The following is a 57,433-nucleotide window of genomic DNA, read 5'->3' on the forward strand; positions in this document are numbered from 1 at the left end:
AAACCCGAAGGGTTCGCAATGCCAACGGAAAAATGGTTTCCCAACAGGTCCGTAAAACACGTTGGTACCCAGCTTCAGGCAATGTTTCAGGTCATCTTGATGATACCTTGATCAAAGCATCCAAACAACGTTCGGGGCGAATTCCCAATAAAATTTCACACTGGAACTTAAAAAAATTGAAGCCTTTTGAAAATGGTTTTCTATCCGGTTTTGTCACCGAAAAGTATACCATTCCTTTAAAAGAGGGCCATCTGCACTCCCAAGAGATTGCAAGAGATATTGCTGAACGATGGTGTAGACGGGATATCGGTGGCGATACCCAACGAGTGACAAGCATGGACATGAGATTATCCGAAGAGACCTTTAAGCATATTTTGTTGCCGGTGTATGTGAGCGCCTATAGGTACAAGGGGAAAGAATACAATTTTTTTATCAACGGGGAAAATGGGCAAATTTCCGGAACCCGTCCCTATAGTTTTTGGAAGATATTCTTTGTTGTTCTTATGGTGCTGGCCATAGTTGGGGTCATTGTTTTGTTCGCTAATTAGACCGTATACCCCGCTGGTGCTGTTTGCGGAAAGTTAAAAATGTAGCGATCGAGACTTTTTCTTATTATTTTGGAATGTGTCCAAAACTTTTTCCATAGTTATATTTTTTGTTCTCTTGAATATGGGGATTGGTCGGATGTTCCAAGTAAGTGCAGCCGCAAAGTGCTTTTCTGAGCTTTCTATATTGGCCATGACCAGTTTTATCTTTTGGAGCATATCCGCACCACGCATAAAGGTTTGGGCATTCAAGTGGTCGTTGGTGGACCATCCAAAAGGCATTGCTATCCAAGGTGGATTGGGCCTTTCCGCTTCAATTTTGAACATTGTTATGGGGCATCTTTTTGTGATTTTCTTTATGGCTGCCATATACCAATGTCCCTCACCCAGTTTTGATTTGTTACATGCTGGGCTTACCAACAATATTGCCGTAAATATCCTTTGCTACATTATTCTGGCATTTCATTTCCTGAAGAAGAATGGAAAGTCCCCTCTTTTTCCTATTGTGGATAACAAAACTTCGGAACATGTTCGAATATCAGTATCCAAGAAAGGAGCCATATTTTTGCTGGAACCGGAAGAGATCGTTTACATCGAAACTGCCAACAACTGTGTTGTTCTTCATACAAAAAAGGGGAAATTCGTCAAGTACCAAAGCTTAAAGTCATTGACAAAACAGCTCTGTCCCAAAACATTCAAAAGGGTGCATCGTTTCTATTTGGCAAATACGAATTGCGTCGAGCGTATCACCAAGAACAGGAATGGTGATGGGTTTATTGACCTATGTAACGGAAACAGGATACGATTCAGTAGAACTTATTTAAAAGAGTTCCCTTTTACTTAATATCACAACTCACCATTGTTTTCCCGCAGCTTACACCCATATTTTACTAGTGCTTGGTTTATCTCAATAATTTTGGTGTAATTCAAAACGGATATTATGAAAAAAGGCGTTCTTGCTACAGTGCTACTTATCTTTTTCCTGGCATGTGAAACCAAAGAAAATATGCAGGCCTCGCAAAGCATCATTTCGGAAGCGGATTACCAGATACTTACATATCTAAAGGAAGTCAATTGGCCTAAAGCCTACCGGGAGCAGGATACAATTTTGTTGAATGCTATTTTGGGCGATGATTTTCAGATGGTCGACGCCCAAGGGAATTGGTCCAACAAAACCATGGAACTGGAATGGATAAAAAAACATGCCTCTTCGTACGACTCATTTTTCTACGAAATAAAACGGTTGGATGTTTTGCCCAATAGTACCGCAATGATTTGCGGAGCAGGCCATATATACAACGATACCGTCCACACCATATATCAATCCAGCAATGTGCTGATAAAAAGGCAGGGAATATGGAAAGCCATTGCCTCCCATGTGTCAGGGGTTAAGGCTGTGGAATAACTCTTAAAATTCCCGTAAAAGTTGGTATACCCAGTGCTGTATTTTATTACCTTTCAACAAACGTCCGCTTATGAAAATATTTGTTGGGCTTTTCTTTTTGGCAGTGTGCGTTTCTCATTCACAACAAACCAGGTTGCTGTCACTTGCATTTGAAAAAGATTTGATTCCCGAAGGCATTGCCATTGACGCCAAAGCAGGAAAAGTATATCTGAATAGCCTTAAGTATGGTAAAATTGTCCGCTGTAATTTGGATGGAAGCAATCCTGAAGATTTTATTGGACCAAACGAGCACGGTTACCTCTCTGGATTTGGCATGACCATGGTTGGGGAGACCTTGTATGCATTGGGCAATGTGCTGCCCAAAAATGGGAATAAATCCATATTGCTCTTGTTGAATACTGAATCCCACCAACCCATTTCCAAATATACCATTGAAAACAATCAATTCATCTACCTGAATGATTTGACCGTGGGCGAAAATGAAGAAATTTATATCACAGATTCTGAAAGCAGCGATTTATATACCATCAATAAGAACACGAATGAACTTGAGGTTTTCTTTGCTCATGACGAAATAAAGCATTCCAACGGTATTGCTATTTCACCGAATGGCAAACTGCTCTATCTAGCGACCTACACCACGGGAATTCGTGTGCTGGAGATTGCTTCCAAAAAATTGTTGAACACGCCAAACGAACATAAGGGAATTGATGGCCTAAAATATCACCAAGATCATTTATATGCCATTGTCAATGGTCGAAGAAATCCCTCCCAAAACGGAGTTTTTCAGTTTAGGTTGAATCAGCATGAATCGGAAATCGTTGGTGCCAAAAAAATGTGGGCGTTTGAAAATCCAACCGATATTCCCACCACATTTGCTCTTTATGAAGACTCCATGTATTTTGTATCGGATTCCCAATTGGGCAATCTTGATCAAGATTCAAACCAAATCATCGCGCTTGATGAACTCAAAACATACCAATTGGTTCAATTGAGATTATAAAATTTAGATTATGAAGTACTGTAAAATTCCAACCCTGTTGATTGCCTTGCTTTCACTCTATTTTTCCATAGCGCAGGAGGCAAATCAAATTAAATCAAAAAATTATTGTACCGAAATAGGGCGGTTTGACCTTCTTATCGACAATGATGAGGTTGCTGGGGCTTATTATCTTGCCCATAAGAATGCGTTGGGTGGTGTTTGGGGCCGTCTTGAGGGAAAGACCATGAGAGGTAGGTGGCACGACGCCGACGGAAAAGGTGATATCATTATCACCTTTAATGAAGACTTTTCTTTTTTCACTGCAGATTATCGAAGTGAAGATGAGCCAGAAAAATGGTACAAAGATTCTTGGCATGGATCCCTGAGACCAAATGATTCAACTACTTTTGATTTTGATGGTAAAACATATCGCTGTGAATAAATTAAAATCTCTTCTTTTAATTATCGTCTTTGCTATTTTGGGTTGCAAGGAATCCATACCGACAACCAAAATCGAAGAAGTCCTTGCCCCCAAAGGTCCCTTTTTTGGCATTGACCCAACAGATGAGCCACAACTTTTAGCACCTGAGCTTTTGGCTTCCCCTACCACGGAGTACAACGGAACATTCTCACCAGATGGCACGGTGTTCTACTATACCACGAACATGCCCGGAAATGCGTATATCACATTTACAGAAATGCAGGAAGACAGTACATGGAGCAACCCAAGAATTGCTTCTTTTTCAGGCACCTATTCAGATTATGACCCCCTTTTTACACCCGCTGGGAAACGGCTTTATTTTAGTTCCAGTAGACCCAAAGGAAACAATGAAAACAGTAAAGTGTGGTACGTGGAACAAAAAGATGATTCTTGGAGTGATCCCGTTCGTGTTATTTTAACAGGGGAGGAAGACAATGAATATTATAGTTCATTGACCCATAGCGGAGTCATTTACTTCAATATCTGGTCAAAAGGTGATATCTACAGAGCGGTCCCGAAAGACTCCGTTTATGAAGTGGAACCGTTACCGGAAATCATCAACAAAGGCCGTGATAAAGGCGATCCGTTTATTGACCCCAATGAGAAATACCTGATTTTTAGAGGATACGATGAAAGCTTGGGAAGAGGTGACCTTTATATCAGCTTCAATATCGATGGGGCGTGGACATCTCCCGAAAATCTAGGAGAACCCATAAATTCAAAGGCGCACGAAATGTGCCCATGGGTAAGTCAAGATGGAAAACTGTTCATTTTTGCAAGTGGTCGGATACAAAATGGTTTGGAGGTAAGGGCTTTGGACCCTATAGAAAAAGTACATGATAAATCGCGAACCTATGATAATGGGGCATTGAACTTATACTACATGTCCGCCAATTTCATTGAGACCTTAAGAAAAAAGCATCTTTAACAAAGCTTAGTTTGGAAAAAATTTCAAGCAAACTGGATTAGCGATTTTTGTTTCGCCAGAAAATTCAAGGTTTCCGGATTCCCCGTCTCTTTTGAACACAACGATATTGTTGCTATACTGGTTCGCTACCAAAAGAAATTGACCCGATGGGTCCAAAGAAAAGTTACGTGGCCACTCACCCTCTACAGCATTTCTTCCAACCAAAGAAAGCGTTCCGGAAACTTCATCCACCGAAAAGATTACAATCGTATTTTCCCCACGATTGGAACCATACAAAAATCTTCCATCTGGGGACAAATGAATATCCGCGCAAGAATTTGCACCATTATAGTTATCATCCAACGTTTTCACTGTTTGCACCGGAAGGTAATCGTCCTTCGTATTCTTTTCAAAAACAACTATTGTAGCGTTCAATTCATTGATTACGTACAACATATTTTCGTCCTTATTGAAGGTAAAATGCCTCGATCCAGCACCATCCGGCAAAGCAAGGGCTTTCTGTTCCGAAGGAACAAACTTACCCCCGTCATTTTGGTAGCGCATCACCGCGGACAATCCCAAATCAGCCACGAAAAGCCCATCTTGGGTGAATTGTGCCATATGGGCATGAGGCACTTTTAAGGAATCTATTGCTTTATGTTCAATGACCTGGGGATCGGGTACCAATGCGCCGTCCTGGTCCAACTTAAAAATGGAAACATTGCCTCCTGTGTAGTTTGAGACTGCCAAACGCCCATCTTCTGATAGAGAAATATGGCAAGGATGTGCCCCTTGTGAGCCCATACTATTCAGTATCCCCAAAACTCCATTGTCAAATTTAAATGCAGTGACCCCACCACCCAAACTATCAAAATCCGCTGTTTCCTGAACGGCATAGAGGTGTTTTCCGTCATTCGAAATGGTCAAATAGGAGGGGTTGGGAAGTTTGGCCACTAAAGCCCCTTGTGTCAGGCTTCCATCATTAGTATCGAAACTATACTGGTAAATCCCCTCGCTTTCTCCATCAGTGTAAGTGCCTACAAAAAGGGTGTGCATGGTTTCATTTTTGGGTTGGTCTTTGCATGCAAGAAAAAGTAAGATAGCCATGCAGACCAATATGGCGATGTGTCTCATCAGTCAGTTGTTTGTTTCCTAAAATACAGAAAGAAAACCAATCATTTTCAATTTTTATCTTTAATGCATGGATCATAAAACCGTTATCCTAGTACTCTGCAGCCTTGGTATTGCCCAGGGACTATTTCTCTGTGCTTATTTGCTCACACTTCGGAAAGGGAATAGTCTGGCGCATAGGATTTTGGTTTTGGTCATTTTGGGTCTTGTGCTCCGCATAGGCAAATCCATACTCAATGTATATCTTCATCTGGAACCATGGCAGCGAAACATTGGCATTGCTGGCATACTTTTGGTGGGGCCATCTTTATGGCTATATGGTGGCCTAATATTTCAAAAACGCAAAAAAATACCGGGTCTCCTATACTTACATATGTTGCCCTATGTATTGTTTACCCTATTCAGCCCATTGATTCCAAACCGAGCAGATGTGCTTTCCTATTTGATTTATTATGCGGTTTTTGGTCATCTTTTTGTTTATCTGATCCTTTCGGTTTTTCAATTGATAAACGCCAAACAAGTAGCACAACCAAGACTTTTTCAATGGTGCCGTAACCTGGTCATAGGTGTGGGGCTCATTTGGCTGTTTTATATTGGGAATATTACCGGAATGATTCCCTTTTACATAGGCGGGGCCCTTTTCTTTACCTTTTTGGTCTACATGTTTTCTTTCCTATTGCTCCGCAATCATACTTTTTCACTTGAAAAATATCAGGGTTCAAAAATAGATGCCGATTCGGCTAAAAGTGTGATGGAATCCATAAACAGACTCTTGGAACAAAATGAGGTCTTCTTAAACCCTAAATTGACCATGGCAGATGTGGCCGAAACTTTAAAAATATCACCAAGAATCCTTTCTCAGGTAATCAATGGGCAAAGAGGAATGAACTTCTCTGAATTTATGAATTATCACCGCATCGAGAAAGCCAAAAAACTCTTATCCTCTTCTCAGGGTATGCATGAAAAAATTGCGGCCATAGCATACGATTCGGGTTTTGGCAATGTGACTTCCTTTAATTTGGCGTTTAAGTCTTTCACCAATCTAACTCCCTCAGAATTTAAAAGGAAACATAACGACCTTTGATTCGAATTCGTTTTAAAAATCATGATTTTTAAAGCCCTTTTGCTTTAAAATGATGTCCTTCGGCAAAAATTCATAGCCATGAAATATGCTTTAGCTTCATTGTTCTTTTTGGCTTTGACAGGATGCCAGCAGCATGAAATGTCAAAATCCAACATAAAACCGGTTGTTCCCAAAAAAGAAGTGGTCTTTGAGGGATTGAATCGTCCTTGGAGCATTGCTTTTCTAAATGAAACCGAGGTCTTGGTCACCGAAAAAAATGGAGATTTGGTTCGCGTGGACCTTCATTCCGGGACAAAAAAAACCATTGCTGGCTTTCCAAGCGACCTCACGGATAGCATTGGTGCCATCCACTTTGGCGACAACTCTGGGATTTTTGAGATTCTCCTGCATCCTGAATATGAGAAAAACCAAAAAATATATTTTTCCTATACCGCTAAAAAACGTGGTGTGGGAAAAACAACCAAGTTTGTTCAGGCCACACTCTCAAAAGATTCAATTTATGACCTAACGACCATTTTGGTAGCTGAGCCCTATTCCAACATCAACTATCATTACGGTGGAGGTATGGCCATTGGAGCAGATAGCAAACTGTATCTTACGGTGGGGGAACGTTTATTTTGGGAACATGATGAACCTGAAATACCTATTGCACAGAATGTGGCAGACCCCAGAGGCAAAATCCACCGGTTCAACTTGGATGGAAGTATTCCCAACGATAATCCAGACTTAGGCGCGGATGCGGTTCCAAGCATTTTTGCCTTGGGCATCCGAAATACACAAGGTATTGCACTTCAGCCAGAAACGGGAAAGCTTTGGTTCACTGAGCATGGGACCATTCAAGGGGATGAAATCAACATATTGCAAGCAGGTTCCAATTATGGCTGGCCAAATCGAACCACAGGTCGTTTGCGAAGTAAGGATTATAGCCCTCCACCTATCGAGGATGTGGTCTTTACCCCACCCAGTTGGTTTTGGCAGCATACTGTTGCACCAACCGGGCTATGCTTCTATACAGGAGATGAGTTTCCCCAATGGAAAAACAACTTAATTGTACCTGGTCTTTCCCTAGGCAGTCTTTGGCGTTTTCGAATCCAGGGAGACACCATCAAAAGTGCCGAAGAACTGTTTTTGGATGAACGGGTACGATCAAGAAAAGTGGCCCAAAGTCCACAGGGCAAACTCTACTTGCTCACCGATGAAGAAAATGGGAAAATCATAAGAATCAAACCAGAACAGCAACAAACAATCCACTAAAAATGAAAGTTACTTCTATCTTAATCGCCTCAATGTTCAACCTACAGTTATTTGCACAATCAGAAGAGGTCTTGATCCGCAAAACGCTCAACAAATATTTGGAAGGTTCCTCATATAGCAATCCGGAAATGATCCAATCCGCATTTTATAAAAACGCAGATTTGTTTCTATCCAAAGAGGGGCAGGAAATTTGGGTGTTGACTCCCAAAGAATACGCTTCACTTTTTGAAACCAGGCCAAAAGGAAAGTTCAACGGTAGGGAAACCACTATTCTATCCATTGATCGACAACACAATATCGCGTCGGCCATGGCGGAGATAAAAATTGAATCAAGGAACATGCGATTCATAGATATTTTCTTACTTAAAAAGCTGTCGGGAGAGTGGAAAATCATCAGTAAGGTAGCCACTTTGATGCCTAATGAGGAATAGTTTTAGACGGCTCCCGATCTCAGATTTCTGTCTATTTCTTTCTTTAGAAAGTATCCCGTGACTATTGTCGCCAGTACATCCGCAATGGGAAAAGAAATCCAAACCCCAATTTCTCCAAATAATGGTGGCAACAAAAGAATTAATGGGATAAAAAAGAATCCTTGACGGGTCAAAGTCAACAAGAGCGCAGGCACAGCTTTTCCCACAGCTTGAAAATAGGCTGCGCCAATCAACTGTAGCGCAATAATGGGCGTAGCTGCAAATACAAGCCTCATGGCAAACGGCGAATGCTCCAGCACAAATGCATTTGCAGCAAGTTCCTCCGGTGCAAGTCCAGGTTTATCACTTAAAAACAGGGATGCGATTTCAGCTGGGAATACCATCAATACGATAAATACCAAGGTAGCCACCAAAGCTGCGTACTTGATCGCTGTGTATATGGATTTTTTAACCCTTTCATATTTCAAAGCGCCATAGTTGTACCCTGCGATGGGCAAAAATCCCTGTGTAACCCCAAAAACGGGAAAAAGGGCAAACATCAACATCCTACCAATAATGGCGTATACCGCCACCATGGCCTCTCCTCCCAAATTGAAGAGAATGTTGTTCATCAGCAAATAAGTGATACTTGTTACGGCCTGCCTCGCCAAGGTTACAAAACCCAGAGAACCTATTTCCCGCAGAATTGGTTTATCCAATCCGAAGTGGGAAAAGTCTATTTTCAATTCAGAGTTTGGGGAAAGAAAAAAGTAAAGTATATAAATAAAGCATAGTAGATACCCCCCGGTTGTTGCCCAAGCGGCACCATGCATTCCCCAATCAAAAACATAGATGAAAATGTAATCCATCAGCAGGTTTCCGATGGAGGGTATGATCATGGCGATCATGGCAAATTTGGGCTTGCCCTCTGCTCGGATTACCGTATTTCCCATCATACAGAGCGCCAAAAAGGGTATTCCGTACAAAATGATGGTATAATATATTTTTGCTGGATCAAAAATACCTCCCTTTCCTCCAAAGGCCGGAATGAGACTGTCCACAAAATACAGTCCCAAGGCCACCATAGAAACAGTAACCAGCAAGGTAAGGGTAATTTGGTTTCCAAAAGTTTTTAAGGCCTTATCGCGGTTGTTGGCTCCCAAAGCCCTGGAAATAATACTGGACCCGCCAATCCCTATGGCCATACCCAAAGCAGCAATAAAGAAAGAAACTGGCAGCACTACATTGATAGCGGCAATGGCAATGGACCCAATCCAATTGCCGACAAAAATGGAATCGACCAAAATGTTGAGGGACATCACCAGAATACCAATGGAGGCCGGTACCGCTTGTTTGATAAGGAGTTTCCCTATGGGTTCTACCCCAAGTTCGTCTGAAATGATTCTTGCCATCTAAACTGGCAGTTTTTCTTCGGTCTGCCAATCAGTGATCCATTGTGACATCAGGGATGCCCAGTCATCTCGATCGTTCAAGCATGAAATGTGAATGAATTCTTCTCCACCGGCTTCCTCGAACTCTTCTTTGCCCTCCATGGCAATTTCTTCCAAGGTTTCCAAACAATCGCTGACAAATGCAGGGGTAATGACAGCCAACTTTTTTCTCCCCTCTTCGGCCAGTCTTTCAAATTCCTTATCGGTAAACGGCTGCAACCAAGGATCGCTCCCAAGTCTGGATTGGAAAGAAGTACTCACCTTTTCTGAATCCAGACCCAGTTCTTTCTTTACCATCTCTGTGGTGGCGTAGCACTGGTGCCTATAGCAGGTGTGGTGTGCAACGGAATTGATTGAACAACACTTTCCATCTATTTTACAATGGAATTTCGTCGGGTCTGATTTTCGAATGTGCCGTTCTGGTATGCCGTGGTAAGAAAATAAAATGTGGTCATAGTCGAAATTGGCCAAGCCCTCTTTGATACTTTTGGATAGTACCTTTATGTAATCCTGGTTGTGATAAAAAGCGGGCAAGGTGGTCAACTTCATTTCTGGAAAATAAGCCTGTTGGTCCTGCATGGCCTTTACAACCACAGTCTCATAAGACGACATGGCATAATGGGGGTATAAGGGAACCAAGAGCACATCGTCCACTCCTTGATCTTTCAATTCTTGCAAAGCACCCTTGATGCTCATAGAACCATATCGCATGCCCAAAGCAATTGGAAGGCTGGTATGTTGCCGCACTTTTTCCGTAAATCTTTCTGAAATTATAATCAGCGGAGATCCCTCCTCCCACCAAATCTTGGCATAGGCCTTTGCGGAACGTTTGGGTCGTGTGTTCAAGATAATCCCCCTAACTATTATGTTCCTGAGGATGGGATTGACATCAATAACCCGTTCATCCATTAAAAATTCATCCAGATACGGTTTCACATCCTTAGATGTGGGACTATCCGGCGAACCCAAATTGACCAATAAAACTCCTTTTCGCACAGCTAACTCTTTTAGGCTCCAAAAATACGACATGGCATGCACTTAATATTTTCACATCCAAAATTCTTTCTTATGATCTGATAATGAATTTCAATTTGGAGTTGATTTGGGCTTTCTTCTTGCTAATCTTTTCTGCACTATTTTTGTGCGTATGAATGAATTCTTCCAAAATGTCTCCAAAGAATCCCTTTTGTATTTGGGGATTGCACTTTCATTGCTTATCGCATTGTATTGGCTGACCTCATTTTTATTGCGGCGTCTTGGTAAAAACCCCAAATACCTGTTGCCCAGTGGGTCCTTTCGAAAATTGGCGCCTGCCCTAGTGCTGGTTTTTCTTTCTTTCATTCTTCGGATGAATGCACTTCGAGACCTATTAAATTTAGAGGACTATGGGCTGTGGTTTAGAAAGGCAAGCACCTTGTTGTTCATTTTCTCCATGACATGGTTGATAATCAGTATTTTAAAGATTGCCAAAGCAATTATTCTACAAAACTACGATGTCGGGGAAGCTGACAACCTAAAGGCAAGAAAGGTATACACCCAATTTACTATTTTGGAGCGCATCGTAATTTTTATTGTGGTCGTATTGGCAATTGGTTTGGCGTTGATGAGTTTTAAGGAAATCCGTGAGGTGGGTATCAGTATTTTTGCCTCGGCAGGAGTTGCGGGTATCATTATTGGTTTTTCAGCTCAGAAATTCATTGGGACCATTTTAGCTGGCATTCAAATTGCCATTGCCCAGCCCATCAAGTTAGATGACGTAGTTATTGTGGAAGGGGAATGGGGTCGCATTGAGGAGATTACATTGACTTATGTAGTGGTGCAAATATGGGATAAAAGAAGATTGATTGTTCCTACCCCTTACTTTATTGATAAACCTTTTCAGAATTGGACCAAAACCTCAGCTGAGATACTGGGCACTGTTTTTTTGTATGTGGACTACAGGGTTCCTTTTGATGAACTTCGCAAAGAATTGACCCGGGTTCTTCAAAATACAGAACATTGGGACGGGGAGGTGAATGTGCTACAAGTAACAGATTCAAAACCTTCCCATGTGGAGATCAGGGCTTTGATGAGTGCCAAAGATTCCCCAACGGCATGGGAACTTAGGGTACATGTAAGGGAAAAATTGATTGAATTCCTTCAAAAAAACTACCCCAATAGTATTGCCAAAACAAGGGTTTTGTTGCAAAAAACTGATGCCAATGATACAACGTAGCCTAACACTGCTCTTTCTTTTTGGAGTGCTTGCAAATGCCCAACAGATTACCTGTTCTCCCAAAGACAAACTTTATTTTGAAACCAAAATGGAGACCATTAAAAATACCAAAGCTTCCTCCTTAGGGGATACCATTATCCAAGTGGGAAAATCGTTCATTGGAACTCCATATCTTGAAAAAACCTTAGAAGTGGGAGATATGGAAACCTTGGTCATCAATTTGAGGGGTCTGGATTGCACCACTTTTGTTGAAAATGTTCTGGCCTTTGGTTTGATGATAAAAAAAGATAAGACCCACTTTGAAGATTTTGCGAATCATTTGGAAACCATTCGGTATAGAAATGGAGAATTAAATGGGTATCCGTCACGTTTACATTATTTTACGGATTGGATACGCAACAATGAGCAAAAGGGTCTGGTAAAAGATATAACTTCGGATTTGGGTGGAATAGAATCGCAAAAACCCATCAATTTTATGGGAACACATCGAGGTTTATACCCCTTTTTAGCTGATGACAAAAACTTTGTAAGTATACAAAGGGTAGAAAATGAATTGGCCAAAGAAAGGCTCTGTATTTTGCCTCAAGACCAGATTGAAAGCAAAGAACAATTAATTCATTCTGGAGATATCATCGCTCTGGCCACTTCCATAAAAGGTTTGGATGTTACCCACACCGGCATTGCAATACATTTAAACAATAGGTTGCATCTACTGCACGCTTCGAGTAAAAATGGGATGGTTGAAGTCTCGGAAATTCCACTCGCCGATTACGTGAAGAACATCAAAAGCAATATTGGGATTATCGTGGCCCGACCTACGTTTTGATGTATTCGTGATATATAGCGATGGGAATGAGGCCAGTCCAACCGCAAAAGTCCATTTTGGCCGGCATCCCATAGGATATAAGATCAGGTGCATAATTTTCCCAAAAGGTATCAGTGGCATCAAACACTTCAGCAATGGCGGCATAGGTGCGCTCAGCCAAGTCTTGCGCCAAATCGTTTTTTCCAACTGTAGTCAATCCTTTTAAAACCATATAAGACGTTGGTGCCCAAACACCTCCCAACCAATAATCCCCCCAACCTTTGTAATCGGGATCGTCAGCCGAAAGTGCAGGTAAAGGAATTTTTCTGTAAAACTCATCTGGGTTGGTCAAGTGTGCCAAAAATGCATCAATTTTGTCATCAGGGACCAGCTCTCCCAGTAAAGTCCAATACATGCCGATGTGCTTTCTTTTGATTTGTTTTCCATATCCCAAATCATAATAGAAGCTATCTTGGTCATCCCAACAAAGTTGGTTCAGCGCTTCCTTTACTTCCCGATGAAACGTTTCATACATCTTAAGATCTTCTGTTTGGCCTATTTCATTGGCAATAAAGCTTAGTTGTTTGGAAAGCATCGCCATTTGGGCGGTAAAGTCCACCAGTCGGCCTTGTTTGTTCCATAAACCCTGCAAAGTTTCCACATAGTCCGCTATGAACATATTCAATCGTTCTTCTGCGGTAGAACCGCCCATTTTACCCAATTTATCCCCTAATTCGTGGTGAGTCATTCCATTGCCCTCATCAGTGGTCCAATTTCTGGGGGAACGAGGTATATTGTCCATGCCCATGCCCAAAGTATCTCCCCAAAAAAGCTTGTCGTCACCTTGATAGGTGCTTACCAAAAATTCAAAATTTTTCTTTAGAAAAGGATAGGCATAACGCAGTCTTTCCTTGTCTTGCTTCACATGATAGATTTCAGTTTCGGCAAAACCCAACAAGGGCGGATTTATGGAAACGGGATGGTCTTTTGACCAAAGTGGTCTTCCGTCTTTTCTGTACTCTCTGCAGATGTAGCCATCTTCTTCCATTCGCTCATAGAAATTGTCCAATGCTTGATATACGGGCAATTCATCCATGTGGTATTTGGCAAAGCAAGCTATGAAACAAGAGTCCCAAAGAAATATATTGTCAGAAAAAGCAGCATCCACAAAGGGCTCTTTAAAAAAGGGTTCCCTGTCTCCTCCGCGGACTTTGCTTTTGGTTATCTCCAGTGCTTTGGCGTACATTCTCCCGCTTAATTTAGAGGTGACTTTAAAGCGGTGGGATTCCATTTCATTTGCATTTTCAACAATCTCATCCCTGCAACCCATGGCCACCGTACTCCCCAAGGTTGCCAAGCCCAACGTCTTATAAAAATCTCTTCGCTCCATATTTCTCAGTTATTTTCATCTCTCTTTAAGCACCATTGAATTGCCCCCAAAAGGTGTTTTCGAAATGCGGGCTCATCAAAAGTAGCTTCGGTATGTCCCCCTCCGGTATAATAGGCTCTGCCTCCATCAAATTCGTGGTACCATGCTATGGGATGGTTTGCTCCATTGGTTCCGCCAGAATAACTTTTCTCATCCAAATTGAGCAGTACGGTTACATTCGGATTCAGGTTTTTGTAGTTATACCATTCATCACTCCTTGACCAAGTATCATTTAAATGGGAAGTCGAGGAGTGGTCTTTGCGCAGGACGTCAATCCTTGCATCCAACACATTGGGGTCATTTGGGTGACTCTCAAAATATCCTCCCACCAATTTACCGTACCAAGTCCAGTCATACTCCGTATCGGCTGCAGCATGAATGCCCAAATAGCTCCCACCATTTTTGATGTACTTTTCAAAGGCCCTTTGTTGCTCTTCCTCTAAGACATCCATGGTGGTGCTTAAAAAAACAACCAGCTTATAGTTTTTAAGGTTGCTATCATTGAAATCTTCTCCACTTTCCGTTTGCAGGGCAACAAATCCATTTGCACGGCCCAACTCGCGCAAGGTCCGTACCCCCTTTTCAATGGATGTATGACGGTAGCCTGCTGTCTTTGTAAATACCATTACCAGTTCAGGCATTTTTACGCTATCATTTTCTAGTGATGTTGGTTTTTCCTGTGCATTCACCTGAAATGCAAAAAAGGCAATCAACAAAATGGACAATCTATTTGGCTTCATTCTTTTTGTATTTAGGAATTTGAAGTTAAATATTTTTTGGGGGTCGTGCCATACTTCTTTTTAAAGGAAGTTATAAAATGGCTTGCGGTGCTGTATCCAACTTTAAGACCTACTTCATTCACATTGTGCCTTCCCGTTTCAAGCATTTTACGGGCATACTCCATTTTATAATCGAACAAAAAGCCGTAGACGGAATCGCCATAAATCTGCTTAAACCCTTCTTTAAGTTTTCTGAGACTCAATCCAATTTCCTCAGAAAGTTCGGCCAATGTTGGAGGTTCCACCATTCGCGAAATGATAATTTCCTTGGCCATTTTGATGCGTCTTACATTGTCCTCATCCGCCAAGTAAGGACATTGTTCCAAGTCCGCCTCCTCTGTTTTGTTGAAGTAGAGGGATACCAGTTCGTATACTTTGCCTTTGATATAGAGTTGCTTCACAGATGGGTGTAAATTATAGTTCATCAACTGGCTAAGTACAACCGCGATGGCAGGGGAAACCATTTCTTGGGCGTAATATTTTTTCTCTTTATTGTCCTCGCTCAAAAATGGAATATAATCGGCCTCGGACGAGAAAAGTGCATGGAATTTTCGGATGGTCATCACCACCGAGAGCAACCACGAATTGGGTGTCACCACCAAATTCAAGGGTAAATCCTTTTGGGTGTTGTAGAGCAAAAGGGAGTTTTCCTCATTTACCTCAAGATGATAGTTCCCCTCATTAAAATTGAACCGCGATCTTCCTTTAAGACAAAAATGAAACTGGATATACGTGCTATCTATTTCCCGTTCCATCAACTGGGATTCATTGCTATCGTTTTGAATCTTAAGGAGATAAAAGCCATCTTCTACCTTTGTTTCATCATAAGTTCCTTTAGCGATATTTTTTGTTGTCATATTGGACCTATTTTCTTTTAAATTTCAATTTAGAATGACTCTAAATTATATTATTGTATAGCAAATTTATCAATAAAATCAATGGTTATGCCCCTTTTTTAAAGAATTTAACCAAAAAATAGACTGCCCTTTAGCTTTTAGTTCCGCCAGCGTTATTTTTTAATGTGCTGCACTCCTATTTTTGTGTTGCGATTTTATCCTTTATGAGGAACTACCATATTTCAAAACATAATTCCTTCTATGCCGTTGGGTTGAGTTATAGAAAGGCAGATGCTGAGGTGAGAGGAAAGTTCAGTCTTGATGTTCCTTCTATCGATCATATTTTACGCAAGGCCAAGGAGATTGGTGTTGATGGACTTCTTGCCATCTCAACATGCAACAGAACCGAACTCTATGGTTTCGCACAACACCCCTACCAACTTATAAAACTACTTTGCGACCAGACCCATGGAACGCTGGAAGAGTTTCAAGAGGTGGCCTATGTATACAAAAACCATGACGCCATTGCCCATGTGTTTAAAGTGGGGACCGGTTTGGACAGTCAAATTTTGGGCGACTTTGAAATCATCAGTCAGATTAAGCAAGGATTTTACCGAGCAAAGAAGCACGATATGGCCAACCCTTTCTTGGAACGCTTGTGCAATTCAGTGATTCAGGCCAGTAAGCGTATCAAAAATGAAACAGAGTTGTCTTCGGGTGCCACTTCGGTCGCTTTTGCTTCTGTAAAATATATTCTGGATACTTTTCCCGATATTTCAGAAAAGAACATCTTGCTTTTTGGCACGGGCAAAATTGGAAGAAACACCTGTGAAAATCTGGTAAAACATTCTAAGCATTCACACATTACCCTGATTAATCGTACTCGGGAAAAGGCTGAAAATATTGCTGGAAAATTTAAGCTGGCCGTTAAAGATTATGGTGATCTCCAGACCGAAATCCGAAAAACAGACATCCTTGTTGTAGCTACGGGAGCCCAACTGCCCACGGTGTCGAAAGCATTGATTTATCCTAAAAAACCATTGTTAATTTTGGACCTTTCGGTTCCAAAAAATGTATCGGACGATGTCCTGGAGCTTCCCAATGTGTCCTTGGTACATTTGGATCAGCTTTCACAGATTACAGATGACACACTTGCCAGAAGAAAAAAACAGGTCCCGAAAGCTGAGGCCATTATTCAAGAGGTAAGAAAAGATTTCCTAAAATGGCTCGAAACCCGAAAGTTTGCTCCGGTGATACATGCGCTAAAGGAAAAATTGAAAACCATGAAAGAGGAGGAAATTGATTTCCACTCCAAAAAATTAGACGACTTCAACCAAGATCAGGCGGAAATAATTTCGGAACGCATCATTCAAAAGATAACCAAACAGTTTGCCAACCATTTAAAGCGTTCTGAGGTGGATACCGAGGACAGCCTAGAACTTATACAAAAGGTCTTTCAGCTAGAAATCCATTCTAAATGAGTAAAATCATACGAATCGGAACCCGCGATAGTGAACTTGCACTATGGCAAGCCACCACCGTACAAAACAAATTGGAGGCCCTAGGCCACGACACCACTTTAGTGCCCCTAAAATCCACCGGTGACCAGGTTTTGGACAAGCCCCTTTACGAATTGGGCATTACGGGAATATTTACTAAAACCTTGGATATCGCCTTATTGAAAGATCAGATAGACATTGCCGTACATTCCATGAAAGATGTGCCCACCCAACTGCCAAAAGGCATTGTTCGGGCTGCCGTGCTGGACCGCGCCATTGCCCATGATGTCCTGGTGCACAAAGGATTGGATTTTTTAGAATCAGGCCAAGTTGCTACCATTGCTACTGGAAGTTTGAGAAGAAAGGCCCAGTGGTTACATAAATACCCAAACCACAAGATCGTGAATCTTAGAGGAAATGTCAACACCCGTCTCCTCAAAGTAATTGAAAATGATTGGCAAGGAGCCATTTTTGCACAAGCGGGATTGGAACGGATCAAATTATTGCCCAAAGATGTCTTGGTTTTGGACTGGATGATTCCCGCGCCTGCCCAAGGGGCCATGATGGTGGTGGCGAAGGAAGAGGATATTACTCTGGCAAAAGTCCTTGCGAAGCTTAACCATAGAGAAACGGAAATCGCAACTAGTATTGAACGACTGTTTCTAAGGACTCTGGAAGGAGGCTGTACTGCTCCGATAGGGGCCTTGGCCCAAATAATGGACCAAAACGTGCACTTTCAAGGTGCTTTGTTCTCTCTGGATGGCAAACAGAAAATCGAAGTTAAAAAGGAGATTCCTTTATCCAAAACCGAAGGCTTTGGGGAAGTCTGTGCCCAAGAAGTTTTGAATTCGGGAGGCGATAAATTGATGCAGGAAATTAGAAATGAAAACAGTGCTCTCCACTAAAATTCTAACACCATCCCAAAAGGAACTGTTTCTAAACTCAGGTTTGGGGCTGGTGGAATATGATGCGCTTCGTATTGAATTGTCAGATGTTGAAATTCCATTGGACAACAAGAATTTTATTTTTACAAGCAAGAACGCAGTAAAAGCATTTCTGAGTAGCACAAAATCATTGGAAAAATCCCCCTTTCGCGCATTTTGTGTTGGCTCAAAAACTGCACATCTATTAATCGAGAATGGTTTAAACGTAGTGAAAATGGAGGAAAATGCTTCAAATTTGGCCAGTTTTATATCAAAAAACCATAAAAATGAGGCTTTCCTTTTCCTTTGTGGAAACTTAAGAAGAAATGAGCTTCCGGAAGCACTTCTAGAAAATAACATTCGGTATAAAGAAATTGAAGTGTACCGTACCCATCTTGTACCAAAAGCCTTCAACCAGGAATTCGATGCAATTCTATTCTTCAGCCCCAGTGGTATAAAAAGTTATCTTTCAAAAAACGTCATCAATAATAGCATGCTTTTCTGTATTGGGGACACCACAGCTTCGGAAGCTAAAAAACATTCAAATAATATATCAGTCGCCAATAAACCCACAGTGGAGAACCTGTTGGTACAGGCAATAAAACATTTCAAAAAAAATGATTAAAAACGATTTGTTTCTTAGAGCTCTAAAAGGTGAAACGGTTGACCGTCCTCCGGTTTGGATGATGCGCCAAGCCGGTCGTTATTTGCCAGAATTTATGGAGATTCGAAAGAAATACGATTTTTTTACCCGGTGTCAAACGCCCGAATTGGCCTCCGAAATAACCGTGCAGCCCATTCGAAGGTATGGAATGGATGCTGCCATTTTGTTCAGTGATATTTTGGTGATTCCACAGGCCATGAACATCGAAGTGGAAATGAAACCCAATTTCGGACCGTATCTGCCAAGCCCTATTCGCTCTAAAGAAGACCTAGATCGAGTAATTATACCAGAAGTTGGAGAAGCCCTGGGTTATGTGATGGAGGCCATTACTGCTACCAAAGAAAAACTGAACGATGAAATTCCGTTGATTGGGTTTGCCGGTTCACCATGGACGTTGCTCTGCTATTGTGTAGAGGGGCAGGGAAGCAAAAGCTTTGACAAAGCGCGTGGGTTTTGTTTCACACAACCAGAGCTTGCGCACCAATTGCTTCAAAAAATTACAGACACTACCATTGCTTATCTAAAGGCCAAGGTGAAAGCTGGAGTAAATGCCGTTCAGGTTTTTGATTCATGGGGAGGAATGCTATCGCCTAAAGACTATCAAGAATTTTCTTGGCAATACATCCAGCAGATTGTTAACGCACTTAAAGATATTGCTCCTGTAATCGTATTTGGAAAGGGCTGCTGGTTTGCTTTAAAAGAAATGGCCCAATCTGGAGCAGCAGCGGTAGGTGTGGATTGGACCTGTTCGCCCCAAAATGCCAGGTATTTGACCGGAGGCAATGTTACCCTCCAAGGTAATTTTGACCCAGCAAGATTGCTTTCACCTCCTAATCAAATTAGGAAAATGGTCACCCAAATGATACATGATTTTGGGAAGGACAAATATGTGGCAAACTTGGGTCACGGCATTCTACCCAATATTCCTGTGGACCATGCCAAAGCATTTGTTGACGCAGTAAAAGAATTTAAAGCGTGAATCCCATAGCGTTACTTAAGCGGGCAAGCCTTAAAAATATACTGAAAATTATTTTTATTGGATTGAAGCGGCCTCTTTTTGTGACCCCAACGATTGAGGCAACTAGGCAATGCATTAAAATAGCTACAAAAAACTATGGTAAACTGCATCACAAAAATGGACGGGCAAATGCCTTCAGGCATGCTTTCTGGAATTATTTGATTGCAAAAAGATGTTTAAAATGGGCAAACAATTATGAAACTGTTTTAAGTTGGGCCAAAAGAATCACAGATTGGCATGAAAACGCTTTTCCAAATAATCAACTGGCCAAAAAAATGGATTTTCACAACAATGCTGTCGGTCGAATGGTTTTTGAGCAAAATTTGACCACATCAGAAGATGAAGTCCTTAAACTTCTTAAGGAAATGACGAAAGATTCAATTAAAATTGATGAAAATTCAGATTTGTCCATGTATAAAGACCAATTGGTACATATTATAGATCGATGAAAAGCAAATTTTACGATTACATTCAAGACCTACAGGACTCGATAACCTCCAAATTGGAAGAAATCGATGGAAAAGTCAGATTTCAACAAGACCTATGGCAACGTCCCGAAGGTGGGGGTGGAAGAACACGGGTAATTGAAAATGGTGCCGTGTTCGAAAAAGGTGGAGTGAACATTTCAAAAGTACATGGAGAACTACCCAAGAGCATGCAAGATTATTTTGGTGTAAAGGATGCCGATTTTTTTGCCTGTGGCCTCAGTTTGGTCATACATCCAAAAAGCCCCATGGTGCCCACCGTCCATGCCAATTGGCGTTATTTTGAAATGTATGATAAACAGGGTGACATCGTGGACCAATGGTTCGGTGGCGGACAAGATCTTACTCCGTATTATCTATTCGAGGAGGATGCAACACATTTTCATCAAATTTGCAAAAAGGCCTGTGATGCCCATGACCCCGAATTTTATCCCACGTATAAAGAAAAATGCGATAATTATTTCTGGAATACCCATCGAAACGAAGCGCGTGGTGTGGGCGGCTTGTTTTTTGATTATTGCAAAGCAACGGACACCATGAGCATAGAAGATTGGTATCAGTTTGTAACGGAGGTTGGCGATAGTTTTTTGGAAGCGTACATACCCATCGTTACAAAACGAAAAGACCTACCCTTTACCCAAGACCAAAGGAATTGGCAAGAAATACGACGTGGCCGCTATGTGGAATTCAACTTAGTTCATGATAAGGGAACTCTTTTTGGGTTGCGGACCAACGGACGTATTGAAAGTATTCTGATGAGTTTGCCCCCCCATGTGCAATGGAGGTATGACCATCATCCAGCAAAAGAAAGTGAAGAAGCCAAATTGGTTGAAGTGCTTCAAAATCCTAAGGCATGGGTTTGAAAATAAAGCTTTGTATAGGGTTCGTCCTGGTATCTTGTTCAGTTTGGAGCCAAGACGAACCCTATATAAGAAGCTTTCCAGAAAAACTTACCGTTCGCTTGGGGATGCAGAATACATCCAACAGTTTTACCGTTTTCAACGAAGAAGACAATTCAGAAGTGGAATTCGCACCCAACAATAAAACCTATCTGGGGGTTTCATTCCTTTTCAGGTCCATTGAACTTGATTTCGGTTATGCTCCAAACTTTCTTTCCGAAAATCAAGATAATGATGGCTCAAGATTATTTACCCTTAACTTTAGGATGTTTTTGGGACAATGGATGCAAACCCTGGACTTTTACAATCAAAAGGGCTTTTTTGCCAATATTGAAGGAGGGGCAATATACTTTCCAGAACTCAAAACCTTAAAAATTGGTGGTTCCACAAGCCGAATTTTCAACAAAAACTTTTCTTTCAGAGCGATAGGCTTTCAAAATGAATGGCAAAAGAAAAGTGCAGGAAGTTTCATTCCTAGGTTCACGTACTACTATACCCGCTTTAGTTTTGAAAATCCTGAAGCTCTTGTTAACACGGAACACACCTTAAATTTGGCTGTGGGACCAGGATATTATTACAACTTGGTTTTAGCAAAGCACATAATTTTAGGAGCCGGGGGCACGTTGGGTGCTGGAATGCACATTTCTAGTTCCAACGGAGATACTTCTGCAAATTTTCTTGCGCAAGCTATCTTTAGAACGGTGTTGGGCTATAATTCAGAAAACTTTTTCACAGGAGTTAATCTGAATGCACAGGTACTCGCTTATGAAGATGATGAAACCACCGCGGTGGCCGACTCGTTGTCATTTGTTGAATTTTATTTGGGGTATCGGTTCAATGCCCCTAAAAAGTGGGTAGAAAAAGCAGATAAATTCAATAAAAAATATGGGCTCGATTAGATTAATTTTCGAACTTGAGCTTAATTCAAACAAATTATTCCGAATACGATGTATCCATTAATTAGAAATCGAAGACTTCGTACCTCCGAATCCATCCGTAGACTGATTCGGGAAACCATTGTTACCCCAGATGATTTTTTAGTGCCGCTTTTCGTGGTCGAAGGCAAGGGTATAAAAGAAGAAATCCCCTCTATGCCCAATTACTATCGCCTTAGTCTTGACCTTTTGGAAAAGGAAATAAAGGAACTATGGAAAATGGGGCTTTGTGCGGTGCTTCTTTTTGTAAAGGTTGATGAAAAACTAAAAGACAACAAAGGAACCGAAGCAATTAATCCCAATGGGTTAATGCAACGTGCCGTCAAGACCATAAAAAATGTTTGCCCTGAAATGTTGGTTATGACCGATGTTGCACTTGACCCCTATTCATCATATGGCCATGATGGCATTGTTGCTAATGGGCAAATACTGAATGATGAAACCGCCGAGGTCTTGGCGGAAATGAGTGTCTCCCATGCCAAGACCGGAGCCGATTTTGTGGCACCGAGCGATATGATGGATGGCAGAATCTTAACTATTCGTGAAGCCTTGGAAGATGAGGGCTTCACCAATACAGGCATTATGAGCTACTCGGCAAAATATGCCAGTGCCTTTTATGGTCCTTTTCGGGATGCTTTGGATTCTGCTCCAGTTGATGTGGCCAATGTCCCCAAGGACAAAAAAACCTATCAAATGGATTATGCCAATCGATATGAGGCGGTTCGAGAGACCCAAATGGACATCGATGAAGGCGCCGATATTGTGATGGTAAAGCCTGGACTATGTTATTTGGACATCGTTCGTGAAATAAAGAACGAAGTGGACGTACCGGTTGCCGTGTATCAGGTTTCGGGAGAATATGCCATGCTGAAAGCCGCTGCTGAAAAAGGCTGGTTGGACCATGATGCCGTGATGTTGGAACAGCTTACGGCCATAAAAAGGGCCGGTGCAGACATTATAGCCAGTTATTTCGCGAAGGACTTCGTTAAGGTTTGTGGCTGACCGCAATCAATCTGGAATAAATATTCACTACTCTAAATTGATTGCTATTCCCTATCTTGGTACTCAAGTTAAAAACATATGGGACTTCTATTCTTTTATGCCCTTATTTCAATTTTCTTCTCGTTTTTGTGCTCCATTTTGGAGGCTGTTTTGCTGAGCATAACACCCACGTTCATCAACATAAAAAAACAGGCTGGAAAAGAATATGCCGCTACCTTAGAATCTTTAAAAAAAGATGTGGACAAGCCACTCATTGCCATTCTTACGCTGAACACCGTTGCCCATACCGTGGGCGCCATTTTGGTAGGTGTTCAAGCCAAAGTGGCCTATACCGAGCTCTATGGAACCACGACTCGTTCTATCCTAGGGTTTAAGTTTACGGAAGACCTTATGGTTGGTGTGGTCTCCACAATTATGACCATTCTTATATTGATAGCTTCCGAAATCATTCCCAAAACCATAGGAGCAACGTATTGGAAACAGTTGGCCAATTTTACTTCTAAGGCATTAACATTGATGGTATTCGTTCTAAAATGGACGGGGCTGCTGTGGCTACTTCAACTTTTCACACGTTTGATTGGAAAAAAAGGACATCATGGAAGCGTTCTAAGCAGAGAGGATTTTACAGCCATGACCGATATCGCCCATGAAGAAGGCGTGTTTCAGGAATCCGAATCCACGGTCATCAAAAACCTTCTCAAGTTCGATGAAATTTTGGCCAAAGATGTCATGACCCCACGAACCGTGATGAAAATTGCCTCAGAAGATACGACCATCAAAGAGTTTTTTGAGACCAACCGCCCTTTACGATTTTCTAGAATTCCATTGTACCTGGGTCGAATGGACAACATCACCGGATTCTTTCTCAAGGATGAGCTTATGGAGGCCATAATAAACAAAAAAGGAAGTGAAACTCTTGCCACTTTAAAAAGGGAAATATTGGTCACCAACAGAAACAAACCCATTCCCGAGCTCTTTGAAGAGTTTGTCAAGAAACGGGAGCATATTTCACTCGTCGTGGATGAATATGGTTCCGTCAGCGGACTAGTCTCCATGGAAGATGTCATTGAAACACTGCTTGGACTTGAAATTATGGATGAAAGTGATAATGTGGAAGACCTGCAAATGCTGGCAAGAAAGAACTGGGAGAGCCGTGCTAAGCGTTTAGGAATTATTTAAAAATAAGTTTAAATAAAACAATGGAAGTTGCTTATTTACAAACACCTATAGGTACAGCAGAATTTCATGGTGATGAAAATGGATTGATTTCAGTTTCTGTATTGGATATAAACAAACCTATTGGTATTATTCCAGAAGCATTGGAGGGTGCTGTTTGTCAGTTCAAGGAGTATTTTGAAGGTAATCGTAAGCATTTTGACCTTACTTTGAATCCAAAGGGCACCGATTTTCAAAAAAAAGTCTGGAATTCCCTTTTGGAAATTCCACATGGAAAAACCATCTCCTATCTTGAGCTTTCCAAAAAATTGGGTGATGTAAAAGCCATAAGGGCAGTAGCCGCGGCCAACGGCAAAAATCCGCTTTGGATAGTTGTCCCTTGCCATAGAGTAATTGGAAGCAATGGAGATTTAACAGGTTATGCAGGAGGATTGTATCGAAAGAAGTGGCTTTTGGAACATGAAAGTCCTGTAAAACAGCAGGCTCTTTTTTAGTTGCGCACAAAATACGTTGGGAAAAAGGGCAGTGAAACCAAGTCCAACAGTTCACCGGTTTCGGAAGCTACCATAACCCCACCTTCGACCACATCCCCTGAGGTACCATATCCAATCAAAAAAATACGTTGTAACGGATCAAATACTTGATTGATCAGTAATACCGATTTTTCTATTTCAGCCTCAACTTGATTCACCAAGCCCCCTATGTCCACTAATTTGGTTTCCATGGTATTGAGATTGTAAATCGCCGGTCCTTCAACAAATCGGGAAGGTTGCGGATAAATGAAGTTGAAATAAAGTTCATCCCCAATCAAAATGGCATCATGTATAGCTCCTATGGAAGACCCCAATGTAATGTTCAGAACGATGCTTTCTTGAAATGACAAATCCAAAGCATCATAAAGTTCCAAGGTGGAATTGCTATCATTCTTTATGATGGCCAAATCCCCATTCTGTGTTATAAAAAAACCAAATGAATCGAGTCCAAAACTTAAAGTGGGGCCTAAAACCTTGGAATCCAAGTCATAAAAAGTCAGTTTATAGTTTCCTAGATTGTCCCTGAAAGGCATATAAAGCCTTTCATCAAAAAGCATAGGGTCAAAAGTGGCCCCTACATTAAAATCCACAACCACATCTTCGCTTTCAGGACCCTCCAATTGTACATCCTGAAGACCAAGATTTGGGCTGTCAAAGGGTCCGAAATATCCAAAAAAGACGTTGCTGGAATTGTTTATCCCCCAAGTGATAGATCTTTCTGGTGTGTTTGTATAAAAATCCTCAAAAACCCTTATGTCTCCTGTGGTAAGTTCCTTGAGCGCAATGGAAAACTTTCCTTGGAAAAAACTATAAAATGAGAGTAAATCCCCTGTTTGCCTCAAGGTCAGGTAATCAGTTTCTACCCCCATATCCAAGGTCAGGTCAAACGTAGTTGCAGATGCCATTTCCGAATCGTAGGAGAATTGGTAGACCTTGTTTAAATCCTCTCCAATTACAGTAAATTTTGTTCCTGGAAATTTCGAAGCATCCAATGTCGAGTCATCATCGGTAGAACATCCTGCCAAGAGCAGAATAGCCACCATCCATATCCAATCTCTCAATTTCAAAGCGCTTTTTGTCAATTACAATATACGATTTATTGTTTCCCTAGTCACTTTTCTATTCCAAATTAGTATTTTCCTGCATGATCAAAAAAATACCTTTGGAGCACGTCCTCTTTTTGGACATAGAAACCGTACCCCAAAAACCGGAGTTTTCTGATTTGGATGAAACCTCCCAGGCACTCTGGGAACAAAAATCAGCGTATCAACGAAAAGATGAGATGACCGCTGCAGAATTTTACGATCGAGCTGGCATTTGGGCCGAATTTGGGAAAATTGTCTGTATTTCGGTTGGTTTTTTTGCTTTAAAGACGTCACAAAGAGCTTTTAGAGTTACTTCCTTTTATGGTGATGAAGTGAAAATCCTTAAGCAGTTTAAGGAATTGCTGATGAACCATTTCAATCAAGCCAAACACTTGCTATGTGCACATAATGGCAAGGAGTTTGACTTTCCGTATATCGCACGAAGAATGATAATTAATGGTCTGGAACTTCCCTATAAATTGGATTTGTTCGGCAAAAAACCGTGGGAAGTGCCTCATTTGGACACTATGGAGCTTTGGAAATTTGGGGACTATAAACACTACACCTCGCTGAAACTATTGGCCCATGTATTAGGAATTCCTTCCCCAAAAGAGGATATGGACGGCAGTATGGTAAAGGATGTATTCTACGGGGAACACGATTTAGACCGAATTGTTACCTACTGTGAATTGGATGTGGTGACCACGGCACAAGTGTTTCTAAGATTACGCAATGAGGATTTGTTGGTCGATGAGGAAATCAAAAAAGTATAATGGTGAACGATAATCCTCCGATTCCAAGTTTTATGGTTCCACTTTCAGAATATATTTCTTTTGGTTTTAATGGAGTCATCCGTTTAATTCTTATAAAATTTAGTGCTTTTTATGCCTGCGTAGTCTTGTACAACCAGCACATATAATCCTGAGGACAAAGAGGAAACATCGATGGAACCATTTATTCCTCCTTTTTTGATAATATTTCCTGAAGTAGTAACTATAGAATATTCAGCATCTTTGGAAAGCTCTGCTTGAACCGATATTTGATGCACCGCTGGATTGGGGTATACCGAAACCTCCAGCCCATCATTATAGGATAGGGGAACGTAGCTATACAATTCGGTTGCGGCACCATTAAATTCAAACTCAAGGGTTTCGGAAAATTCGGATACCGCATTTTCTGAGCAAATAGACCTTACCCTGGCTTCATAAACGGTTCCTTTTTCTAAATTAGAAAGAGGGGCTTTGTTATCCCAGAGCAATGCACTGTTCCACACATCTGTACCATAGGCCCTATACTGCACTTCAAAAAGCGTCTCCTTTGCTTCGGACCATATAATGGAAGTACTTGTTTCGTCAGAGGAGTCTAGATCCAAGTTGGAAGGAATATCAATGTTACATAAAGATATTTGCGCTCCAGTTACAATTAGGGAAAAATCTTGTATTCCATTCTTTAGAGTTCCTTTATGCGATACTGTAATGGTGTACTCTCCTTTGGCATTGGCAAGCTCCACCCTTTCAAAAGGGTCCACTTGGTTATCACCACGGGTAGCAGCTTCGTTGGCCTTAGCTGGGTTTAACTTCCACGGAAAAAAGGTTTCTCCATCTTTCGTAATCCTTATGTCCAAATCGTTGGTCAAAGCAGGAGTCATTGCATTAAGTTCACCGCGGTTGATGTGTTCTCCTTCAGGGTCTGTCCATGAAATGGAAGCCATCAATGGTTCAATGCCATTGGCGGTAACGGTTATGGAAAAGGTTTCGTCCTGTGACAAGCTTTCTTCATTGATCAAAGTAGTGTAATCCTTGTTTTGTAACACCTCCGCTGCTGCTTTGGCGTTCATTATGCCCCAACCCATTTTATAATCAGGTCCCTTAGCATGCACATCATCTGTAGTATGCAATGCCAGACCTTTGAGTGTAGCTGCCTTCATATAGCCTCCAAACAATTCTTCATGATACTGCTGCAACAACAACAACGAACCTGTTACGCTAGGGGCTGCCATGGAGGTTCCCGCAGATGTTTGATAACTGGTATTGTGGGCAGAAGCAGTTGAAAGAATGGTAGAACCCTCACCTGCCAAATCAGGTTTTATCCTACCATCATCGACAGGGCCAAAACTGCTGTATCCTGCAACGTTGGCCTCCTTCAATTCGCCATTACTTCCAAATTGGGTATTTGCACCAGCAATGGTAAGTCCATTTTTTGATGTGGTGAATCCCAACAACAAATCAAAACCATCTGCCGTTTTACCAAAATTGGGGTTTTCATTATCATAAGAATTTTGTGCATTGCCCGCTGCAGTGACCATCAAATAATAAGGAGCATGGTACATAATCTTATCCCAGTCTTGGGAAACCTTTATATAGGAACCAAAATACCAATTGGGCACGCGGTCCGTTTTTATACCGTAGGAATGATTGCTCAGCAGAAGTCCCTCTGCAGCAGCTTGCGCCACTTCTATTTTGTCACGGGTCCAATCGTGGGTCAGAGCAGTTGCTCCATAGGCTGTCCCCTTGGCATCTGGTTTAATTCCTGTTGAAATCAAACTCCCGGTAACCAGGGTGCCGTGCAGGTTAATTTCATCAGATTGATCAGCGTTTATGGCTCTGCCATTAAATTCTTGATGCGTGGTAAGGGCTACACCAGCATCCCAAACGCCCACATTCATACCGCTTCCATCCAACCCTAAATTCAACAATCCATTGCTGTACAGAGCATTGGCTCGTGATGCCTGACCCATGGGCGTACTGAAGGTCGTATAAAAAATTGCCGTTCCGTCTGTTCCAATTTCTTGTACAGAAACAAAAGACCCATCACTTAATTTTTCCGATTTCTTCCATCCTTTGGATTGTAAGGCCGTACCGATTTTAGAAGTATTGAGTCGATGCTCTTCCTCCCATTGGGAAATAAGGTTTCCCAATTTAGCTTGATTGTATGTAGATTTGATTTGCTCCTTGGCATTTTGGGTCTGTCCAAAAACTGAAAAACCACCAACATGCAAGAGTATAATCAGGAAGTAAACTCCAACAGCATTGAAAATTATTCTGTAATCCATAGGGCAAGTTTAAGTAAGATTTGGACTACAAATATATATTGATGATAAAATACTATCGACAAAAGCCCCTCTTAATTCGATGAACTACATAGTTATTTCTGCAAAGCTGTTGTGAAAATGTGATTTTCTGTGGTTTGTAGTCCTTTTCCTTCTTTTAAATTTGTCTTTCAAGGACTACATAAACGGGAAAATGATCGCTATAACCCCCCAAGTACTTCCTCCCTGCAAATGTCCGGAAGGGATTTCCTTTATACTTTCCCCTCCATTCCTTTAAAAATTGAGGAGCGAAAACCTGGGCAGCTTCAAAACGGTGGGTGCCTTTTTGGTGGTTCAAAAAAGTATGGGAAACCAATATTTGATCAAACAGACTCCATTTACCCTTGTAATTTGCACTTCCCGATACAGGTGAGAGCAATTTTTGCATTGGATTTATAAACCAACCCGAAGACATAAGTCTTTCTATACTTTCTGAATTGGGGTCATCATTAAAATCCCCTATTATTATGATGTTTGTCGCATCTTCTCCCAAAGTGCTTATTTTTCTCAATACAGTTTCCGCAGCCCTGATCCGCTTGTAACGGGTGGTTTCTTCTCCTTCCCTTCGCGATGGCCAGTGGTTAACAAACACATGTATCTCCTCTTGGTTCAGTTTGCCACAGACGTACAAAATATCCCGGGTAAAGTCCCTTTCTCCGGTATCATTGATAATCAACAACGGTAAGGTTTCTGATTTCAGTACCTTAAAATAGGTCTTATGGTAGATGAGTGCAGTATCAATCCCCCGTTCATCCGGAGAATCGAAATGAACAAAATCATACGGCTCGTCCCGTAGCGCTTTCGATTGTAGGAGCTGCTGTATTACCACTTTGTTTTCGACCTCCGCAATACCAACCAGCGCAGGAGGGCCACCTGTATCTTCCAAACCAATTTTTGAAATGGCTTTACCCATCTTTTTTGCCTTTTTCTTGAATTTTGAAGAATTCCATTTTTAAAACCCTTCGGTGTAAAATCATCATCCAGGGTATGGGAATCATCGTTAGTGTCAAAAAAATTCTCCAAATTGTAGAATGCTACGGCATATTTATTTCGGTTAACTTCCAATATAAAAGAGATTTGACCTGTTGGTGTCGGTTTAAAATCCAATGTACAAAAAAGCGCTTCCAAAACATTGATTAGATTTGCACTATAATTCCTATTAATGCTAGAAAAGAAGTCCATAGATTATGAAAAGGCGGTGCTTATCGGTGTAATCAACGCTGTACAAAATGAGGCCAAGGTAAACGAATATTTAGACGAATTGGAGTTTTTGACGTATACCGCTGGTGGCGAAGTACAAAAAAGGTTCACCCAACGTATTGAGGTCCCCAATCCCAAAACTTATATCGGTAGTGGTAAAATGCAGGAAGTGCAGGAATACGTTAAAGAGCATGAAATAGGTTCCGTTATTTTTGATGACGAACTCTCCCCAGCCCAGCAGAACAATATTGAGAAACTGCTTCGGTGCAAAATTTTGGATAGAACGGGTCTTATTTTGGATATTTTCGCCCAAAGGGCCAAGACCAGCTATGCGAGAACACAAGTGGAACTGGCCCAATACGAGTACCTTTTGCCCCGATTGACCGGTCTTTGGACACACTTGGAACGGCAACGTGGAGGTATTGGCATGCGGGGACCCGGTGAAACTGAAATTGAGACGGACAGGAGGATTGTAAGAGATCGAATTGCGCTCTTAAAAAAGAAGCTCACAAAAATTGACCGCCAAATGGAAACCCAACGGAGCAACCGGGGATCTTTGGTTCGGGTTGCCTTGGTGGGCTATACCAATGTGGGCAAATCCACGCTCATGAATGTCATCAGTAAAAGTGAGGTGTTTGCCGAAAACAAACTCTTTGCCACCTTGGACACCACGGTTCGCAAGGTGGTCATTGGCAATCTTCCTTTTTTGTTGAGCGATACCGTTGGATTTATACGAAAACTGCCTACCCAGTTGGTGGAAAGTTTCAAAAGCACGCTGGACGAGGTGCGGGAGGCCGACCTGCTGCTTCATGTAGTGGATATTTCCCACCCCAATTTTGAAGAGCACATCGATTCGGTGAACCAAATTTTGGATGAAATAAAAAGCGTGGATAAAAAAACCATTATGGTGTTCAATAAAATTGACCAATACCAAGCTGAAACCATTGATGAGGATGATCTAATAACCGAACCCACCTCAGCCCATTTTACCATAGAGGATTGGAAAAAAACCTGGTTCAATAAAATTGGTGACCGTGCCGTGTTCATCTCAGCGTTGAACAAAGAAAATCTAGAGGAATTTAGAAAAAGGGTTTATGATGAAGTTCGTGACATCCATGTCACCCGTTTCCCCTACAACAACTTTTTATATCCCGAGCATCTTGACGAGTATTGAACAATGGAAGACAAGCTGTTCTGATTCTTCGATGAATGACATGCTTCCTATGTTTCCACCACAACTTTTTGAACGTTCACAACAAAAATTTAAGGGATAACCACATAGCACCTATTTTCATACTGTTTTTAAGTCTTAGTGTCCAAACCAAATCTGCCACAGACTTAACCTACTTTGACCATGGCTTTAAAAACAACCTCAAATCATTAACCCCATAGAAAAGCCCTCATTGTTGAGGGCTTTTTTATTTAAGGTCATATCGAGCGCAGTCGAGATGTGGTCCGTTCTAAGTGGTTCCTATCAAAAAGAATAGCTCAATCCCAAGGTCCAATAGGTTTGCAACTCCTTATCGATGCTATCAAAAGTAGCCGTAGGGTCTGGGGTCGGAGCATTGTTGACGATATAATTGAGCGTCTCCTGGTTGTTGTTTCGCAATCCAAAATCAAAACCTACACCTATCACTTTCCACAAGGTATAGGCAAAGGAATTGGTCCACGTCCAATTGCTAAGGTCACCATCCTCGTAGCTTTGGAATAGGGAGAGATTGCTCTTAAAGCTCACAGCGCCTATTTTCTTGGTGTAATCTGCCAAAATCTTGGCTCCAGCTGAAGATTCAAAAATGGTGTCCTCCTCGCTGAACACAAAATTATAGTTCAACGGATGAATCACTACTACCAAATCAGTAATTGGTGTCCAAGTGGCTCCCACACCTACATCAAGGTATCCAGGGTTGTTCACATTGCTCAATAAGGTGGTTCGGTATTCCACCAAGCCTGAAATGGCAAACTTTTCACTCAACTTTCTTCCGTACAAAGAAGATAGGTTAAAAACATCCGTAGCCTCGCGAAAGCCATCATTATCGGTCGGGTCATCCTTATCATCCAATTTTACCCAGGCCAAATTCACATTTACAGCATTACGCCAAAAGAATTTTTCCTGTTGCAAGTTTGCATAAGCATTCACCGTAAAGCCAATATTTCCTGAAGCGTTATTGGGGATGCCTTGAGCGAACCAATTGTTGAATTCGGAAATACTTCCTCCAATAGTCCCAAAAGCTCCAATCTTCCATCCCGGTAAGGCATCCAATTGTGATTGTAAAGCATCTACCCTCCCCTGGATGGCAGCGATGGAATCTTTCTTTGGGGCAATCTGTTCTTTGAGTTCTTCAGCTGTCTGTGCACGTGCAAACAAAAAGCCAAAAAAGGCCATAACCAAAAGCAGCTCTTTTTTCATAGTATGGAGTTTAATGTTTAGAATCCCAAAAGTAAAAAAAGTCGTCATTAAATCACCACCGTTCAATATCCCTTTTTCGCTCTATATCGTCAGACCTGAATTAGAGACTTGCAGGCAAAACCATTCCCTATCAACCCAAACCGTCCATCCGTCAATTAGCTCCCAAAAGTGTACAGTATAGTTTGCAACTTGCCTCCCTAACCTTTAATTATTTTCAATTATGACATTAAAAAAATTGCTGTTTACAACCCTTTTGGGAGTTGCCGTCATCTCCTGTTCCAAGGACAACGGCCCAAGCACGCCAACGGCCCAGACACCGACTATTACCAGCTTCACACCCAAATCGGGAACTGTGGGAACCCTGGTCACCATCAACGGAACCAATTTCAGCACCACGGCTTCTGCCAATACCGTGAAGATTGGCTCCACCACTGCCACCGTTAGTACGGCGACGGCCACAAAGCTCACCATCACGGTGCCTCAGGGCGCCACGACTGGGAAAGTGAGCGTCGCCGTGGGCGGGAAGACAGCCACCAGTACCGACAACTTCACCGTGACCGCGCCGGTAGCCACCAATAACCCTCCGGTAATTGCGGCCCAAGAGTTCAATGTGTTGGAAAGTGCCAAAGAGATAGGGACCGTAGTGGCATCCGACCAAGACCAAGAAGATAATCTTGTCTTCGTGATCGCCACAAATGACGATGACCTTTTCACCATTGAGGAGAGCACAGGTCTGCTCAGTTTGGCTGAGGGCAAAAAGCTCGATTTTGACACTGCTGACCTTCATACCATAACCGTAGAGGTCAGTGATGGCCAGGGAGGAGTTGCCTCTTCCGATATTACCATAAATGTCGCCGAGGATTTCGCTCCGACGGGAGAAACACAATATGGGTTCTCCGCAGAAGAGACAATTGCCGATACCGAAATCATAGGGATTATCAATATGGATGATCCGGAAGGACAAACCGTCACCCTTTCCATCTCCGATAATGATAACGACCTTTTCGAAATCAATAGCGATGGGGAATTGAGCCTCGTTGACGGCAAGAACCTGGATTATGAGAACGCTATGGCCCACAACATTACTGTTACTGCTAGTGACGGCTTTAACGAGATAGCCATTTCCGTGACCATTAACGTAGAGGACATTATCACCATAGATGACCCCTCCACCTTTGTGACTACGTGGCTAACGGATTTTAACGGGGATACCATTGAAATTGGACTGAACAATCTTTTGGATTACAATTTTACCATCAATTGGGGGGACGGTATCATCGAAACTATCACTGGTTCCGGTTTATCTTCAATAGACCACCAATATGGCTCCCAACAACCATATCAAATAATTATTCAAGGAGAGTTCCCAGCAATTCGCATTGACAATTTAGGAGCACATAAACTAAGGACTATTGACCAGTGGGGAGAAATTGTTTGGCAAAGTATGGAAAATGCCTTTTATGGCTGTGTCAATTTGGAAATCAATGCAGTAGACCTACCGAATCTTTCCCAAGTTACCATTGCGGCCTATGCGTTTGCCGACTGCATTTCAATGGAAGGTTTAGGCGGTTCTTGGGATGTCAGTAACATTGAAGATATGGCTTTCATGTTTTGGGGTGCCACCTCATTCAATGGAAGTATTGGCGGCTGGACAACCACAAGTCTTCAAAATATGCAATCCATGTTCCAAGATGCCACTGATTTTAACAAAAACATTGGAGATTGGGATACCAGTAATGTGACCAATATGAACAATACGTTCAACAATGCTTCAAGTTTTAGTAACTCTTTGGCTAATTGGGACGTATCCAGTCTTACAACCGCTACAGGTATGTTTAATAATTCAGGAATGTCACAAACAAGTTACAATACCACCTTGATTGGATGGTCCGGCCAGCAGGCAAATCTACAACCCGATGTAACAGTCGGTGCCAATGGACTGCAATATTGTGGACAAGACGCGATTGATGCTATGAATATTTTAGAGGGCATTGGCTGGGATTTTGTTGGAGATGTAGGACTCGCCAACTGTCCATAATCAGTATAAAGTTTACAAGAAAAATAGACCGCTGATGCAGTGGCAAAAAATATACCGTCGGAGGGCTAAGTCCTTAGGCGGTTCTTTTTTTTCGATTTTTTGATGGAAATCAGCTATAAGGCCCTGACTTCTATAACGCCGCTTATTGCTTGTTCCAACTTTATCTTTCCCCTTTCAACCAAAGGAAAAGATTTCTCAACTGCCCATGAAATCAGAACAATTGGAATTAAGGAAGTAAAGGTCAGGTTTTACTTTTGAACAAGGGCACCGAAGAACAGGCCTCCCCGTACATGACACTTCTAGCAACCTGTTGTATTTTTTCCACAGCCATTATATAAGCATTCTGGGGTACGGGTTTGTTGGAGCAACCCTTAATGATTACAGGCTTACCCTTAAACTCTGAAACATCCAAATTTTCAAGTTGGGCCTGGTATAGGGACGTTTCCAAATCTTCCAAACTGCCCACAACTACTTTTTTGGCATGCAGTGCCAACTTGGAAGTCACCAGCATGAATGCCCAACCAGGGACTATTGCATCTGTAGAACAGGTCAGGGCCACGTAAGCGTCTTGATAAGTGGTCCAATCTTCATTTTCCACATGACCCCTAAACTCCTTTTCACGCAAAACAATACCTTCGTACAACCAATCCTTGATATCGAGAACCACCCTTTTCCCTTCTGGGTAATAGTCCTCGAGATCAAAAGTTATCAACTTGCTTTGGGCTACTCTATTTATAATTTCTTTTTCCATCTATTATCTTCCTATAGCACCTCTAAAGCCTCTTTAAGGGGACAATTCATAAGAGCCCCAGTTCCAATTTGGCTTCCTCACTCATCAAATCTTGAGTCCAAGGTGGGTCAAAAGTGATTTCTACCTCCACATCCTTCAATTCATCCAACGATTTTACTTTTTCTTCCACCTCCACTGGCAATGTTTCAGCCACAGGGCAGTTGGGGGAGGTTAGGGTCATCAGAATCTTTACGTCGTATTCTTCATTCACAAAAACGTCATAGATCAGTCCCAATTCGTAAATATCAACGGGAATTTCTGGGTCGTAAATTGTTTTTAGAACCCTTACGATCTTCTCTCCCAATTCCTGTGTGTCTATGGTAAGCTCTTCGCTCATTTTTTTAGTTTAATTGTGTTTGATAGGCCACCGCATACAATTTTAATTGTTTAATCATACTTACCAATCCGTTGGCCCGTGTTGGTGACAAGTGTTCTTTCAATCCAATTTCATCAATGAAAGAAGTATCGGCATCAATGATGTCCTGTGGTTTTTGGTTGCTGAAAGCCCGTATTAAAATGGCAATGATTCCCTTCGTGATAATAGCATCGCTATCCGCTGTAAAAACCACCTTATCATCCTTCATTTGAGCATGCACCCACACTTTGCTCTGGCAACCTTTAATGATATAATCTTCCGTTTTATATTGATCATCAATCAAAGGAAGTGATTTTCCAAGTTCAATCATGTATTCGTACCGTTGCATCCAATCGTCGAACATGGAAAATTCATCCACTATCTCCTCTTGTATCTCTTGTATGGTCATTTGTTCGTTTTGTTCAAAATTACGGTTCATATTCTTGTCCGTCAAGCCATTATTGGAGCATTGTCCGTTTTACAACAGCATGCTTTTGGCTTTTTTCACGCCTTCTACCAGCACATCTACCTCTTCTTTGGTATTGTAAAAGCTGAAACTGGCCCTTACCGTACCTGGAATTTGATAAAAATCCATAATGGGCTGCGCGCAATGGTGTCCGGTTCGCACTGCTATTCCCAATTTATCCAAAATGGTTCCTATGTCGTATGGATGGATTCCTTTGATGTTAAAGGAAATTACGGAAGTTTTGTGCTTTGCCGTTCCGTAAATCTTAAGTCCTTCAATGGTCAACAATTGTTCTGTGGCATATCGGACCAGCTCATCCTCATATTCAGTAATCATATCAAACCCAATGGCATTCATGTAATCCAAGGCGGCACCGAAAGCAATCCCTCCACAAATATTGGGTGTTCCTGCTTCAAACTTATGGGGTAAATCGGCATAGGTGGTCTTTTCAAAGGTGACCTCCGCAATCATTTCTCCTCCACCCTGATAAGGAGGTAATTTGTTAAGCCATTCCTCTTTTCCATACAGAATACCCACTCCCGTAGGACCACACATTTTATGTGCTGACACGGTATAAAAATCAACATCCAAGGCTTGCAGGTCGGCTTTGATATGTGCAGCAGCTTGAGCTCCATCAATCAATACTGTAGCGCCCACACCATGGGCAGCATCTATGATTCCTTTTATGGGATTGATAGTGCCCAAAGCATTGGAGACGTGATTGCAAAACACCAGTTTGGTCTTCTGGGAGAGTAGCTTGTTATATTCTTCCATTTTCAATTCCCCATCCACAGTCATGGGGATAACCTTTAATTTGGCTCCCGTTCGTTCACATAGCATTTGCCATGGCACTATGTTGGAATGGTGTTCCATGGCGGAAACCAGAACTTCATCGTCCTTATCCAAAAAAGAAGTGAATCCCGTGGCTACCAAATTAATGCTATGGGTAGTGCCCGAAGTAAATATTACCTCGTGAGGCTTTGCTATATTAAAATGTTCCTGAATTTTTCTCCTAGCTTCCTCATAGGCATCAGTAGCCTCTTGGGACAGGGTATGAACCCCGCGGTGAATGTTGGCGTTGAGATTTTGGTAATAATCAACTATCGTATTGATTACCTGCCGAGGTGTTTGGGAAGTGGCGGCATTGTCCAAATAGACCAAAGGCCGTCCGTTGACCTCACGAAACAAAATAGGGAAATCCTTTCGAATGGTATCGATATTCAATTTGGATTGTATGGTATCTTTATTTGTCATTTTGAACGAAGTGAAAAATCTAAATTGTAGGGAGATTTCTCGCCCATCCATCGTACTTGCACTGGATTACAGCTCGAAATGACACATTTTGGGTCATAGTTCAAACCCAACACGTACCCCCAACTTGTTGGCAATAATTTTGTTGATACGGGATTTCAGTTCTGGAATGCGCACACTCTGCAACACATTGTTTGCAAAGGCATACATCAACAATGCGGTGGCCTCTTTTTTGGGAATCCCCCGTGATCTTAAATAGAAAAGGGCCTCTTCATCCAACTGGCCAATGGTGCACCCATGGGAACATTTTACATCGTCAGCAAAAATCTCCAATTGTGGTTTGGTGTTGATTGTGGCCTTATCACTGATCAAAATATTGTTGTTCTGTTGAAAGGCATTTGTTTTTTGGGCAATCCTGTCAACAATGATCTTGCCATTGAACACCCCCGTGGATTTTTCGCCATAAATTCCTTTATAATCTTGATGGCTTTCACAATTTGGGTTGGCATGATGCACTAAAGTATGATGGTCCACGTGTTGTTTTTCACCCAATATAGTGACTCCTTTCAAGGTAGAGTCTATGCGTTCTCCATTCTGATAAAAATTCAGGTTGTTTCGGGTGAGTTTTCCTCCGAAGGAAAAAGTGTGCACCCTTACTACGCTGTTGTCTTTTTGTGAAATGTAAGTATTGTCCACCAACGATGCCGTATTTGCATCGTTCTGTACCTTGTAATAATCTACAATGGCATCCTTTGCCGCAAATATTTCGGTCACGGAATTGGTAAATACTTCATTTTTCGTCAAACTCTGATGACGTTCGATTACCTGAAGCTCGGCATTTTCTTCTGCAATAATCAAGTTTCGAGGCTGTAACATCACAGCTGCCTCATTTCCAGTGGCCAAATGCAAAATTTGGATGGGCTTTTTGGGCACTTTGTTCTTTGGAATATAAATGTAGGCACCCTCTCGGCTAAACGCGGTGTTCAAAGTGGTAAGGGACTCATCTTTTGATGCCACTTTGTTGAAGTACACATCTATGACCGGCTTATACTGCGGCTTGGTCAATGCAGCACTCATTAAGCAGACATCCACGCCATCATGGGTGGTTTCTGACAAGTATGAGCTATACACACCGTCGATGAAAACAATCTTGTAGGTGTCTATCTCGTGCAGGAAGTACTTCTTGATATCCCGAAACTCCAGTGTGTTCTCTTCCTTTGGAAAAATACTGAAGTCCACCTTTTGCAGATTGTTCAGGGAAGTGTACTTCCAAGCTTCTTCTTTTTTTGAAGGGAAACCCTTTTCCTCAAAAGTCTTTATGGCCTCAGAACGTACTTCATGGACAGGGTGGTCCAGGTCCACGTTGTTTTCAAAAGCCAAAAAAGACGACAATAATTTATCTTTCAAATCCATTTTAACTCAACTTAAACCGTGGCTTCTTGTTTAATCCAATCGTATCCTTTCTCTTCCAATTCCAACGCCAAATCCTTGGAACCAGATTTTACAATTTTTCCATCGTGCAACACGTGGACAAAATCAGGCACTATGTATTCCAACAGCCTTTGGTAGTGCGTAATCACAATTATGGCGTTGTCCTTGCCTCGCAATTTGTTCACTCCATTGGCCACAATACGAAGGGCATCGATATCCAACCCAGAGTCGGTCTCATCCAAAATGGCCAGTTTGGGTTCCATCATGGCCATCTGAAAGATTTCATTGCGTTTTTTCTCCCCTCCAGAGAAACCCTCGTTGAGTGATCGGGATAAAAACTTGCGATCTATCTCCAATAGATTGGATTTCTCACGAATCAACTTCAGCATTTGATTAGCGGGCATATCCTCCAATCCTCTGGCCTTTCTACTTTCATTGATGGCAGTTTTCATGAAGTTGGTCACTGAAACTCCAGGAATTTCCACAGGATATTGAAAGGACATAAAAATTCCTTTGTGCGCCCTTTCCTCAGGGGCAAGTTCTTCCAAATCTTCACCTTCAAGCGTGATTGTTCCCTTCTTTATGTCAAATTCTTCTTTTCCTGCGATAACCGAGGCCAAGGTGCTTTTTCCAGAACCATTGGGTCCCATGATTGCATGTACTTCTCCGGCATTGACCTGGAGGTTGATTCCTTTCAGGATTTTTTTGTCCTCTACGCTGGCGTGTAAATTTTTAATTTCTAACATGCTATTTCTTCTTCAAGTTTTATTTTAAGTAGTTGGGTGCTTTTGGAAATTTTTCAAAATCTCCTTTGGAGTGTTGCAGGTATACCTTGGCTCCTTTTTCCTTGGCAAATGCCTCGAAGGCGGCCATACTGGCTTTGGTCTGTGCCACATCGTAATTAAAAATGGGCACTCTGCGATACTCCCTGTTCTCATCGAAATGGTACAAGTCGCCCGTTAACAACAACGGACCATGCTCGACCAAATCAATATAGAGTGCTTGATGCCCTGGTGTATGACCGGGCATAAACTTCATTACAACACTACCATCTCCGAAAACATCATAATCACCATTTATTTTTTTGACCTTGGTCAACTCTTTTATAGCATTAAAGCTATCCGCATTGTTCTTTTGACTCTCCTCGCTGGTCACAAAATCGTATTCTTTTTCTTGTACCAACCACGTTGAGCCTTTGAACACATTGGCATGACCTACGTGGTCAAAATGAGTATGTGAGACTGAAAAATAATCAATGTCATCAATAGTCATACCTATACCGGCCAATTGATGGGCCACGGAATCTTTTCTTGAAACCGTAAAAGCGCCATCTGGCGAAGTGTATGGTTCGGCCATGCCCACCAAGCTTTCGGGAAGACCGGCGTCCCACATTAAATTTCCCTTGGGATGGCTGATTACGTAAAAGGCATCTGCAAATTCCCTAGACTGACCTGTATAGGTGGTGTCCTGAGAAAAGAGCTCCAACATATTGGCGTTTACCGTCCCCCCACTAAAGGTGTACAACTTCACCTCTGGCTTTATTGCCTCTTGAACTTTGGCTTCGTTGGAAGCCACTTCTTTCTTAGCCTGTTTACAAGCTACTACAGCGAGTATGGCAAAAAATGTAATTAGCTTTTTCATTTCATCAGTTTTTTTATAAACATCCCTAAAGCCCCCTCAAAGGAAAAATTACTTTATCCTACTGATCCTTCTAAACTTATTTCCAATAATTTCTGGGCCTCCACCGCAAACTCCATGGGTAGTTTGTTCAACACCTCTTTACTGAAACCATTTACTATCAAGGCAATGGCCTTTTCCGTGTCAATGCCACGTTGGTTACAATAGAAAATCTGATCTTCCCCAATTTTACTAGTGGTCGCCTCATGCTCTATTTGGGCCGTTTTGTTTTTCGCTTCGATATATGGGAAAGTGTGGGCACCGCAGCGATTGCCCATCAAAAGGGAATCGCATTGCGAAAAGTTTCTCGCATTCTCGGCTCTACTGTTCACCTGTACCAGACCCCGATAGCTATTCTGCGAATGGCCTGCCGAAATTCCTTTTGAAATAATGGTGCTCTTGGTGTTCTTGCCCAAATGAATCATCTTGGTACCTGTGTCGGCTTGTTGATAGTTGTTGGTCACCGCAATGGAGTAAAATTCTCCAATGGAATTGTCCCCCTTCAACACGCATGAGGGATATTTCCAAGTTACTGCGGAACCTGTTTCTACCTGTGTCCAAGAAATTTTGGCGTTTTTCTCACAAAGGCCTCTTTTGGTCACAAAGTTGAACACCCCTCCTTTACCTTCCTTGTCACCAGGGTACCAGTTCTGGACGGTTGAATATTTTATTTCGGCATTGTCCAAGGCAATCAATTCCACCACGGCGGCGTGCAATTGGTTTTCATCCCGCATGGGAGCGGTACATCCTTCGAGATAACTCACATAACTGCCTTCCTCCGCAATCACCAACGTTCTTTCAAACTGCCCTGTGCCAGCTTGGTTGATTCGAAAATAAGTCGATAGTTCCATGGGGCATCTAACGCCCTTTGGAATGTAGCAAAAAGATCCATCCGAAAAGACCGCCGAATTAAGCGCTGCATAGAAGTTGTCCTTTTGTGGAACTACAGTTCCAATATATTTCTTGATCAGTTCCGGATGTTCTTGAATAGCTTCAGAGATGGAGCAGAATATAATTCCCTTTTCAGCCAACGTCTTTTTAAACGTGGTTGCCACGGAAACGGAATCCATAACGATATCGACAGCAACCCCTGTCAATTTCTTTTGCTCGTCAATAGAGATGCCCAGTTTTTTGAAAGTATCCAACAATTCAGGGTCTACTTCATCCAGGCTGTTGTATTTGGGCTTTTTATTGGGAGCGGAATAATAGGAAATATCTTGAAAGTTCGGCTTTTCATAATTGACATTTGCCCACTCGGGCTCTTCCATTTCTTTCCAGGCACGAAAAGCCTCCAACCGCCATTCCGTCATCCAATCTGGTTCTTCTTTCTTTTTGGAAATGGCTATAACGATATCCTCGTTCAACCCTTTGGGCAGTGTGTCCGATTCTATATCTGTGTAGAAACCATACTCGTATTCCTTGGTTTCCAGTTCCTTTTTTAATTCTTCTTCTGTGTAAGCCATGTGTGTTCAGTTTGTCAATTGGCAATAATGAATCAGTTACAAAGAGAAGCTCTCTCCACAACCGCATGTACGTTGGGCATTGGGATTGTTAAAAACAAAGCCTTTTCCGTTCAGGCCTCCGGAATATTCCAGTATGGTTCCCACCAGGTATAAAAAACTCTTCTTGTCCACGATGATGCGAACTGCGTTATCCTCAAATACCTTGTCCGATTCAGCGGGAGCTTTATCAAATTTCAACTCATAGGACAATCCACTACATCCACCACTCTTTACTCCAACACGAACGAAATCGGTGGAAGCATCAAAACCTTCCTCTGTCATTAAGGTCATGACTTTCTGTTTGGCTGTTTCCGAAACTTTGATCATTCTTACTTGGATTTATTCTAAATAGTCTACAAATATAGGTTATAAGTAGGGTTTTACAATATTTCCTAACATTATAATAACGAATGGGTGTATAGGGGTTTTCTATTATGACCGCAAGCTATTTTATCTTGATGATTATCATATCGGTCATTCCCTTGAAATCCAAGTCCATGAAGTCGTCACTGCCAATTTCTCCCACCAATATCAGGGCGCCTTCGTTGGTTTCAAGCACATCAAATGCGAAGTCCAGTTGTGAGCCTCCGAAAGTTTGTTGGTAGGTCAGATTGCCTTCAGCATCTGTCTTGAGCATCCAAAGATCGTTCTCTCTGTTGTTTTCTGTAGCATCTCCGTCCATGCTTTTCGAGTTTCCTGCAATTACAAATCCGCCATCGGCTGTTTCCCGAAGACCTTGACCGGCTTCAAATCCTGAGCCGCCAAATGTTTTTTCCCACAATAATTCTCCATCATCATTTATTTTGATCAACCAAAGGTCCGATTCACCATTGTTGTTGGAAACGTCGGTGTCGGTACTGAAAGTATTACCGGTAATCGCGTAGCCGCCATCCAGTGTTTTTGTAATATCATAGGCTATTTCAATGCCCGTACCTCCAAAAGAGCGCTCCCAGAGCATGCTTCCGTTTTTATCCACTTTCACCACCCAAAAGTCATAGCTCCCCTTCGTATTTGAAATGTCAAAATCATCGCTTTCAGAAAATCCCGCCATTACAAACCCACCATCATCGGCCTGAACCACTCCGTGGGCCCTATCATTATTGGTGCCCCCAAAGTATCTCCGCCATTGGAGATTTCCATCGGCATCCAGTTTAGTACCCCAGAACTCCCCGACACCATGGCGGGTAAGGTAGGCTCCTCTTCCAAAATTCCCTGCTCCATTGGATTGCGTCACATCCAAAAAACCTGCAAAAAAGAACCCACCATCTTCGGTCTGAACCACATCGTAGGAATGGTCATGACCCGAGAATCCAAAACTTTGTTCCCAAAGCATGTTTCCGGAAGCGTCCAAACGCAGAATCCAGTTGTCATGGAAGCCTTCATTGTTAGTGCCATCCCCATCTTCACTCATGGCATAGCCAACTATGGCATATCCCCCATCAGTGGTCTGGATTACAGCTTGTCCCCTGTCATCTTTACTTCCTCCATAGGTTTTGCTCCATTGCAAGTTGCCGTCACTGTCCAACTTAAGCAGCCAATAATCGTTTACTGCCAGTACTTTACCTGCCAAGTCACCATCGGTGCTGTTGGAGTAGCCGAGAATGGCAAAACCTCCATCAACCGTTTGAATAACAGACTGCGCTGTATCCTCACCACTTCCCCCGAAGGTCTTTACCCATTCCACTTCTCCCAAAACGACAGTTTCTTCGATAGCGTTGGTATCTTTATCATCATTGGAACAAGACACCAAAACCATAAGCATAAAAAAACATAATGATCTTCGCATGGCCTAATTTGATTTTTGGACCACGAAAAGCCCGGAGTTCATATCGTTGATAAGAATTTTTCCACTTTCAAAATAGGGATACACGCTCCACACCCCATTGAAACCAGCCGTGTTGTTGGACGGGTATGAATCAAAAAAAGCTTTTTCAGTGATGTTTTCATTTTCAATATCGGTGATGTCCAATACCCGCATACCAGCAGTATAGTTGGCGAGAAAAAATTCATTGCCCAACACATAACCATTATGGTCAATTGCCGAGGTAGGGCCGGTATATGTCATGTGTAAAATAGGGTTGTCCAAATCAGTAAAGTCAAAAACCAGGGTTCTTGAATTGAAACCAAATTGGGTCTCATCCAACTCGTCCCCCAAAATGAAATAGCGTTGGTCCTCAGTAAACCATCCTTGATGGGTATAGGCCAAATTGGAATAGGTCAGGGTTTCTATTTCCACGGGATTGGACTTGTCCGTAACGTCCACTATGGCTATTTGGTCTTCATTGGCCCCGACAAAGATTTCACGACCAGCATAATCGGGATCTGGTCCATTATAAGTGACCACTTGGGCATCATGGCTATATCCGTTAGCTCCATAACCTCCTGCGGGAGAAGGGTTGGATGGATTCTGGAGATCAATAAAATGAACCCCGCCATTGAATGCATCGTTGCGTGCCGTGCCTACAACATAGGCAAATGCGTTGTCCTCATTTATCACTAGGTTATGTGCATTGCCAATTCCAGTATATCGTGCATCTGCTGTAAAAACTTCAGGAGGATTAGCCACATTTCTTAATCGCTTTAAATCAAAAACCTGCATTCCGTGGTTAGGTGCTTCAGAAACAACAAAGGCATAATCTTCGTATACCTTAACATCCCGCCAAGTAATTGCTGTCGTTGCTGTCAACAATTTTCCTAGGTAAATGGGTGCTGCAGCATCTGTGATGTCGACGAAAGCTGTTCCGTTGTCCAAGCCAATCACTGCATATTCCCTATTGGTGGAAGTATCCGTCCAACCCCAAATGTCGTTTCCAGCGTTCCCGTTAAAGGCTGCTAGATTCATTTGAAACATTAAATCATAACCATCACATGGGAAAACTGAGGCCAGTCCTCCTTCACAGGGTGTGGCGCCCAAAGTGATATTGCCGTTTCCTATGTTCGGTGTTTCATTCGTTGGGTCTACATTGTTGTTCATGTTTGAATTGCCATCGTCATTAATAACAGGGTCCGTTCCATTATCACTGGAGCAACCCGAAAGAAAAAAAAGGGTAAGGATGAGCAACAATATTTTCTGCATGATGTGGAGCTTTAACTTTCTATTAAAGATACAATTTAAAATTATCCTGTTTACTTTTGTGCCATGCTAGAAGACAAGAATCCGCAACGCACTTCCCTAGAAGAACTGGGGGAATTTGGACTTATTGAACACCTTACCCAAAACTTTGAACTACAACGCCCTTCATCCCTAAAAGGCATTGGGGATGATGCCGCGGTATTGGACTTTGACAACAAGAAGATTGTTGTATCCACAGATATGTTGGTGGAGGGTGTTCATTTTGACCTCAGCTATATGCCCTTGAAGCATTTGGGCTACAAGTCGGTAATCGTGAATCTTTCCGATATCTATGCCATGAATGCCATGGCCACGCAGGTTACGGTTTCCATTGCCGTTTCCAATCGATTTCCCCTCGAAGCTCTTGAAGAATTTTATGCTGGTGTTGCCACTGCTTGCAAACTCTATAAGGTCGACTTGGTCGGTGGGGACACCACTTCATCAAACAAAGGAATGATCATCAGTGTTACCGCCATTGGAATGGGCAACGAGCATGAGATTACCTACAGAAGTGGAGCCAATCCCAATGACCTTTTGGTTGTAACGGGTGATTTGGGCGGAGCCTATCTGGGCCTTCAGGTGTTGGAGCGTGAAAAAGAAGTGTTCAAGGTGAACCCAAACAGTCAACCTGATTTGGAGCCTTATTCCTATCTGGTGGAGCGGCAATTAAAACCTGAGGCCCGAAAAGATGTGGTGGAGCTATTGAAGAAACTAGAAGTCAAGCCCACGGCAATGATTGACATCAGTGATGGGCTTTCCTCAGAAATTATGCACTTGTGCAAACACAGTGAAGTCGGTTGTAATCTGTTCGAGGATAAAATTCCGTTAGACCCCACGGTTATTTCCACCACAGAGGAATTTAAAATGGATGCAACCATGATTGCCTTGAGCGGTGGCGAAGATTATGAACTGCTTTTCACCATTGACCAAAAAGATTTTGATAAAATAAAGGGAAACCCCAACTTAACGGTTATCGGACATATGACGGAAAAGACCGCAGGGGCTCATTTGATTACCAGGGCCAACACCAAAATCGCAATTACGGCCCAAGGGTGGAATTCCTTTAAGGGATAAATACTAAAAATCCCGAAAATTAAGCGCAACTTCACTAGTAGGTCTTGGGGCACGCGACACATAGCATAAGATACGACTCAAGTTTTCGGGATAAGCTCGGAAACTTCTTGTGTAAATATTGAAAAGAGCAAACGGTTATGCCACACTTTGCACAACCCGGCTTCTCCTCTTTTGGTACATATCTTCCAAAGTGTTATTGATTTCCTGCATTTGTGGGGTGAGCTCCGAGAGCTTGCCGCTTACATCAGTAGTGACCTGCTTTTGGCAATGAACACATTTGTATTCCTTTATGTGTTTTGTCACTTTTTTGGATACCACGTAGTGATGACCGAATAGATTGCAGAAGAAAGATGAAAATTTGTTGCCATGTTGGATAGTAGAAGTCTTCATAAGTTTGGTGTTGTTTTGGGGGGAGCATTCATGCGATTTGGGGATCGGCAATGCAACTTATATTATTGTAATTTTTCTTTATACGTTCACTTTTTGTTTTATGGTTTATAAGGAGAACGATTGTTGATAACTTTTTATTTTGCCGTGGCTGCATTAAAAATCATTTTTCGACCAAATGCACTATAAACAAATAGTTATCTTGCTTCGCTGAATATAAGATATTGTCGGATAATTATCAACAGTACATGAACAAAAAGACCGTTGCGGTAACAGCTTTTGCGCTTTTTTCACTTTTTTTTGGTGCTGGAAATCTAATTCTCCCTCCTCTCTTGGGGTTTAAATCGGGTGAACTTTGGGGTTGGGTCACAGTGGGCTTCTGCATTTCGGCAGTTCTCATCCCAATTTTGGGCATTTTAGCTCATGCCAAACTACAGGGCACCATGTTCGATTTCGCAAAAAAGGTTTCACCCACGTTTAGCTTGATCTACTGTTATATTGTTTATACCATATCTATTGCACTGCCCTCACCACGAACGGCGTCGGTAACCCATGAAATGGCCATACAGCCTGTTTGGGATTCATCACCCTTGCTCACCAGTCTTATATATTTTGTGTTGGTCTATGTTTTTGTAATCAATCGATCCAAAATCTTGGATGTTGTTGGCAAGTGGCTCACCCCAGCTATCCTGATTATCTTGATATCAATTGTGGTTCTCGCCACTTTTGGTCAGAACCTTCAATTTGGGGCTTCGGAATTCAACAACTCTTTTAGTCATGGCCTGTTGGAAGGGTATCAAACTTTTGACGCCATAGGAGCTGTGGTTGTTGGTGGAGTCATCATCATATCCATTAACCTGAAACAACAAAACACGCCTTATGAACTGAAGAAAAAACTGATTGCCCGTGCAGGCATTTTTGCGGGATTGGGTTTGTTTTTGGTATACGCCGGACTCATTTTTACCGGAGCCCTTTTTAATGATGCCTTTGATCATGACATCACTAGAACTTTGTTGTTAAGTGGTGTAAGCAAAGAGACCTTGGGCAACAATGCCACTTTTTTTCTGAGTGTTTTGGTTAGCCTCGCTTGTTTTACCACCGCTGTGGGCATTGTTACGGGGACTGCCGATTTCATCAAAGGAAGATTTAACGAGTCCATTTTAGCCTACCGAATTACTGCATTCATTGGCTGTGTATTGGGCGTGTTGGTGGGGCAGTTCAATGTAGGTTACATTATTGCAGTGGCGTTGCCTGCCTTAATGTTTATTTATCCCATAACTATAATTTTGATTTTATTGAATGTCCTGTCAGAAAAATGGGCTTCACCAATTGTATTTCGTTCGGTGGTTGTGGCCACTATCCTTTTTAGTATTCCCGATTTTTTCGGGAGCATTGGTTATGGGGAGATCATTTCACCCTTTACCCAATGGATACCCTTGGGGGAATATCACATGGGTTGGCTGCTACCAGCTTTGGTGATTTTTACTCTGGGAAATTGGGTCGAGCAATCAAAGAATTGATTTGGATTGCGCTCATCGTTACGGCTAAAATGAGCATGTGACTCATTTGTTTTTAATATTTTTCTTAATATTTTCTTTTATTGGTCTAAAATCTATCCAATAAATATCTCCATTATCCTCACCACCCCTATGAAAAAATAAATATTTCCCATCAGGCGATACACTGGCACACATTTCAGTTTGATCCGTATTTATTTCAGGCCCCAAATTATAAGCTTCCGTCCAGGTGCCATTTTTATTGAAACTGATGTACAAATCATTCTCTCCAAACCCTGAAGTGCTTTCACCATCATAAATGATGTAACTCTCGTCCGGTGCAATATACGGGTGGGCAATCCACTTTCCGGGAAAGTTTATTTCCTTCCCCATTCTTTTTATACTTCTATATTGACCTTCTTCATTGATTGAGCTATAAATGGCTCCGTCCTCAATCTTGGCTCCTTTTTCCTCTGAGGTGAAATATAGATTGCCATTCTCCGAGGATGTCAGGTACATTACGAACCTGTCTGCAAAAGGTTTTTCCAAAGGTGTTGGCTGGCTCCAACCGTCTGCTTTTTTTTCACTATACCATTGATATAACCCTCTTGATCTTAGCGTATCTTTGTGTGGCCTTGTGCTTCCAAAATAGAGTCGATTACCATTAGGGTTGATATGTGGCTCAAAATCCCATCCCGTATTCGTTGAAAAAAATGCCAATTTTGGGCCTGACCATTTACCATCGACCAATTTCATCGAATAGATTTCATTGTCCTCTTCTGGTTTTCTACGTGTAAAAAACAATTCGTCCATTTCTGGATTGAAAGTGATTGCGAATTCAAAGTTGTCAGTTGAAATAACATTTGGTCCAAAAATCAAAGCAGTATCAGTCGGGATCTGATCACTGAGTAGAGTAAGATTTGATTTTTCACTGTCCTGACATGAAGTAATAAAGACAAGTAGAAAAATCAAAATGGAAAGGGTTTTTACAAACTTCATATTACAAAAGAATTACTGTGCAGATTTTATTTTTTGGTGAATAATACCTAATCCAACTGTTAAGATATGAAGTCGTTTCAATGATATGTATCTTACGATAAGTGGACTGTTTCAATCCTGTTTCCTGTTCTTTAAAACCACCAAGGTCAAAACATAAATCAAGACAATGGCAAAAGGGATGGCCACAAAACGTAATTCCGGTAAAAGATACCACAGACCAACTACAACAACCGTTCTGCCGATAGCATGAAACACTCCCACCCGATGCTTTATGATCCATGAAAAAGGCAGCCACATGGACCCAGTTAAAATACCTACCGTAAGCGGCAACGAAGTATAATCAACCAAAAAGAAGGGAATGGCTATGGCATATACGAGTACTGCTTGCCCCACGGTAAAGAAAAACAGGGTGTCAAACTCATTTTTTGGCTTTTGCTTGTCCAAAAAATGCTCTCCTGTAAACTTTGAAAGAAAAAGTGCCAAATAAACAATACTGCCCGTTCCAATAAAAAGGATCCAAACGGTCGTACGATCTGGCAGGAAGAGGCCCGAAAAACCCACAATCAGCCATACAATCAGTCCTGAAAGTGGCGTTGCCAAAAACTTTTGATTTGCAAATTCCTGCCGCTGTTCTTTAAGCGTACCTATATCTTCATCCATCATTTGATTCTATTGTTAGGACCCTCTTTTCTTTTTGGTATAATAGTAAATCCCATAAGCAATTGCTGCCAACACCACAAAAGGCAAGTAACTGCCGATGACCACACCAATTTCGTAGGCGCTGTCCGGAGCCTCTTCCATTTTCTTTTCAATGTCGGGTTGTTGTAGTAAGAAGAGTATTTTCATTTCAAAAAGATTTCTCCACTATGCTCAAAATGACCATCATTTGTTCATCAATTCCTCAATCTCCTCAACTTCAATTGGGATGTTGCGCATCAAATTAAAGGGAACTCCCGTTTCTTGAATCACCACATCATCTTCTATTCGGATGCCAAAACCTTCATCAGGAATATAAATGCCCGGTTCCACGGTAAAGACCATGTTGGACTTCATTGGGGTCTTTAATTCGCCATAATCATGGGTATCCAATCCGATATGATGGCTCGTACCATGCATAAAATATTTTTTATAGGCCGGCCAATCCTTGTTTTCGTTTTGTACGTCCGCCTTGCTCAATAGGCCCAATCCCAACAGTTCCGAAGTCATGATTTTGCCAACCTCCTTATGATATTCAGCCCATATGGTTCCTGGCACCAACATTTTGGTCGCTTGGTTCTTTACACGAAGTACGGATTCATATACTTCTCTTTGTCGTTTCGTGAATTTCCCATTCGATGGTATGGTGCGGGTCATATCGCTGGAATAGTTCGCATACTCTGCACCTACGTCCATCAAAATTAAATCGCCATCTTTTACCTGTTGGTTGTTTTCCACATAATGTAGCACATTAGCATTGTTCCCAGAGGCAATTATGGGCGTGTAAGCAAACCCTTTAGAACGATTATTGATGAACTCGTGCAAAAATTCTGCTTCCATTTCATATTCCCAAACTCCAGGCTTTGCAAATTCCAAAATCCTACGGAATCCTTTTTCGGTAATGTCACAAGCCTGTTGCATCAATGCTATTTCCTCTGGTTCCTTAACACCTCGAATCTGTTGCAAAATAGGGTTGCTCTTAGCCCATTGGTGCGCTGGGAAGTCTTTCTTACATTTTTCAATAAAGCGGTTCTCCCGTGTCTGGGTTTCAACAGCTTGCCGATAGTGCTCATTGGTATTGAAGTAGATGGTATCGGCCTCTGTCATCAAATCAAAAAAGACTTTGTCAAAATCGGCGAGCCAATAAATGGTCTCAATCCCTGAAACCGCTGTAGCCTGTTCTTTGGTCAGCTTGGCCCCTTCCCATACGGCAATGTGTTCATTGGTCTCCCTAACAAACAAAACCTCCCGGTGCTTTTGATTCATGGCATCCGGGAATAACAATAGCATGGTTTCCTCTTGATCGGCCCCGCTCAAATAGAAAATATCCCGATGTTGCTGAAACGGCATGGTGCTATCCGCACTAATGGGATAAATGTCATTGGAGTTGAACACAGCTATACTCTTTGGCCGCATTTGGGCCATGAATTTATTTCTGTTTTTTATAAAAAGTCGATTGTCTATCGGTTGATATTTCATCTTAAAATTTGGTTTTTCCAAATGTAGGTAATTGCGTTGCCGAAGACAAATTCATACCTTACTCCTCCAAACAAAAGTTCCAACCCAAAATGAAGCAACTCACACTCCTTCTTTTTTTTCTATGTTTTCATATTGCAGTAAGTCAGCAACCATCAACTTCGGCAGATAACGTTTTGCAAGCCTTGGAGAAAAAGGTCAAAATGGCCGAAACTTCTCTGGTCAAAAATATTCCATTAAAAAATATTGGACCATCCATTATGAGCGGGCGTGTAGTGGACTTGGATGTAAACCCCAAAGATCCCTCTGAATTTTATGTGGCCTATGCCTCTGGTGGGTTATGGCATACCCAAAATAATGGGATTTCGTTCACTCCGGTTTTGGAGAACTCAAACACCCAAAATGTTGGAGACATTGCCGTGGACTGGCCCAACGAGATTATTTGGGTTGGAACCGGAGAAAACAATTCTTCCCGTTCTTCCTATGCGGGAATAGGAATTTTGAAATCCACTAATGGTGGAAAATCATGGGAAAACATGGGCTTACATGATTCACACCATATTGGCAGAATCATTGTCAACCCCAACAGTCCAAATGAAGTAGTTGTAGGCGTAACCGGACATTTGTATTCCCCAAACAAAGAACGGGGGGTCTACAAAACCATGGATGGCGGCAAAACTTGGCAAAAGACCCTTTTTGTGAACAATGCCACGGGCATAATCGACTTGGCACATGCACCGAGCAATTTCAACATCCAATACGCCGCCGCTTGGGAAAAGGATAGAAAAGCCTGGGACTTTACGGGTAACGGTACTTCTTCTGGAATTTATAAAAGTGTGGACGGCGGAAACAGTTGGAACTTGGTGACCACTTCCGAAAGTGATTTTCCAACAGGTGGTGGAGTGGGCCGAATTGGTTTGGCAGTTTTTGATGAAAAGACGGTCTATGCCGTGCATGATAGTCAGTTTAGAAGACAAAAAGAGGAAAAGGAAGATGCCGATAAACTAACCAAAGCCGATTTCAAAACTATGGACAAGGCCACTTTTTTAGCCTTGGGCAATGACAAGCTGAATGAATATTTGAAGACCAACGGTTTTCAAGAAAAGTATCGTGCGGAAAACTTAAAGAATTTGGTAAGGGACGATGCGGTAAAACCGATAGACCTCGCCAAATATCTTGAAGATGCCAATTCATTATTGTTCGATACTCCAGTTATTGGTGCAGAAGTATATCGAAGTGATGATGCGGGAAAGTCCTGGAAAAAAATGAACGAGGAATATATCGATGATCTGTTTTACAGCTACGGATATTATTTTGCACAAATTCGTGTAGCCCCAAGCAACAAAGACAAGATTTATCTTGCCGGGGTTCCCTTAATTTCTTCCTCGGACGGGGGCAAAACCTACAGAAGCATCAACAAAGAAAATGTACACGCTGACCACCATGCTCTGTGGATCAATCCAAACAGGCCCGGACACCTTATCAATGGCAACGACGGAGGAGTAAACATTACCTACGATGACGGGAAACATTGGATGAAAAACAACTCTACCCAGGTAGGCCAGTTCTATGCCATCAATGTCGACCATGAAGAACCTTATAATGTATATGGGGGACTTCAGGACAATGGTGTTTGGAAAGGTGCGAACAACAATGAAGACAATAGTGAATGGCACCAAACTGGAAAAAACCCATGGCAAATGATACTGGGAGGGGACGGAATGCAAGTGCAAATAGACAATCGAAATTCCAACATTGTCTATACCGGATTTCAATTTGGCAACTATTATCGCCTGGATTTGGAACAGCATAAAAATGAACCCATTCAACCCAAGCACGAGCTCGGTGAATCCCCATATCGATTTAATTGGCAAACGCCCATTCTACTCTCCCAACACAATCAGGATATTCTGTACATGGGCAGTAACAAATTACATCGTTCCCTAAACCAAGGTAACGATTGGGAAGCCATTTCCGAGGATCTTACCCAAGGCGGCAAAAAAGGAAACGTTGCTTATGGAACCTTGACCACTATTTCTGAATCCCCCTTTAAATTTGGCTTACTTTATACGGGCAGTGATGATGGATTGGTACATATTTCTAAAAACGCAGGGGGAAGCTGGCAGAATATTTCCACTTCTTTCCCGAAGGATTTATGGGTCAGTGAGGTGGCGGCATCCAAACATAAAAAAGAGCGGGTTTATGTTGCCTTAAATGGATATCGCTGGGATAATTTTACACCTTATATTTATGTAAGCGAGGATTATGGCAAGAGCTGGAAAAACATAAGCAACAACATTCCGACCTCTCCGGTCAATGCGTTGGTGGAAGATTCTGTAAATGAAAATCTGTTGTTCGCTGGAACTGACAATGGTCTTTATGTAAGTTTTGACCGAGGGGCAAGTTGGGAACTCTTCCAAAATGGAATGCCCAATGTTGCCGTACACGATCTCGTAATTCAACCCAAAGCCAAACATCTATTGGTGGGCACGCACGGCCGAAGCATTTATAAAGCTTACATCTCGGCACTACAGCAAATGACCCATGAAACCCTATCCAAAGATTTGATGGTGTTTGGTGTGGAAAACATTAAACATTCCAAAAATTGGGGCAACCCTTGGAGCTCTTGGGCCAAACCCAACACCCCTGGGCTCAATGTTTATTTTTATACCTCATCTGCGGATACATTTTCGGCTAGTGTAAAATTTTCTGATGGTACTGAGGTCAGTTCCACTTCCATTGAGGGTGACAAAGGATTGAATATTTTATCTTATGATTTGGTGTTTTCGAAAAAAGGAAAAAGCAATTTCTTGAAGAAGAACAAGATGAAGTTGACCGAAGCCAAAGATGGTAAGACTTATTTGCCCAAGGGAACTTATTCCGTTGTACTCTCAGGGAACGGTAAAACGGAAAAAATTGATTTCAAAATTGAATAGATGCAACTTTCACTGAGCATACCCGCCCTTTTGTTTCCGGCCATCTCCTTGACCATGTTGGCCTACAATGCACGTTATTTAGCCATTGCCGCGTTAATCAGGCAACTGCACAAACAGTTTGAAGAAACCTCCGCACCACCTTTAAAGCAACAAATCAATCAATTACGAAAACGACTGGGTATCATTAAAAATATGCAGGCCACAGCCATTATCAGCTTTTTATTGGCTGCTGTCACCATGTTTTTGATCTATGTTGAAATGACGGGCTGGGCCAACGCCGTCTTCGGGATAAGTTTGGTCTTTTTGGTCATCTCACTGATTTTGTCACTGCTAGAAGTTCAATTGTCTACAAAGGCTCTGGGCATCCAACTGAAGAACATGGAAAACTGACGAAAAATCGGCAGTGGTGTAATAATTTCTTACAGTCCAATAAACATTATATTCTTATTTTTACATTCCCTGTTTTAACTGGGAGATATTATTTTTGACATGCAACGTGTACGGGAAATAGCATTCTTCAAAAACATCAAGGAAATTCGTGAATACCAATTTGGTACATTTTACTTTTTTGATAGCCTGGTAATATCAGAGATTAACGAAGGCGTCACTTTCGGATGGGATATGGCAAAAAAAGCTATTGACGCTGCCCGTGAAATTTTTGGAGAGAATATGCCCATAGCATATATCTCTAATAGGGTAAATAATTATCATGTAGTACCCGCTGATTGGGTGAAGTTCTACTCTCATAGACACCAGTTGGACTTTTATTGCGTGGTTGGGAATACCAAAGGTAGTTTTGCCAGCTTAGTGCTCGAACGGGTCTTCTTCAGAAATTCCATTCGTCAGTTTTCAGTTCTGGAGAAAGCCGTTGAATGGAGCCTGGCAAACATCGAGGCGAAAAAAAATAATTTAGCTCCCCAAATGAAATAATGCATCCCCTTGATTCACTACAGCTTGATGGTTGATGCAGAAAATGAATCCTTCAAAGGGGGCCTTCACCTTTTTATCCTTTTTGGTATAAGGGTCCGTCACCAAACCTAAAACGTTTCCCTTGCCAACTTGTTGGCCATTCTTTACTTGGGGTACAAACATTCCCGCTTTAGGCGCTCGAATCCATCTTGAATTTGTCAAAACAATGGAATTGTTCTTTTTTAGAGGGTCATCGGGCAACATTCCCAATGCAGTAAACACGTTTTGTATTCCTTGTATTCCATGGTCGATAGCTTCCTCATCAAAACGCATACTCTCTCCGCCCTCATAAACAATGGAGGGAATGCCCATTTTGAAAGTGGTCTTCCGAAAAGAGCCTTTAATCAATCGGGAGGGAAAATAAAATGGGGCACCGAAAAACTTTGCCAGTTCCCTGCTCCTTGGATCATCCTCTGTATATCGTACTTGTGGATAGTTATGTCGTTGTCCACCACCTGTATGCAAATCTATTCCAAAATCCACTGAGGGTAATACGTTAGTTGTATAGGCATGGGCAATTCTACTTGCCAAGGAACCGGTCTTTCGTCCAGGAAAGCTACGGTTCACATCCTTCCCATCGGGCACATCTCGGGAAAAATGGATAAACCCAAATACGTTCAGTACTGGTACCACAATGACTGCACCGTGTGTAATATTAAATGAATCTTTGTGGAGCATACGCCGCAAGGTTTCCACCCCATTGATTTCATCCCCATGCAGTCCTGCTTGAACTAAAACTGTCGGTCCTGGTTTTTCTCCATTGAAAACATGGATTGGTATGTCAATCAAGGTTCCTGTGGGAAGCCGGGCAATTTTAATGCGAACCAATTTCCGTTGTCCTGGTTCAATGGTTTCCCCGTTAAGGCTTATCATCTTATTTTCTCCTTCGATGGGCATTTTGTTCCACATATTTAATAATGTGTTCGGCTACATTGATGTTGGATGCGGCCTCAATTCCTTTTAAACCGGGGGAAGCATTCACTTCAATAAGGACCGGACCTTTTTTGGAACGCATCAAATCTACCCCGGCCACTCCCAAGCCTAAATACTTGGTAGCGTTCAACGCAATATGTTTTTCCTTGGCTGTGGGCTGAACGGCCTCCGCATCCGCACCGCGATGTACGTTGGATCTAAAATCATCGACATCACTGATTCGCTTCATACTGGCCACCACTTTGTTTCCAACTACTATTATTCGGATGTCCTCACCTTTAGCCTCTTCGATATACCGTTGCAACAATATACTGGTATCCATCTTATAGAATGTGTCTATAATGGATTTAGCCGATTTTTTACTTTCCGCCAAAATCACACCTTGACCGTGAGTCCCTTCTTGCAGCTTTATGATCACCGGTGGCCCTCCCAACAGTTTTATCTGTTCCTCAATGTTGTCTGGATTGATGGAAAATACAGTCTCTGGTATGGGAACCCCTTTTCGGGCCATAATTTGAAGGGTTCTCACTTTGTTTCTTGCCCTGGTTATGCCAAGCGACCTTGCCGTGCTGAACACATTGTTCATCTCAAACTGTTTGACAATGGCCGCACCATGCCGGGTTACCTTGGCGCCAATTCTTGGAATTATGGCATCAAACTCGTTGGTTACATTATCGTCACCCAAATAAATTTGGGGTCTTCCATCTCCCAATTTTACAGAGCACCGAGTATGGTCTATGAGTTCCACGTAGTGACCAGCCTTTTCGGCCTCTTCAACGATCCTTCTGGTGGAATGTACATTGAGACTTACGGATAGGATAGCTATGTCCATCAGGTCGGTTTGGTTCAAAAATCATATGTAATATCGGGCAAAAATCTTAAACAGAATCAGCCACGCTTGTTGTTACTTTCAAAATTGTTTGAGATAAACGGCCATAAATCGCATTTTCCTTTCTTAAAGTTCAACAAGGGTTTTTGGGTTTTTAAAATCAATCTAAATATTGGGCATTCCGATGTTGAAAACTTGTTAGAAACTCGTTTGTGCCGTAAATTTGTTGAAAACCAACTACGAATGAGTGGATTGATAAAGTCTTCGCTTGCCCGGAAATATGTAATGGCACTTTCGGGTCTTTTTTTGGTCATTTTTTTGGTGCTCCATGTGACCATTAACCTTGCTTCGGTTATTTCCCCAGATTTCTTTAACGAGGCATCCCATT

General features: G+C 42.0%; 57 protein-coding genes and 1 pseudogene (2 of these 58 cut by a window edge). 30 read left to right on the top strand and 28 right to left on the bottom strand.

Going from position 1 to position 57,433, the window contains the following annotated elements; genetic code table 11:
* The 6 genes from GTQ34_RS06290 to GTQ34_RS06315 all read left to right on the top strand — a co-directional run.
* Positions 1-548, top strand: partial view of a TFIIB-type zinc ribbon-containing protein gene (locus tag GTQ34_RS06290; RefSeq protein ID WP_166522933.1) — the 3' portion only. It extends 541 nt beyond the left edge of the window; the window shows 548 of its 1,089 coding nt (coding positions 542-1,089); its start codon lies beyond the left edge, outside the window; its stop codon occupies positions 546-548.
* A 136-nt stretch (positions 549-684) separates the two neighbouring features.
* The gene (locus tag GTQ34_RS06295) at positions 685-1,389 is read left to right on the top strand and encodes a LytR/AlgR family response regulator transcription factor (protein ID WP_166522934.1); all 705 of its coding nucleotides are present in this window, start codon (positions 685-687) and stop codon (positions 1,387-1,389) included.
* Positions 1,390-1,485: 96 nt separating this feature from the next.
* Positions 1,486-1,950 (top strand): DUF4440 domain-containing protein, encoded by a 465-nt coding sequence (locus GTQ34_RS06300; protein WP_166522935.1) that lies wholly within the window; start codon positions 1,486-1,488, stop codon positions 1,948-1,950.
* Between the two features lie 70 nt (positions 1,951-2,020).
* Entirely contained in the window at positions 2,021-2,953 is a 933-nt protein-coding gene (locus tag GTQ34_RS06305; protein ID WP_166522936.1) for an SMP-30/gluconolactonase/LRE family protein, read from the top strand.
* A gap of 10 nt (positions 2,954-2,963) precedes the next feature.
* Positions 2,964-3,374 (top strand): hypothetical protein, encoded by a 411-nt coding sequence (locus GTQ34_RS06310; RefSeq protein ID WP_166522937.1) that lies wholly within the window; start codon positions 2,964-2,966, stop codon positions 3,372-3,374.
* Positions 3,367-4,341 (top strand): TolB-like translocation protein, encoded by a 975-nt coding sequence (locus GTQ34_RS06315; protein ID WP_166522938.1) that lies wholly within the window; start codon positions 3,367-3,369, stop codon positions 4,339-4,341. The genes GTQ34_RS06310 and GTQ34_RS06315 overlap by 8 nt, the downstream gene beginning before the upstream one ends.
* A gap of 6 nt (positions 4,342-4,347) precedes the next feature.
* Here the strand turns inward: GTQ34_RS06315 and GTQ34_RS06320 are convergent, their stop codons facing one another.
* Positions 4,348-5,454, bottom strand: a complete 1,107-nt coding sequence (locus GTQ34_RS06320; protein WP_166522939.1) for a lactonase family protein — start codon at positions 5,452-5,454, stop codon at positions 4,348-4,350.
* A 67-nt stretch (positions 5,455-5,521) separates the two neighbouring features.
* On the opposite strand from GTQ34_RS06320, the gene GTQ34_RS06325 reads away from it, so the two are divergent.
* The 3 genes from GTQ34_RS06325 to GTQ34_RS06335 all read left to right on the top strand — a co-directional run bounded on the left by GTQ34_RS06325 (position 5,522) and on the right by GTQ34_RS06335 (position 8,220).
* Entirely contained in the window at positions 5,522-6,535 is a 1,014-nt protein-coding gene (locus tag GTQ34_RS06325; protein WP_166522940.1) for a helix-turn-helix domain-containing protein, read from the top strand.
* A gap of 78 nt (positions 6,536-6,613) precedes the next feature.
* Positions 6,614-7,789 (top strand): PQQ-dependent sugar dehydrogenase, encoded by a 1,176-nt coding sequence (locus GTQ34_RS06330; RefSeq protein WP_166522941.1) that lies wholly within the window; start codon positions 6,614-6,616, stop codon positions 7,787-7,789.
* 2 nt (positions 7,790-7,791) lie between these two features.
* Positions 7,792-8,220: a nuclear transport factor 2 family protein gene (locus tag GTQ34_RS06335; protein WP_166522942.1), complete on the top strand. Its 429-nt coding sequence runs from the start codon at positions 7,792-7,794 to the stop codon at positions 8,218-8,220.
* 2 nt (positions 8,221-8,222) lie between these two features.
* On the opposite strand, the gene GTQ34_RS06340 is transcribed toward GTQ34_RS06335, so the two are convergent.
* Both GTQ34_RS06340 and hemH read right to left on the bottom strand, forming a co-directional pair.
* Entirely contained in the window at positions 8,223-9,611 is a 1,389-nt protein-coding gene (locus GTQ34_RS06340; RefSeq protein WP_166522943.1) for an MATE family efflux transporter, read from the bottom strand.
* A complete protein-coding gene (gene hemH / locus GTQ34_RS06345; RefSeq protein ID WP_208103855.1) occupies positions 9,612-10,679 on the bottom strand; it encodes a ferrochelatase in 1,068 nt (355 codons plus the stop codon).
* Between the two features lie 118 nt (positions 10,680-10,797).
* On the opposite strand from hemH, the gene GTQ34_RS06350 reads away from it, so the two are divergent.
* Together GTQ34_RS06350 and GTQ34_RS06355 are read left to right on the top strand one after the other, a co-directional pair.
* Positions 10,798-11,865, top strand: a complete 1,068-nt coding sequence (locus tag GTQ34_RS06350; protein ID WP_166522944.1) for a mechanosensitive ion channel family protein — start codon at positions 10,798-10,800, stop codon at positions 11,863-11,865.
* Positions 11,852-12,691: an N-acetylmuramoyl-L-alanine amidase-like domain-containing protein gene (locus GTQ34_RS06355; protein ID WP_166522945.1), complete on the top strand. Its 840-nt coding sequence runs from the start codon at positions 11,852-11,854 to the stop codon at positions 12,689-12,691. The genes GTQ34_RS06350 and GTQ34_RS06355 overlap by 14 nt, the downstream gene beginning before the upstream one ends.
* Here the strand turns inward: GTQ34_RS06355 and GTQ34_RS06360 are convergent.
* The 3 genes from GTQ34_RS06360 to GTQ34_RS06370 are packed head-to-tail and all read right to left on the bottom strand — an operon-like array spanning position 12,681 to position 15,735.
* Positions 12,681-14,060 (bottom strand): MGH1-like glycoside hydrolase domain-containing protein, encoded by a 1,380-nt coding sequence (locus GTQ34_RS06360; protein ID WP_166522946.1) that lies wholly within the window; start codon positions 14,058-14,060, stop codon positions 12,681-12,683. The two genes, GTQ34_RS06355 and GTQ34_RS06360, sit on opposite strands and share 11 nt — an antisense overlap.
* Positions 14,061-14,065: 5 nt before the next feature.
* Positions 14,066-14,839 (bottom strand): ThuA domain-containing protein, encoded by a 774-nt coding sequence (locus GTQ34_RS06365; protein WP_166522947.1) that lies wholly within the window; start codon positions 14,837-14,839, stop codon positions 14,066-14,068.
* 11 nt (positions 14,840-14,850) lie between these two features.
* Positions 14,851-15,735 carry a helix-turn-helix transcriptional regulator gene (locus tag GTQ34_RS06370; protein WP_166522948.1) on the bottom strand — a complete coding sequence of 295 codons (885 nt, stop codon included), beginning with the start codon at positions 15,733-15,735 and terminating at the stop codon, positions 14,851-14,853.
* A 203-nt stretch (positions 15,736-15,938) separates the two neighbouring features.
* Here GTQ34_RS06370 and hemA point away from each other — a divergent pair, with 203 nt between their 5' ends.
* The 10 genes from hemA to GTQ34_RS06420 all read left to right on the top strand — a co-directional run bounded on the left by hemA (position 15,939) and on the right by GTQ34_RS06420 (position 24,809).
* The gene (gene hemA, locus GTQ34_RS06375; protein WP_166522949.1) at positions 15,939-17,195 is read left to right on the top strand and encodes a glutamyl-tRNA reductase; all 1,257 of its coding nucleotides are present in this window, start codon (positions 15,939-15,941) and stop codon (positions 17,193-17,195) included.
* The gene (hemC, locus tag GTQ34_RS06380) at positions 17,192-18,118 is read left to right on the top strand and encodes a hydroxymethylbilane synthase (RefSeq protein ID WP_166522950.1); all 927 of its coding nucleotides are present in this window, start codon (positions 17,192-17,194) and stop codon (positions 18,116-18,118) included. The genes hemA and hemC overlap by 4 nt, the downstream gene beginning before the upstream one ends.
* Positions 18,096-18,761 (top strand): uroporphyrinogen-III synthase, encoded by a 666-nt coding sequence (locus tag GTQ34_RS06385; RefSeq protein ID WP_166522951.1) that lies wholly within the window; start codon positions 18,096-18,098, stop codon positions 18,759-18,761. The genes hemC and GTQ34_RS06385 overlap by 23 nt, the downstream gene beginning before the upstream one ends.
* Positions 18,754-19,779, top strand: a complete 1,026-nt coding sequence (gene hemE, locus GTQ34_RS06390; protein ID WP_166522952.1) for a uroporphyrinogen decarboxylase — start codon at positions 18,754-18,756, stop codon at positions 19,777-19,779. The genes GTQ34_RS06385 and hemE overlap by 8 nt, the downstream gene beginning before the upstream one ends.
* The gene (locus tag GTQ34_RS06395; RefSeq protein ID WP_166522953.1) at positions 19,776-20,267 is read left to right on the top strand and encodes a DUF6973 domain-containing protein; all 492 of its coding nucleotides are present in this window, start codon (positions 19,776-19,778) and stop codon (positions 20,265-20,267) included. Before hemE ends, GTQ34_RS06395 begins: the two co-directional genes overlap by 4 nt.
* Positions 20,264-21,166, top strand: a complete 903-nt coding sequence (gene hemF, locus GTQ34_RS06400; protein ID WP_166522954.1) for an oxygen-dependent coproporphyrinogen oxidase — start codon at positions 20,264-20,266, stop codon at positions 21,164-21,166. Before GTQ34_RS06395 ends, hemF begins: the two co-directional genes overlap by 4 nt.
* The gene (locus tag GTQ34_RS06405; RefSeq protein WP_166522955.1) at positions 21,157-22,101 is read left to right on the top strand and encodes a DUF4421 family protein; all 945 of its coding nucleotides are present in this window, start codon (positions 21,157-21,159) and stop codon (positions 22,099-22,101) included. The genes hemF and GTQ34_RS06405 overlap by 10 nt, the downstream gene beginning before the upstream one ends.
* Positions 22,102-22,149: 48 nt before the next feature.
* The gene (gene hemB, locus GTQ34_RS06410) at positions 22,150-23,139 is read left to right on the top strand and encodes a porphobilinogen synthase (protein ID WP_166522956.1); all 990 of its coding nucleotides are present in this window, start codon (positions 22,150-22,152) and stop codon (positions 23,137-23,139) included.
* A 78-nt stretch (positions 23,140-23,217) separates the two neighbouring features.
* Positions 23,218-24,318 (top strand): CNNM domain-containing protein, encoded by a 1,101-nt coding sequence (locus GTQ34_RS06415; protein ID WP_166522957.1) that lies wholly within the window; start codon positions 23,218-23,220, stop codon positions 24,316-24,318.
* A 20-nt stretch (positions 24,319-24,338) separates the two neighbouring features.
* The gene (locus tag GTQ34_RS06420; RefSeq protein ID WP_166522958.1) at positions 24,339-24,809 is read left to right on the top strand and encodes a methylated-DNA--[protein]-cysteine S-methyltransferase; all 471 of its coding nucleotides are present in this window, start codon (positions 24,339-24,341) and stop codon (positions 24,807-24,809) included.
* Here the strand turns inward: GTQ34_RS06420 and GTQ34_RS06425 are convergent.
* Positions 24,806-25,909, bottom strand: a complete 1,104-nt coding sequence (locus GTQ34_RS06425; RefSeq protein WP_166522959.1) for a hypothetical protein — start codon at positions 25,907-25,909, stop codon at positions 24,806-24,808. The genes GTQ34_RS06420 and GTQ34_RS06425 overlap by 4 nt on opposite strands.
* 83 nt (positions 25,910-25,992) lie before the next feature.
* Between GTQ34_RS06425 and GTQ34_RS06430 the strand changes: the two genes are divergently transcribed.
* Positions 25,993-26,706: a 3'-5' exonuclease gene (locus GTQ34_RS06430; RefSeq protein WP_166522960.1), complete on the top strand. Its 714-nt coding sequence runs from the start codon at positions 25,993-25,995 to the stop codon at positions 26,704-26,706.
* Between the two features lie 83 nt (positions 26,707-26,789).
* Here GTQ34_RS06430 and GTQ34_RS06435 read toward each other — a convergent pair whose 3' ends face one another.
* Both GTQ34_RS06435 and GTQ34_RS06440 read right to left on the bottom strand, forming a co-directional pair.
* Complete coding sequence (locus GTQ34_RS06435; protein ID WP_166522961.1) at positions 26,790-28,985, bottom strand: S8 family serine peptidase; 2,196 nt, start codon at positions 28,983-28,985, stop codon at positions 26,790-26,792.
* A 154-nt stretch (positions 28,986-29,139) separates the two neighbouring features.
* Positions 29,140-30,203, bottom strand: a pseudogene (locus GTQ34_RS06440) (endonuclease/exonuclease/phosphatase family protein).
* Between GTQ34_RS06440 and hflX the strand changes: the two are divergent.
* Positions 30,184-31,395 carry a GTPase HflX gene (hflX, locus tag GTQ34_RS06445; RefSeq protein WP_166522962.1) on the top strand — a complete coding sequence of 404 codons (1,212 nt, stop codon included), beginning with the start codon at positions 30,184-30,186 and terminating at the stop codon, positions 31,393-31,395. The pseudogene GTQ34_RS06440 and the gene hflX overlap by 20 nt on opposite strands.
* Before the next feature lie 300 nt (positions 31,396-31,695).
* Here hflX and GTQ34_RS06450 read toward each other — a convergent pair whose 3' ends face one another.
* Positions 31,696-32,628: a DUF3078 domain-containing protein gene (locus tag GTQ34_RS06450; protein WP_166522963.1), complete on the bottom strand. Its 933-nt coding sequence runs from the start codon at positions 32,626-32,628 to the stop codon at positions 31,696-31,698.
* Positions 32,629-32,848: 220 nt separating this feature from the next.
* Here GTQ34_RS06450 and GTQ34_RS06455 point away from each other — a divergent pair, with 220 nt between their 5' ends.
* Entirely contained in the window at positions 32,849-34,666 is a 1,818-nt protein-coding gene (locus GTQ34_RS06455) for a BspA family leucine-rich repeat surface protein (protein ID WP_166522964.1), read from the top strand.
* A 241-nt stretch (positions 34,667-34,907) separates the two neighbouring features.
* On the opposite strand, the gene GTQ34_RS06460 is transcribed toward GTQ34_RS06455, so the two are convergent.
* The 11 genes from GTQ34_RS06460 to GTQ34_RS06510 form a co-directional block, all read right to left on the bottom strand.
* On the bottom strand, positions 34,908-35,417 hold the full coding sequence (locus GTQ34_RS06460; protein WP_166522965.1) for a DUF2480 family protein: 510 nt from the start codon (positions 35,415-35,417) through the stop codon (positions 34,908-34,910).
* A gap of 46 nt (positions 35,418-35,463) precedes the next feature.
* Entirely contained in the window at positions 35,464-35,793 is a 330-nt protein-coding gene (locus GTQ34_RS06465) for an iron-sulfur cluster assembly protein (protein ID WP_166522966.1), read from the bottom strand.
* 4 nt (positions 35,794-35,797) lie between these two features.
* A complete protein-coding gene (locus GTQ34_RS06470) occupies positions 35,798-36,220 on the bottom strand; it encodes a SufE family protein (protein WP_166522967.1) in 423 nt (140 codons plus the stop codon).
* Positions 36,221-36,289: 69 nt separating this feature from the next.
* Positions 36,290-37,531, bottom strand: a complete 1,242-nt coding sequence (locus tag GTQ34_RS06475) for an aminotransferase class V-fold PLP-dependent enzyme (protein WP_313790409.1) — start codon at positions 37,529-37,531, stop codon at positions 36,290-36,292.
* Between the two features lie 93 nt (positions 37,532-37,624).
* Positions 37,625-38,941, bottom strand: coding sequence for a Fe-S cluster assembly protein SufD (gene sufD / locus GTQ34_RS06480; protein WP_166522968.1), 1,317 nt, complete (start codon positions 38,939-38,941; stop codon positions 37,625-37,627).
* An 11-nt stretch (positions 38,942-38,952) separates the two neighbouring features.
* Positions 38,953-39,705 carry a Fe-S cluster assembly ATPase SufC gene (gene sufC / locus GTQ34_RS06485; RefSeq protein ID WP_166522969.1) on the bottom strand — a complete coding sequence of 251 codons (753 nt, stop codon included), beginning with the start codon at positions 39,703-39,705 and terminating at the stop codon, positions 38,953-38,955.
* 19 nt (positions 39,706-39,724) lie between these two features.
* On the bottom strand, positions 39,725-40,600 hold the full coding sequence (locus GTQ34_RS06490) for an N-acyl homoserine lactonase family protein (RefSeq protein WP_166522970.1): 876 nt from the start codon (positions 40,598-40,600) through the stop codon (positions 39,725-39,727).
* A 53-nt stretch (positions 40,601-40,653) separates the two neighbouring features.
* Positions 40,654-42,099, bottom strand: a complete 1,446-nt coding sequence (gene sufB / locus GTQ34_RS06495; RefSeq protein WP_166522971.1) for a Fe-S cluster assembly protein SufB — start codon at positions 42,097-42,099, stop codon at positions 40,654-40,656.
* Positions 42,100-42,135: 36 nt separating this feature from the next.
* The gene (locus GTQ34_RS06500; protein ID WP_166522972.1) at positions 42,136-42,465 is read right to left on the bottom strand and encodes a HesB/IscA family protein; all 330 of its coding nucleotides are present in this window, start codon (positions 42,463-42,465) and stop codon (positions 42,136-42,138) included.
* A 118-nt stretch (positions 42,466-42,583) separates the two neighbouring features.
* A complete protein-coding gene (locus GTQ34_RS06505; RefSeq protein WP_166522973.1) occupies positions 42,584-43,924 on the bottom strand; it encodes a hypothetical protein in 1,341 nt (446 codons plus the stop codon).
* Positions 43,925-43,927: 3 nt separating this feature from the next.
* On the bottom strand, positions 43,928-45,214 hold the full coding sequence (locus GTQ34_RS06510; RefSeq protein WP_166522974.1) for a choice-of-anchor B family protein: 1,287 nt from the start codon (positions 45,212-45,214) through the stop codon (positions 43,928-43,930).
* A gap of 63 nt (positions 45,215-45,277) precedes the next feature.
* Here GTQ34_RS06510 and thiL point away from each other — a divergent pair, with 63 nt between their 5' ends.
* Entirely contained in the window at positions 45,278-46,324 is a 1,047-nt protein-coding gene (gene thiL, locus GTQ34_RS06515; protein WP_166522975.1) for a thiamine-phosphate kinase, read from the top strand.
* A gap of 135 nt (positions 46,325-46,459) precedes the next feature.
* On the opposite strand, the gene GTQ34_RS06520 is transcribed toward thiL, so the two are convergent.
* Positions 46,460-46,714: a hypothetical protein gene (locus GTQ34_RS06520; RefSeq protein ID WP_166522976.1), complete on the bottom strand. Its 255-nt coding sequence runs from the start codon at positions 46,712-46,714 to the stop codon at positions 46,460-46,462.
* A 245-nt stretch (positions 46,715-46,959) separates the two neighbouring features.
* On the opposite strand from GTQ34_RS06520, the gene brnQ reads away from it, so the two are divergent.
* A complete protein-coding gene (gene brnQ / locus GTQ34_RS06525) occupies positions 46,960-48,231 on the top strand; it encodes a branched-chain amino acid transport system II carrier protein (protein WP_166522977.1) in 1,272 nt (423 codons plus the stop codon).
* Between the two features lie 42 nt (positions 48,232-48,273).
* Here brnQ and GTQ34_RS06530 read toward each other — a convergent pair whose 3' ends face one another.
* The 4 genes from GTQ34_RS06530 to GTQ34_RS06545 all read right to left on the bottom strand — a co-directional run bounded on the left by GTQ34_RS06530 (position 48,274) and on the right by GTQ34_RS06545 (position 51,381).
* Positions 48,274-49,206, bottom strand: coding sequence for a TolB family protein (locus GTQ34_RS06530; RefSeq protein WP_166522978.1), 933 nt, complete (start codon positions 49,204-49,206; stop codon positions 48,274-48,276).
* A gap of 111 nt (positions 49,207-49,317) precedes the next feature.
* Positions 49,318-49,866, bottom strand: coding sequence for a DUF7010 family protein (locus GTQ34_RS06535; RefSeq protein WP_166522979.1), 549 nt, complete (start codon positions 49,864-49,866; stop codon positions 49,318-49,320).
* A 15-nt stretch (positions 49,867-49,881) separates the two neighbouring features.
* Positions 49,882-50,052: a hypothetical protein gene (locus GTQ34_RS06540; protein ID WP_166522980.1), complete on the bottom strand. Its 171-nt coding sequence runs from the start codon at positions 50,050-50,052 to the stop codon at positions 49,882-49,884.
* A 36-nt stretch (positions 50,053-50,088) separates the two neighbouring features.
* Entirely contained in the window at positions 50,089-51,381 is a 1,293-nt protein-coding gene (locus GTQ34_RS06545; protein WP_166522981.1) for an aminopeptidase P family protein, read from the bottom strand.
* A gap of 89 nt (positions 51,382-51,470) precedes the next feature.
* Between GTQ34_RS06545 and GTQ34_RS06550 the strand changes: the two genes are divergently transcribed.
* The 3 genes from GTQ34_RS06550 (at position 51,471) to GTQ34_RS06560 (ending at position 55,244) form a co-directional block, all read left to right on the top strand.
* Positions 51,471-54,314 carry a VPS10 domain-containing protein gene (locus GTQ34_RS06550; RefSeq protein WP_166522982.1) on the top strand — a complete coding sequence of 948 codons (2,844 nt, stop codon included), beginning with the start codon at positions 51,471-51,473 and terminating at the stop codon, positions 54,312-54,314.
* Positions 54,315-54,704: a DUF2721 domain-containing protein gene (locus tag GTQ34_RS06555; RefSeq protein WP_166522983.1), complete on the top strand. Its 390-nt coding sequence runs from the start codon at positions 54,315-54,317 to the stop codon at positions 54,702-54,704. It abuts the gene before it with no gap.
* 99 nt (positions 54,705-54,803) lie between these two features.
* Positions 54,804-55,244: a hypothetical protein gene (locus GTQ34_RS06560; protein ID WP_166522984.1), complete on the top strand. Its 441-nt coding sequence runs from the start codon at positions 54,804-54,806 to the stop codon at positions 55,242-55,244.
* Here GTQ34_RS06560 and GTQ34_RS06565 read toward each other — a convergent pair.
* Both GTQ34_RS06565 and GTQ34_RS06570 read right to left on the bottom strand, forming a co-directional pair.
* Positions 55,224-56,180, bottom strand: coding sequence for a succinylglutamate desuccinylase/aspartoacylase family protein (locus GTQ34_RS06565; RefSeq protein WP_166522985.1), 957 nt, complete (start codon positions 56,178-56,180; stop codon positions 55,224-55,226). The two genes, GTQ34_RS06560 and GTQ34_RS06565, sit on opposite strands and share 21 nt — an antisense overlap.
* A complete protein-coding gene (locus GTQ34_RS06570; RefSeq protein WP_166522986.1) occupies positions 56,158-57,048 on the bottom strand; it encodes a RimK family alpha-L-glutamate ligase in 891 nt (296 codons plus the stop codon). Before GTQ34_RS06570 ends, GTQ34_RS06565 begins: the two co-directional genes overlap by 23 nt.
* Before the next feature lie 240 nt (positions 57,049-57,288).
* Between GTQ34_RS06570 and GTQ34_RS06575 the strand changes: the two genes are divergently transcribed.
* A protein-coding gene (locus tag GTQ34_RS06575) for a succinate dehydrogenase cytochrome b subunit (protein WP_166522987.1) crosses the window boundary here: on the top strand, positions 57,289-57,433 show its start. The gene runs 524 nt beyond the window's last position; the window shows 145 of its 669 coding nt (coding positions 1-145); it begins with the start codon at positions 57,289-57,291; its stop codon lies off the right edge, out of view.

This window comes from Flagellimonas ochracea, from assembly GCF_009903685.1.
GTDB lineage: Bacteria > Bacteroidota > Bacteroidia > Flavobacteriales > Flavobacteriaceae > Flagellimonas > Flagellimonas ochracea.

Excerpts from the sequence above, each read along its gene's own strand:
- GTQ34_RS06295 (WP_166522934.1), top strand. The coding sequence starts at position 685 with ATGTTCCAAGTAAGTGCAGCCGCAAAGTGCTTTTCTGAGCTTTCTATA.
- GTQ34_RS06300 (WP_166522935.1), top strand. The coding sequence starts at position 1,486 with ATGAAAAAAGGCGTTCTTGCTACAGTGCTACTTATCTTTTTCCTGGCA.
- GTQ34_RS06305 (WP_166522936.1), top strand. The coding sequence starts at position 2,021 with ATGAAAATATTTGTTGGGCTTTTCTTTTTGGCAGTGTGCGTTTCTCAT.
- GTQ34_RS06310 (WP_166522937.1), top strand. The coding sequence starts at position 2,964 with ATGAAGTACTGTAAAATTCCAACCCTGTTGATTGCCTTGCTTTCACTC.
- GTQ34_RS06320 (WP_166522939.1), bottom strand. The coding sequence starts at position 5,454 with ATGAGACACATCGCCATATTGGTCTGCATGGCTATCTTACTTTTTCTT.
- GTQ34_RS06325 (WP_166522940.1), top strand. The coding sequence starts at position 5,522 with ATGGATCATAAAACCGTTATCCTAGTACTCTGCAGCCTTGGTATTGCC.
- GTQ34_RS06330 (WP_166522941.1), top strand. The coding sequence starts at position 6,614 with ATGAAATATGCTTTAGCTTCATTGTTCTTTTTGGCTTTGACAGGATGC.
- GTQ34_RS06335 (WP_166522942.1), top strand. The coding sequence starts at position 7,792 with ATGAAAGTTACTTCTATCTTAATCGCCTCAATGTTCAACCTACAGTTA.
- GTQ34_RS06340 (WP_166522943.1), bottom strand. The coding sequence starts at position 9,611 with ATGGCAAGAATCATTTCAGACGAACTTGGGGTAGAACCCATAGGGAAA.
- hemH (WP_208103855.1), bottom strand. The coding sequence starts at position 10,679 with ATGTCGTATTTTTGGAGCCTAAAAGAGTTAGCTGTGCGAAAAGGAGTT.
- GTQ34_RS06350 (WP_166522944.1), top strand. The coding sequence starts at position 10,798 with ATGAATGAATTCTTCCAAAATGTCTCCAAAGAATCCCTTTTGTATTTG.
- GTQ34_RS06355 (WP_166522945.1), top strand. The coding sequence starts at position 11,852 with ATGATACAACGTAGCCTAACACTGCTCTTTCTTTTTGGAGTGCTTGCA.
- GTQ34_RS06360 (WP_166522946.1), bottom strand. The coding sequence starts at position 14,060 with ATGGAGCGAAGAGATTTTTATAAGACGTTGGGCTTGGCAACCTTGGGG.
- GTQ34_RS06365 (WP_166522947.1), bottom strand. The coding sequence starts at position 14,839 with ATGAAGCCAAATAGATTGTCCATTTTGTTGATTGCCTTTTTTGCATTT.
- GTQ34_RS06370 (WP_166522948.1), bottom strand. The coding sequence starts at position 15,735 with ATGACAACAAAAAATATCGCTAAAGGAACTTATGATGAAACAAAGGTA.
- hemA (WP_166522949.1), top strand. The coding sequence starts at position 15,939 with ATGAGGAACTACCATATTTCAAAACATAATTCCTTCTATGCCGTTGGG.
- hemC (WP_166522950.1), top strand. The coding sequence starts at position 17,192 with ATGAGTAAAATCATACGAATCGGAACCCGCGATAGTGAACTTGCACTA.
- GTQ34_RS06385 (WP_166522951.1), top strand. The coding sequence starts at position 18,096 with ATGAAAACAGTGCTCTCCACTAAAATTCTAACACCATCCCAAAAGGAA.
- hemE (WP_166522952.1), top strand. The coding sequence starts at position 18,754 with ATGATTAAAAACGATTTGTTTCTTAGAGCTCTAAAAGGTGAAACGGTT.
- hemF (WP_166522954.1), top strand. The coding sequence starts at position 20,264 with ATGAAAAGCAAATTTTACGATTACATTCAAGACCTACAGGACTCGATA.
- GTQ34_RS06405 (WP_166522955.1), top strand. The coding sequence starts at position 21,157 with ATGGGTTTGAAAATAAAGCTTTGTATAGGGTTCGTCCTGGTATCTTGT.
- hemB (WP_166522956.1), top strand. The coding sequence starts at position 22,150 with ATGTATCCATTAATTAGAAATCGAAGACTTCGTACCTCCGAATCCATC.
- GTQ34_RS06415 (WP_166522957.1), top strand. The coding sequence starts at position 23,218 with ATGGGACTTCTATTCTTTTATGCCCTTATTTCAATTTTCTTCTCGTTT.
- GTQ34_RS06420 (WP_166522958.1), top strand. The coding sequence starts at position 24,339 with ATGGAAGTTGCTTATTTACAAACACCTATAGGTACAGCAGAATTTCAT.
- GTQ34_RS06430 (WP_166522960.1), top strand. The coding sequence starts at position 25,993 with ATGATCAAAAAAATACCTTTGGAGCACGTCCTCTTTTTGGACATAGAA.
- GTQ34_RS06435 (WP_166522961.1), bottom strand. The coding sequence starts at position 28,985 with ATGGATTACAGAATAATTTTCAATGCTGTTGGAGTTTACTTCCTGATT.
- hflX (WP_166522962.1), top strand. The coding sequence starts at position 30,184 with ATGCTAGAAAAGAAGTCCATAGATTATGAAAAGGCGGTGCTTATCGGT.
- GTQ34_RS06450 (WP_166522963.1), bottom strand. The coding sequence starts at position 32,628 with ATGAAAAAAGAGCTGCTTTTGGTTATGGCCTTTTTTGGCTTTTTGTTT.
- GTQ34_RS06455 (WP_166522964.1), top strand. The coding sequence starts at position 32,849 with ATGACATTAAAAAAATTGCTGTTTACAACCCTTTTGGGAGTTGCCGTC.
- GTQ34_RS06460 (WP_166522965.1), bottom strand. The coding sequence starts at position 35,417 with ATGGAAAAAGAAATTATAAATAGAGTAGCCCAAAGCAAGTTGATAACT.
- GTQ34_RS06465 (WP_166522966.1), bottom strand. The coding sequence starts at position 35,793 with ATGAGCGAAGAGCTTACCATAGACACACAGGAATTGGGAGAGAAGATC.
- GTQ34_RS06470 (WP_166522967.1), bottom strand. The coding sequence starts at position 36,220 with ATGACCATACAAGAGATACAAGAGGAGATAGTGGATGAATTTTCCATG.
- GTQ34_RS06475 (WP_313790409.1), bottom strand. The coding sequence starts at position 37,531 with ATGACAAATAAAGATACCATACAATCCAAATTGAATATCGATACCATT.
- sufD (WP_166522968.1), bottom strand. The coding sequence starts at position 38,941 with ATGGATTTGAAAGATAAATTATTGTCGTCTTTTTTGGCTTTTGAAAAC.
- sufC (WP_166522969.1), bottom strand. The coding sequence starts at position 39,705 with ATGTTAGAAATTAAAAATTTACACGCCAGCGTAGAGGACAAAAAAATC.
- GTQ34_RS06490 (WP_166522970.1), bottom strand. The coding sequence starts at position 40,600 with ATGAAAAAGCTAATTACATTTTTTGCCATACTCGCTGTAGTAGCTTGT.
- sufB (WP_166522971.1), bottom strand. The coding sequence starts at position 42,099 with ATGGCTTACACAGAAGAAGAATTAAAAAAGGAACTGGAAACCAAGGAA.
- GTQ34_RS06500 (WP_166522972.1), bottom strand. The coding sequence starts at position 42,465 with ATGATCAAAGTTTCGGAAACAGCCAAACAGAAAGTCATGACCTTAATG.
- GTQ34_RS06505 (WP_166522973.1), bottom strand. The coding sequence starts at position 43,924 with ATGCGAAGATCATTATGTTTTTTTATGCTTATGGTTTTGGTGTCTTGT.
- GTQ34_RS06510 (WP_166522974.1), bottom strand. The coding sequence starts at position 45,214 with ATGCAGAAAATATTGTTGCTCATCCTTACCCTTTTTTTTCTTTCGGGT.
- thiL (WP_166522975.1), top strand. The coding sequence starts at position 45,278 with ATGCTAGAAGACAAGAATCCGCAACGCACTTCCCTAGAAGAACTGGGG.
- GTQ34_RS06520 (WP_166522976.1), bottom strand. The coding sequence starts at position 46,714 with ATGAAGACTTCTACTATCCAACATGGCAACAAATTTTCATCTTTCTTC.
- brnQ (WP_166522977.1), top strand. The coding sequence starts at position 46,960 with ATGAACAAAAAGACCGTTGCGGTAACAGCTTTTGCGCTTTTTTCACTT.
- GTQ34_RS06530 (WP_166522978.1), bottom strand. The coding sequence starts at position 49,206 with ATGAAGTTTGTAAAAACCCTTTCCATTTTGATTTTTCTACTTGTCTTT.
- GTQ34_RS06535 (WP_166522979.1), bottom strand. The coding sequence starts at position 49,866 with ATGGATGAAGATATAGGTACGCTTAAAGAACAGCGGCAGGAATTTGCA.
- GTQ34_RS06540 (WP_166522980.1), bottom strand. The coding sequence starts at position 50,052 with ATGAAAATACTCTTCTTACTACAACAACCCGACATTGAAAAGAAAATG.
- GTQ34_RS06545 (WP_166522981.1), bottom strand. The coding sequence starts at position 51,381 with ATGAAATATCAACCGATAGACAATCGACTTTTTATAAAAAACAGAAAT.
- GTQ34_RS06550 (WP_166522982.1), top strand. The coding sequence starts at position 51,471 with ATGAAGCAACTCACACTCCTTCTTTTTTTTCTATGTTTTCATATTGCA.
- GTQ34_RS06555 (WP_166522983.1), top strand. The coding sequence starts at position 54,315 with ATGCAACTTTCACTGAGCATACCCGCCCTTTTGTTTCCGGCCATCTCC.
- GTQ34_RS06560 (WP_166522984.1), top strand. The coding sequence starts at position 54,804 with ATGCAACGTGTACGGGAAATAGCATTCTTCAAAAACATCAAGGAAATT.
- GTQ34_RS06565 (WP_166522985.1), bottom strand. The coding sequence starts at position 56,180 with ATGCCCATCGAAGGAGAAAATAAGATGATAAGCCTTAACGGGGAAACC.
- GTQ34_RS06570 (WP_166522986.1), bottom strand. The coding sequence starts at position 57,048 with ATGGACATAGCTATCCTATCCGTAAGTCTCAATGTACATTCCACCAGA.